The 57,671-nt window shown below is 54.6% G+C and carries 31 protein-coding genes; 17 read left to right on the top strand and 14 right to left on the bottom strand.

Going from position 1 to position 57,671, the window contains the following annotated elements; translation table 11 throughout:
• Positions 1-404 precede the first annotated feature (404 nt).
• The 8 genes from CFLAV_RS13625 to CFLAV_RS32290 all read left to right on the top strand — a co-directional run bounded on the left by CFLAV_RS13625 (position 405) and on the right by CFLAV_RS32290 (position 18,225).
• On the top strand, positions 405-1,202 hold the full coding sequence (locus CFLAV_RS13625) for an HAD family hydrolase (protein WP_007415324.1): 798 nt from the start codon (positions 405-407) through the stop codon (positions 1,200-1,202).
• Entirely contained in the window at positions 1,199-2,755 is a 1,557-nt protein-coding gene (locus CFLAV_RS13620; protein WP_007415323.1) for an MFS transporter, read from the top strand. Before CFLAV_RS13625 ends, CFLAV_RS13620 begins: the two co-directional genes overlap by 4 nt.
• On the top strand, positions 2,712-5,024 hold the full coding sequence (locus CFLAV_RS13615) for a glycosyl hydrolase family 65 domain-containing protein (protein ID WP_007415322.1): 2,313 nt from the start codon (positions 2,712-2,714) through the stop codon (positions 5,022-5,024). The genes CFLAV_RS13620 and CFLAV_RS13615 overlap by 44 nt, the downstream gene beginning before the upstream one ends.
• A gap of 179 nt (positions 5,025-5,203) precedes the next feature.
• The gene (locus CFLAV_RS13610; RefSeq protein WP_007415321.1) at positions 5,204-7,012 is read left to right on the top strand and encodes a beta strand repeat-containing protein; all 1,809 of its coding nucleotides are present in this window, start codon (positions 5,204-5,206) and stop codon (positions 7,010-7,012) included.
• A 158-nt stretch (positions 7,013-7,170) separates the two neighbouring features.
• Entirely contained in the window at positions 7,171-8,892 is a 1,722-nt protein-coding gene (locus CFLAV_RS13605) for a glycosyl hydrolase family 28-related protein (protein WP_007415320.1), read from the top strand.
• A gap of 124 nt (positions 8,893-9,016) precedes the next feature.
• Positions 9,017-10,801 carry a hypothetical protein gene (locus tag CFLAV_RS13600; protein ID WP_007415319.1) on the top strand — a complete coding sequence of 595 codons (1,785 nt, stop codon included), beginning with the start codon at positions 9,017-9,019 and terminating at the stop codon, positions 10,799-10,801.
• 118 nt (positions 10,802-10,919) lie between these two features.
• The gene (locus tag CFLAV_RS33690; protein WP_007415318.1) at positions 10,920-14,126 is read left to right on the top strand and encodes an InlB B-repeat-containing protein; all 3,207 of its coding nucleotides are present in this window, start codon (positions 10,920-10,922) and stop codon (positions 14,124-14,126) included.
• Between the two features lie 121 nt (positions 14,127-14,247).
• Positions 14,248-18,225 carry a glycosyl hydrolase family 28-related protein gene (locus tag CFLAV_RS32290; RefSeq protein WP_007415317.1) on the top strand — a complete coding sequence of 1,326 codons (3,978 nt, stop codon included), beginning with the start codon at positions 14,248-14,250 and terminating at the stop codon, positions 18,223-18,225.
• A 58-nt stretch (positions 18,226-18,283) separates the two neighbouring features.
• On the opposite strand, the gene CFLAV_RS13585 is transcribed toward CFLAV_RS32290, so the two are convergent.
• From CFLAV_RS13585 to CFLAV_RS13575, 3 genes are read right to left on the bottom strand one after another with little or no spacing between them, the layout of a single operon-like run.
• Entirely contained in the window at positions 18,284-20,824 is a 2,541-nt protein-coding gene (locus CFLAV_RS13585) for a glycoside hydrolase family 99 protein (protein ID WP_007415315.1), read from the bottom strand.
• Positions 20,825-20,867: 43 nt separating this feature from the next.
• On the bottom strand, positions 20,868-21,848 hold the full coding sequence (locus CFLAV_RS13580) for a hypothetical protein (protein ID WP_007415314.1): 981 nt from the start codon (positions 21,846-21,848) through the stop codon (positions 20,868-20,870).
• A 50-nt stretch (positions 21,849-21,898) separates the two neighbouring features.
• Complete coding sequence (locus CFLAV_RS13575) at positions 21,899-22,816, bottom strand: prepilin-type N-terminal cleavage/methylation domain-containing protein (RefSeq protein WP_007415313.1); 918 nt, start codon at positions 22,814-22,816, stop codon at positions 21,899-21,901.
• An 82-nt stretch (positions 22,817-22,898) separates the two neighbouring features.
• Between CFLAV_RS13575 and CFLAV_RS13570 the strand changes: the two genes are divergently transcribed.
• On the top strand, positions 22,899-23,111 hold the full coding sequence (locus CFLAV_RS13570) for a hypothetical protein (RefSeq protein WP_007415312.1): 213 nt from the start codon (positions 22,899-22,901) through the stop codon (positions 23,109-23,111).
• 81 nt (positions 23,112-23,192) lie between these two features.
• Positions 23,193-23,432 carry a hypothetical protein gene (locus CFLAV_RS13565; protein ID WP_007415311.1) on the top strand — a complete coding sequence of 80 codons (240 nt, stop codon included), beginning with the start codon at positions 23,193-23,195 and terminating at the stop codon, positions 23,430-23,432.
• 37 nt (positions 23,433-23,469) lie between these two features.
• Here CFLAV_RS13565 and CFLAV_RS34910 read toward each other — a convergent pair whose 3' ends face one another.
• On the bottom strand, positions 23,470-23,745 hold the full coding sequence (locus CFLAV_RS34910; RefSeq protein ID WP_007415310.1) for a hypothetical protein: 276 nt from the start codon (positions 23,743-23,745) through the stop codon (positions 23,470-23,472).
• 29 nt (positions 23,746-23,774) lie between these two features.
• Here CFLAV_RS34910 and CFLAV_RS34905 point away from each other — a divergent pair, with 29 nt between their 5' ends.
• The 7 genes from CFLAV_RS34905 (at position 23,775) to CFLAV_RS13530 (ending at position 33,983) form a co-directional block, all read left to right on the top strand.
• Complete coding sequence (locus CFLAV_RS34905) at positions 23,775-24,032, top strand: hypothetical protein (RefSeq protein WP_150107406.1); 258 nt, start codon at positions 23,775-23,777, stop codon at positions 24,030-24,032.
• Positions 24,033-24,479: 447 nt separating this feature from the next.
• Entirely contained in the window at positions 24,480-28,241 is a 3,762-nt protein-coding gene (locus CFLAV_RS13555) for a sensor histidine kinase (protein ID WP_007415308.1), read from the top strand.
• Entirely contained in the window at positions 28,238-28,861 is a 624-nt protein-coding gene (locus CFLAV_RS13550; RefSeq protein WP_007415307.1) for a response regulator, read from the top strand. Before CFLAV_RS13555 ends, CFLAV_RS13550 begins: the two co-directional genes overlap by 4 nt.
• Positions 28,862-28,924: 63 nt before the next feature.
• Positions 28,925-29,794, top strand: a complete 870-nt coding sequence (locus CFLAV_RS13545) for a prepilin-type N-terminal cleavage/methylation domain-containing protein (protein ID WP_007415306.1) — start codon at positions 28,925-28,927, stop codon at positions 29,792-29,794.
• Between the two features lie 78 nt (positions 29,795-29,872).
• Positions 29,873-31,144, top strand: coding sequence for a glycoside hydrolase family 99 protein (locus CFLAV_RS13540; protein WP_007415305.1), 1,272 nt, complete (start codon positions 29,873-29,875; stop codon positions 31,142-31,144).
• A gap of 484 nt (positions 31,145-31,628) precedes the next feature.
• A complete protein-coding gene (locus tag CFLAV_RS13535; RefSeq protein ID WP_007415304.1) occupies positions 31,629-33,326 on the top strand; it encodes a sensor histidine kinase in 1,698 nt (565 codons plus the stop codon).
• 27 nt (positions 33,327-33,353) lie between these two features.
• Positions 33,354-33,983 (top strand): response regulator transcription factor, encoded by a 630-nt coding sequence (locus tag CFLAV_RS13530; RefSeq protein ID WP_007415303.1) that lies wholly within the window; start codon positions 33,354-33,356, stop codon positions 33,981-33,983.
• Between the two features lie 53 nt (positions 33,984-34,036).
• Here the strand turns inward: CFLAV_RS13530 and CFLAV_RS13525 are convergent, their stop codons facing one another.
• The 10 genes from CFLAV_RS13525 to CFLAV_RS13480 all read right to left on the bottom strand — a co-directional run.
• Entirely contained in the window at positions 34,037-36,511 is a 2,475-nt protein-coding gene (locus CFLAV_RS13525; protein ID WP_007415302.1) for a discoidin domain-containing protein, read from the bottom strand.
• Complete coding sequence (locus tag CFLAV_RS13520; protein ID WP_160164577.1) at positions 36,508-40,329, bottom strand: DUF5010 domain-containing protein; 3,822 nt, start codon at positions 40,327-40,329, stop codon at positions 36,508-36,510. Before CFLAV_RS13520 ends, CFLAV_RS13525 begins: the two co-directional genes overlap by 4 nt.
• Before the next feature lie 61 nt (positions 40,330-40,390).
• Positions 40,391-41,143: a type II secretion system protein gene (locus CFLAV_RS34900; RefSeq protein ID WP_007415300.1), complete on the bottom strand. Its 753-nt coding sequence runs from the start codon at positions 41,141-41,143 to the stop codon at positions 40,391-40,393.
• A gap of 376 nt (positions 41,144-41,519) precedes the next feature.
• Positions 41,520-45,347 (bottom strand): sialate O-acetylesterase, encoded by a 3,828-nt coding sequence (locus tag CFLAV_RS32285; RefSeq protein ID WP_160164576.1) that lies wholly within the window; start codon positions 45,345-45,347, stop codon positions 41,520-41,522.
• Between the two features lie 138 nt (positions 45,348-45,485).
• Positions 45,486-46,370, bottom strand: coding sequence for a prepilin-type N-terminal cleavage/methylation domain-containing protein (locus CFLAV_RS36930; protein ID WP_083808935.1), 885 nt, complete (start codon positions 46,368-46,370; stop codon positions 45,486-45,488).
• A 92-nt stretch (positions 46,371-46,462) separates the two neighbouring features.
• Positions 46,463-50,314 carry a beta strand repeat-containing protein gene (locus CFLAV_RS13500; protein ID WP_007415297.1) on the bottom strand — a complete coding sequence of 1,284 codons (3,852 nt, stop codon included), beginning with the start codon at positions 50,312-50,314 and terminating at the stop codon, positions 46,463-46,465.
• 1,649 nt (positions 50,315-51,963) lie between these two features.
• Positions 51,964-55,083: a LamG-like jellyroll fold domain-containing protein gene (locus CFLAV_RS13495; RefSeq protein WP_007415294.1), complete on the bottom strand. Its 3,120-nt coding sequence runs from the start codon at positions 55,081-55,083 to the stop codon at positions 51,964-51,966.
• A 297-nt stretch (positions 55,084-55,380) separates the two neighbouring features.
• Entirely contained in the window at positions 55,381-56,394 is a 1,014-nt protein-coding gene (gene rfbB / locus CFLAV_RS13490; protein WP_007415293.1) for a dTDP-glucose 4,6-dehydratase, read from the bottom strand.
• 16 nt (positions 56,395-56,410) lie between these two features.
• Positions 56,411-57,358 carry an SDR family oxidoreductase gene (locus tag CFLAV_RS13485; protein ID WP_007415292.1) on the bottom strand — a complete coding sequence of 316 codons (948 nt, stop codon included), beginning with the start codon at positions 57,356-57,358 and terminating at the stop codon, positions 56,411-56,413.
• A 9-nt stretch (positions 57,359-57,367) separates the two neighbouring features.
• Positions 57,368-57,671 (bottom strand): sugar phosphate nucleotidyltransferase (locus tag CFLAV_RS13480; protein ID WP_040548653.1); only part of this gene is annotated, 304 nt, incomplete at its 5' end.

The following is a 57,671-nucleotide window of genomic DNA, read 5'->3' as shown; positions in this document are numbered from 1 at the left end:
GCGGACTTCTGGTACGACAAATTTTGGAAACCTCGAGTGCTTTCCGCTTGGGCTTATGAACTGGTTCGGCGACTAGAAGATTTCCCCAGGCTTGAAATCCCCGAGCTCTCGCCTGAGGACCGGGAGATGCTGCGTGGCATGCCACCTTATCCTAGGCTCTCGCATCAAACACAAATAGGAACCACGAAGTCCCACTCTTAATCAGCCTGATAAGCGTCTACGGGGGCAGCAGATAAGGCGCTGACTTAATCCATGCGATCGGCCAAAGCAGCAACGGGCAAGGAGTTTCGCAAGATGTGATGCATCTGCTTGTCCCCACTTCATGGGACTATGGTTTAGCCCTCACCTTTGCAAACTAGAGGGGTGACCAATCAACTCCCTTCCAGCTGATCCCGCCATGAATCATGAATTTTGATGCAGTTATTTTCGATATGGACGGCGTCATTACCAGAACGGCTGCCGTTCATTCACGAGCCTGGAAAGCCATGTTTGATGAATACCTTCGATTCAGGGAGAAGCAGTACGGCGAGCCGTTTCGGGCATTCACTCATTCGGGGGACTATTTATCCTTTGTTGACGGACGGCCTCGATACAAAGGCGTGGCTGCATTTTTGAACTCGAGGGGAATACAGGTTCCGTTCGGCAAGCCCGAAGATGAGCCTCAAAAAGCGACCGTGTGTGGCCTGGGAAATCGAAAGAATGAGTTTTTTAATCGAGTACTCGAAGAAGAGGGCGTCGGGCTTTACGAATCAACAATTGCGCTGATCAAAGATTTACTGGCGGGAGGAATCAAAGTCGGGCTTGCGACTTCCAGCAAAAACTGTTTGCAGATTCTGGAAAAGGCGCGCATCGCGCATTTGTTCGGGACACGAGTGGACGGTATGGTTTCGGCGGAGTTTGGATTAAACGGAAAACCGGAGCCTGATATCTTCACAACAGCGAGCAAAAATCTTGGCGTCAGTTATGCACGCGCGGTTGTTGTGGAGGACGCGGTGTCCGGTGTGCAGGCTGGAGCCAAAGGCGGATTTGGATTGGTCATTGGAGTCGCCCGGGAAGATAATGTCGACGAATTAAAGCATCACGGAGCGGACCTTGTGGTCCGCGATCTTTCAGAAATCAGCGTGGAAGGGATTGATCGGCTGGTTGCCGTGAAGCAGCTGCACGCTATGGTTAGGCAGCCAATTCATTCGACAAGCCTATGAGAAGCAAACCTCTTCTAAACTTCTGGCAGCTCTGGAACATGAGCTTCGGCTACATCGGCATCCAGTTCGGTTTCGCTCTCCAGAATAGCAACCTGAGTCGCATTTTCGAAACGCTTGGCGCCAGGCAGGATGACATTCCGGCTCTGTGGATTGCTGCACCATTGTCCGGGTTGATTGTGCAGCCAATTATCGGCTACATGAGTGATCGGACCTGGAACCGGCTGGGGCGGCGGAAACCTTACTTTCTCAGCGGCGCAATCCTGGCTTCGTTGGCGCTGTTGGTCATGCCCAATTCGCCCACATTATGGGTCGCAGCGGGAATGCTCTGGATGCTCGACGCCTCAATCAACGTCACCATGGAACCCATGCGGGCGTTTGTTGGCGACATGCTGTCGGACGAGCAGCGGACGCAAGGTTTTGCCGTACAGACTTTTTTCATTGGTGCTGCCTCCATCGTCGGTTCGTTGTTGCCCTACATCTTGACCAATTGGTTAAAAATTCCGAACACAGCAGAGGTCGGACTAATCCCGCCATCCGTAAGGTGGGCATTCTACGTAGGCGGCATCATCTACATCAGCGCCGTCCTGTGGACGATTTTTACCACCAAGGAATATTCACCTGCAGAAATGGAAGCGTTTAGTGCGCATGAGACGAATCCTGCCGCGAAGGAACAGAACGAACTCACGCTAAACACGGGGAAATATAACGCCTCCGGTTTCGTGTTGCTGAGTGCAGGTCTCATACTCACGTATTTGGTCAAACATTTCGCATGGGATCGCGCGCTTTACATTCTATCCTTTGGCATCGCCGTCTATGGAGCATTACAACTGACGGCAGCGCAGCTATTCAAATCCGGGATGAAACGCGGTCTGGTTGAAATCATATATGATTTGAACAACATGCCTGGGACCATGCGACAGCTCGCCGTGGTAACAATGTTCACCTGGTTCGCCATGTTCGCGTGGTTCATCTACTGCACGCCGGCGATCACCAGTTTTCACTACGGCACCAGCGATCCACTGACCAAACAATACAACGAAGGCGCTGATTGGGTGGGTGTGCTGAATTCCGTTTACAATGGCATGGCGGCGCTGGTGGCCTTCATTCTTCCGGTCATCGCAAAGAAGACCAGTCGCGTGACCACGCATGTGTTCTGCCTTTTCGTCGGAGGCCTTGGAATGATGTCCCTGCATCTTTTTAAGAACCCACACTTGTTGGTGATTTCCATGGCGGGCCTTGGCATTGCATGGGCGGGCTTGCTCACGATGCCCTACGCGATTTTAAGCAGCGTGGTGCCGCATCGGAAGATGGGAGTGTATATGGGGATGTTTAATTTCTTCATCGTCATCCCGCAAATCCTGGCAGCCGCAACGATGGGACTGATGCTTCGGCACTGGTTCGAAGGACACGCCATTAAGATGATGGTTTTGGGCGGCGTATCCATGATCGTCGCGGGTGTCCTGATGATGTTTGTGAAAGACAACGGCAGAGAAGGAAGCGTGATTCAACATGAGCAAACCTTGGTCGGTCAGCACCAATCAATTCATCAATGAACAGGAAAGCATCATGCGTACTGGTAATGTTTACCAGATTGCGAACGGCTACATGGGATACCGGGGAACGCTGGATGAATTTGGACCCGAACAATTGGTGGGCATCACGCTCGCCGGGATTTTCGATCGCGTCGGCGACGCCTGGCGCGAGCCAGTGAACGCTCCGAATGGCGCCTTTACGCAGGTGTCGCTCGATGGCGTGGACATTTCAGCGCTCTCCACCAGAATCAAGCACCATGAACAAAGGCTGAATCTTTCCAACGCCATCTTCGAACGGGAAACGACGTTTTCGTCGCGAGGAAAAACGCTCACGATCAAATCCTCGCGGTTCTTAAGCGCCAACACGCCGAACCTGGGCGTGATCAGGTTCAGCCTCACCTGCAATACTGCCGCCGCAATCACCATTCACACCGGCATTGATTCCAACATTTGGGACCTGAACGGGCCGCATCTGTTGAAACTGACTCCGGAAAAGCATGGCGGAGTTTTGCTCGTTCACGGCGTTACGAATGAAGCATCCAAACGAGTTGTCGTCGTCGAAGCGATTAAATGTGATTTTGGAAAAGAAGTGCACTCAGCGACCGGCAAAAAACATCTTCGCGTGATTGGCACGAATATTGAGGCCGGAAGAACGTACACGTTTTACAAATACTTTGCCGTGTTCACAGACCATGATCCCGTCAGGAAGTCTGCGAAGAAAGCCGCGATTGAAACGGTCGAACACGCGAAGGCGCACGGCTACGAGGCGTGTTTGAACATACACAACGCCGAATGGGAAAAGAAGTGGAAGCGTTGCGATGTGAAGATCGAAGGCGATGACAAAGCACAACACGCCTTGCGATATAGCATTTTCCAATTGCTGATGGTCGCGCCGGTGAATGGCAGCGCGAACTCGATTCCTGCGCGAGCGTTATCAGGTCAGGTTTACAAAGGCGCCATTTTCTGGGACACGGAAATGTTCATGTTCCCGTTCTTTCTCCATAGTTATCCTGAGAAAGCCGTCGAGTTGTTGCGCTATCGAATCAAAACGTTGGATGGCGCGCGGAGAAAGGCGCAGAGCGAAGGGGTCGGTTATCGCGGCGCGTTCTACGCCTGGGAGAGCCAGGAGACGGGTGATGATGCCTGCACATATTTCAACGTTGGCGATCCGTTCACCGGAAGAGAATTGCGCACGCACTTTCGGGATAAGCAGGTTCACATCAGCGGCGATGTCGCGATTGCCATGTGGGAATATTTCAGGGTAACGGGTGATGATTCGTTGCTGTTGGAAGGAGGCGCGGAGGTCATTTTGGAATGTGCGCGCTTCTACTATTCGTATGCGTATTTCAAAAAGGATAAAAACCGCTACGAGATTCTCGATGTGATCGGCCCGGATGAATATCACGAGCGGATTAACAACAACGCCTTCACCAATATGGTCGTGAAGGCGACGTTTGAAATCGCCATCGCGACGGTCAAGCATCTCAAGCAAAAACATCCTGCGGAGTTGCGTGCGCTCGTGAGGAAGATTGGGATTGAGAACGAACTGTCCTTCTTCGCTGAGGCGGTCAACCTGCTTTACATTCCGGAACCCGACCGGAAGACCGGAATTATCGAGCAGTTCGACGCTTACTTCAAATTGAAGGAGGCGAAGATTGAGGAATTAAAAGCCAGGAAGCTTCATCCCGATGAATATCTCGGCGCCGGTCAAGGCCTGGCTGTTCCGACCAAAGTCATCAAGCAGGCCGATGTGGTAATGATGTTGAACCTCTTCAAGGAGCGCTACCCGGCAAAAGTCAAAAGGGCCAATTGGGAATATTATGAGCCACGTAGCGAACACGGATCAAGCCTCAGTGCTTGCGCCTACGCTATGCTCGCTGCGGACATCGGCAAGCTCGACTGGGCGTATCGCTATTTTCTGCAGACCGCGAAGATCGATCTTGAGGCCAAGTACAAAGTTTTCGTGGGAACGATTTTCATGGGCGGGTCGCATCCGGCTGCCAACGGCGGAGCCTGGATGACAGCAGTGTTTGGCTTTGGCGGCCTCAAGGTGAATGTAGATCACGTTGCACTCAATCCTCGGCTCCCTAAAAGGTGGAAATGTTTGGAGTTTAGTATCGTTTACAAATGTGACCGATTCGATCTGAAAATCACCAACGCCGAGGTGACGATAATCGCTGCAGCTTCGAACAGAAGTGAGCGCAGGTTCATTGTGGCGGGCAAGGAGGCCTATTGCACGCCAGGAAACTCCAACCAACTGAAGCTCCACCGAGGCAAGCGAACAGGTTGAACCGCCGATTTGACCAAGCCTTGATCGGGGTGACATGGGCCTGTCACCATTTCATGTGACTGTCAGCCCGATGACCGGTTGCTCTACCTTCGCAGCCATCCATAAAAACACATGCAACATTTCGCGACCCGGCGTCACTCGCTCAGGTGCGATGCGTTGACTGCAAACAACAGAACCATATGAGACGAAAAGCCCACCAACTCGCCGGTGCGGTGCTCAGCACAGCCACATTGCTCAGCGCCCTCGCGGTTCAAGCGACAACATACACTGCCACCAACAATGCGGCGTGGAACACTGCCAGCACCTGGGATCCAAACGGAATTCCCGGCGCATCAGACGCAGCGATAATTCCAATCGGCAAAACCGTGACCTATGGAGGCTCGCCCGCCACAGTCGGCGCGATTCAAATTGCCGGAACGTTTTCCATCTCGGCTGCCGGCACGCTGGGCGACATATCGATTGAAAGCACAGGCACGTTCAATCCCACCGCGTCTGGTGCGGCTGTTATTTTTAGCGGCAACGTCACAAACCAGGGCAACATGTCCATCACCGCACTTGGTTCAGGAACGATTTATACCTACAACGGCACGGGCAAAATTTTGGCGGGCAACATCAGCAATGTCGTTGCAGTGATCAACGGGACATACCAGAACGTTGGAACATTTGTTACCGGACTTAAAGGAACGCAGGACGCGCTGAAGGGTTCAGGTGCATTGGCCAACCTCGCGACCCTCGTTCTGGCCAGTGGCCAGAATACAACCCCCTCGATTGCCACGCTGGATTGCAGCGCCGTTCCGAACCTTGTCACGTGGACCGGCTTCAATGGAACTGCGACGCCCAAGGCGACGGCTTACTACGACCTTGTGCTCGGGAGTACCGGGACTGCGGGGTGGAATCTGAACGGTGTCGGCCTGAGCATCGCCCATAACCTCACTATCTTGAATACTGCATCTGTCAATTCCTGGCCGTTGAATGGCACCATTCCCGGCACGTTCACTTATTCGGCCTCATCTTCAACGGCGAGCACATTTCCCGCGGCATTCACTGTGGGCGCGTTTAACATGAGCAATGGACGCATCACAATCCCCGCCGCAGCCACGCTCACCGTCACGAATACCGGCGCGGGCGTTTGGACGCGCTCGGGCGGCAGCTTTACCCCGAATGCGACTGGCACTGTTCGTTTCACCGGTGCGGCGCCTGATATCAACGGCGGCTTCACAAGTTTGCTCGTTGACAGCACCGCTACAGGTGCCATTTCCAGCACAAGTCTGTTCGTTACCAACTCGCTGACGATTGCTGCAGGCGCGTCATTGGATGTCACCGCATTGAGCGGAGGCGCTCACGCAATGCCCGGCACGGAATCGTACTTCGGCAGTGGCGTGCTTAAAGGCAACGCCACGACTGTTTCGGGTTCGAAGATTTATGCCGGCACGGATGGCGGTTTTGGCATCAACCACATCACTGGCGACCTGACGATGGCGGCCGGTAGCACGAACGCGATGGATATTGATACCGTTGCGGCGGCTCCTCACGACCTGTTGGTTGTTGATGGCGCATTGAATCTGAACAACACGCGGTTCCGCCTCAAAGCACCGAGCGCGGGCATTGGCATTGATACCGCAAACGATTATCTCCTCGCCACGGCTGCGAGTATTTCAGGCACCCCGGTTTTGCAATGGGTGACCGCGCCTGCAAGTTCGACCAACTACACGCTCATCACTGATGGCACCACCATCAAACTCCATTACACCGGCGGGTCTTCTTCCGGATCTCCGGCACTTTCCCACTCATTCAGCGGCGGCAATCTGACGTTGTCGTGGGACACGACTGCATTTCCTGGATATTATGTCGTGGGCCAGACAAACAGCACAGGTCTGGACACCAACAACGCAAACTGGACTGACTCGGGCAGCGGCGGCATTAGTCCGTTCGTGCTTCCGATTAACCCGGCGAATCCGGCTGTGTTCTTCCGTTTGCGAAAGCCGTGATTTTAGTGGGGCTAACCGTCAGTTGAATCAGGGCGAGCACTTGGTTCACGATAACCAGGTGCTTTTGCCTGTCACCGATTCATGGGACTGTCGCCTTCCCTCCCCTGTTCTAACATAGGTTAAACGATTCAAGTGATGAACTCATCCTGTAGACTACAATGAAAGCCCTTTTCCGATTCGCAGTTTTTCTTTTCGCGGCTATTTGTTCGATTTCAGTTCGCGCCGGTGTGGGCGCTGACACACCGTGGACGACTTATGAAGCCGAGGAAATGAAAACGACCGGCACCGTTCTGGGGCCCAAATACGCTCCCTTCCTGGTTGAAACCGAATCATCGCAGCAGAAGTGTGTGAAGCTCGCCGCTCCGGGAGAATACGTGGAGTTCACCGCACAATCGGCCGCAAATGCGATCGTGGTACGCTACAGCCTGCCGGACTCCGAAACCGGAGGCGGAATAAGTTCGAGTCTTGGCCTTTACAAAAATGGGAAACTCGTGAAGTTGATTCCTGTCACCTCGCGCTATTCATGGCTCTACGGGAATTACCCATTTTCAAACCAGCCCAAGGGGGGAAAGCCGAGAAATTTTTACAATGAACTTCGCTTGAAAGACCAATCCATCGTCAAGGGCGATGTCATCCGATTGCAAAAAACCGAGGACAATGCGGCATATTGCATTATTGATCTTGTTGACCTGGAGAAAATCGCGCCACCGCTCTCTGCACCCACGAAATCGCTTTCGATCATGGATTTTGGGGCCGCTGGCACGGGTGAAAGCGACGATACCGAAGCGTTGAGAAAGTGCATCGCAGCGGCGAAGAAGCAGGCTAAAACCGTTTGGGTGCCCGCCGGCGTTTACAAACTTACCGGCGATATCGTCCCCTCATCAGACATGACGATTCAAGGCGCAGGCATGTGGCATACAACCTTTGTCGGTGATGCCGAGCTTTACAGCCAGGCTGAAAAGCGAATCAGGTTCAAACTCACCGGCAGCAACATCCGTCTCGCGGATTTCGCAATTGAAGGAAAACTGAATTACCGCGACGACAATGAAGCGAACGATGGAATTGTCGGAGCTAACTGCGAGAAGGCCACCATTTCCCGTGTTTGGGTGGAACACACCAAGGTCGGCGCGTGGATCTATAACGGCGCCAAATTGACTATTGAAGAGTGTAGATTTCGAAACCTGCTTGCCGACGGGGTAAATTTCTGCGTCGGGACGCGTGAGTCGGTCGTTCAAAACTGCACGGCTCGCGGCACAGGCGACGACTGTTTTGCGATCTGGCCCGCGCCGTCCGATCAAGGTTTTGCTGAGAATAACGTGCCTGGACTAAACATCTTTCGCCGCTGCACTGGCCAATTGACTTTCCTTGCAAACGGCGCGGCGATTTACGGTGGCACTGACAATAAGGTCGAGGACTGTCTGTTCACCGACATTTCGAGCGGGTGCGGAATATTGATTAGCACAACATTTCCAACTTCGGATGAGGCCCGCAAGATTGATAACAACTTCAGCGGAACAACGGTTGTGAGGAACTGCGATCTGATTCGCTGCGGCGGTTACGATCACGGTTGGACTTGGCGCGGTTCATTCCAGCTTTGTATGGATCGCCGGAGCATTTCCGGCGTGCAAATCAACAACATAAACATTCGTGACAGCTTCTCTGACGGCCTGACGATCGTCGCACCTGGCGGCAAAAAGGGACAAGGCACGCTTTCCAACGTGCGCCTCGAAAACGTGAATATCCCCAACTGCGGAATCGGCTCGGACTCGCGACGCGGTTTGTGGATCCGCGAGGACGCCGCCGGAAGCCTGGTGCTCGTGAATTCCCAAATCGCAGACATTCAAAATAGTTCTTCCAAATTTGAGATTTTGAGGCAATAAAATGACTGAGCCCCATAACACGCCTTGCTTGGCACAATGTCCCCATTTCATGGGACTATGCTGGAAGCAAGGCTTTGAGTAAGAATTACCTCAATCACCCGAAAGACTCAGCGAAACCAACTCTATGAAATACATCAATAGGCCCATCACCCTCCTTGCATTGACTGCGTGCATGACAATGGCCCGTTCGACAAAAGCGGACACCACCATCAGCACGTTTGACACGCCCGGTTTTTCCCCACCGAACGCACTCTATGCTTCGTGGTCCTCGGCGACGGTTACCCCCACCCCAACCAATTACATCATCGGTTCCTCCGGTGGCTATGGCAGTCTTTGGAAGCAGGTCGGCCCCATCAATGCAGCGGGGAACTCGAATATTGTTTTTGATGTCACCCTTAGCTCAACCGATACGAATGCCAGTGGGAAAATCGGACCGATCATCACTCTGACAGACGGTGATGGCACGGTCGTCAGCTACCGCTGGTACGGACGGACCTTGGGGAATCATATTCTGACCGGCAGTTTGTCCAATGTCGCCCAAAGCAGCGATAATGGCGCCACAAACAACACAGGCTATCTGATTGTCGGTAACCCGGCCAATCTTGATCTCTCATCCATCTGGCATCTCAACGTGGAACTGGATCCGTCCACTTACGGCGGCGCTTACACCGTCGCGCTTAACGACGTCAAATTTACGAGTGGGAGCAGTGGCGTCAGCACGGGCGTTTGCGCGGTGGTGAGCTCATTTGACAACCTCAGTCTGAGTGGAACATATGGCAATTGGACCACTCAAACGCCAACGGCCAATAGTTTGCAGATTACCGCCAGCGGTTTTGGCGGTGGGTTCCGCGGCGTCACTCCAGCCATCAACACCACGTCGGACAAAACCCTTCAACTGAATGTTACGTTGACCGCTCCGAGCGGAGCGAACGGGACACTGGGTCCTATCGTCGTCCTTGAAGACGGGGACGGCACGCAACTGCGTTACACATGGTATGGCCAGAACCCCGGCACCAATCTGGTGTTGACCAGTGCACTGAACGCGGGCGTCGTTGCGCAGGCCGGGTCGGTCCCCGGTTTTGATTTTTCAACCATTTCGTTCTTTCACATCCAGCTCGATCCGAGCACGTATTCGGGCAGCTACACTGTCGCATGGAACGATCTCTCAATCATCGGTTGCGATGGCGGCGGCGATGGAGGTGGCGGCACCAACACGGGAGTTTGTGCAACCATCAGCACGTTCGACAATTTCTTCATGGGCGGAGATTACGTCGGCTGGCAAAGCGCGAATGAGGTTTCCACTGCCACAAGCTGGCAGATGACGGCCACAGGCTTTGGTGGGGGCTTCGCAGCCATCACTCCAAATATCACGACGACCCCGGATCGGACACTGCAATTCAATGTGACGCTGACAGCTCCCGCTGAGGCCAATGGTAAGCTGGGACCGCTTGTAATTCTCGAAGATGGCGATGGCACTCAGTTGCGCTACGCCTGGTATGGACAGAGTCCGGGCACAAACCTGGTATTGACCAGTGCGTTAAGCGCGGGAGTAAACGCACAAGCCGGAAGCACGCCAGGATTTGACTTCAATAGCATTGCATTCTTCCACCTGCAACTGGATCCGAGCTCTTATTCAGGAAGTTACACCATCGCCGCCAACGATCTTTCCATCATCGGTTGTCCGGCAGAGACGATTCAGATCACGTCATTCAGTTACAATTCGAGCAGTGGTCAATTCACTCTAATGTGGACCTCAGATAATGGAGCAACCTACGCGATTCAGGCAGGCTCAGATCTATCGAGCCTGACGGATTTGGTCACCGGAATTCCGTCCAGCGGCAGCACGACTACGGCGACCGTTACGCCCGGAAATGCGACCAAGAGCTTCCTTCGAGTCAGAAAGCAATAATTAGGTCCACCGCAGAATTGGTCGATTAGGAAAAGCCAGCGGAATCCCTCGCTGGCTTTTCGGTTAAAACTGGTGTTTAATGATGACATGCCCCCGTCGGTGAAAACCAAATAACTGAATGAATTACATGGTCTTTCCCGGCCGCTTTTGGCCGTCGTTCCGAGCGTGCATCTCTCAGTTCGCTTCAGTCCTGATTTTCATCTGTTTTTGCCAGCGCGCGTTTGGAATCAGTGGCGCCGTTGTTCCCTGGACCACCTACGAAGCGGAAAGCATGACGGTAAACGGGGCCATTTTAGGACCGGCCTACACCCCAAACGTTGTGACGTCGGAATCAACCGGCCGAAGATGCGCGCAGTTGAGTTCCACCGGTCATTACATTCAATTCACTGCCCAGGCCACGGCAAATTCCCTCGTGGTGCGATACAGCGTGCAGGACTCTGCCGACGGAGTCGGCACAGATTACACGATAAGTCTCTACAAAAATGGCACTTTCATCGGCAAACTTCCCGTCACATCGAGGTATTCCTGGCTTTATGGTTCATATCCCTTCGTCAACACGCCGGGCAGCTCGCCGCGCAATTTTTTCGATGAAGCACGCACGAACGGTGTGTCCATCAGCGCCGGTGATGTGATCAGATTGCAAAAGGATGCGACCGACACTGCCCCCTACTACATCATTGACCTTGTTGACCTGGAGGACGCAACCCCTGCTCTCAGCCAGCCGGGCGGGTCAGTTTCCATCAAGAGCGCGCCGTACAACGCCGTCGGGGATGGCGTGGCTGACGACACCGCCGCTTTGCAAAATTGTATCAACGGGAACAACAACGTGTGGATCCCTCCCAGCACCTACAAAATCACTGGCTCGATCAGCATCCCATCGAATCGTACAATTCGGGGCGCTGGCATGTGGTACACAACATTGGTGGGCGAACCATCTCTGTACGGTAGTTCAAATCGCCGCGTCACCTTGAACGGCAGTGGCAGCAATATTCAGCTTTCCGACTTCGCGATTATCGGGAAGTTGAATTATCGAAACGATAGCGAGCCGAACGATGGCCTGGGCGGTTCGTATGGCACCGGCTCAACCATCTCACGCCTTTGGGTGGAGCACACCAAGGTTGGCGGATGGATCATCAACTCGCTTGGCCTGGTCGTGGACAGTTGTCGCTTCCGCAACACCATCGCCGACGGAATCAACTTCAGTGTCGGAATGCGTAGTTGCACGGTCACGAATTGTGCGGCTCGCGGCACCGGCGATGATTGCTTTGCCATCTGGCCGGCGACGTACACTTCGCAGACATACACGCCCGGATTGAACGTCATTACGCACTGCACGGCGCAGACACCTTTTCTCGCCAACGGCGGCGCAATTTACGGTGGCGACAGCAACAGGATCGAGGATTGCCTTGTTCAAGACATGCCGTACGGCTCCGGAATCCTGTTCAGCACAACATTCGCGGTCGGCGCGAATAATTTCAGCGGTACCACCATCGCACAACGTTGCGACTTGAATCGCTGCGGCGGTTACGATCCCGGCTTCACCTGGCGCGGTGCGGTCCAGCTTTGCCTCGACCACAAAAGCATGTCCGGCGTGAACCTGAACAATTTGATGATTACCAACAGCATTTCCGATGGCGTGAGCATCATCGCGCCAGGCAGCAGCACCGGCACTGGCGTCGGCACGCTGGCAAATGCGATCATGTCGAACGTGGTGATTCCAAATTACGGTTTGGGCACGAGTGGTCGCCACGGTTTATGGGCGCGCAGCGACACAATCGGAAGCATGACAGTCAGCAACTCCTCCATTGTGGAATATCAGGAGGCGTCAGCCAATTTTTCCTTTAATTTTGCGACCTCGAATGTCCCGGTTGTCGTGCAAACCGCTCCGTCAGGACGCTCCTTCTCGGTGGACAGCACCAACTACAGTACCGCGCAGACGTTCAACTGGCTCTATGGTTCATCGCACACTATTTCCACCACTTCACCGCAGGCTGGCGGAACGGGAACACAATACGTCTGGAGCGACTGGAGCGATGGTGGAGCACTCTCACACTCGATCACAGCTACAAGTCCTGCCACGAACACAGCGAGTTTCAGGACACAGTATTTCTTGACGATGAACGTGGATGCCGGCGGCAGTGTGACTCCAGCCAACCGCTGGACGAACAGCGGCGCAATCCTGAGCATCAGTGCAAATGCATCAAACGGATACAGTTTTACCGGTTGGACTGGAAACGGGAACGGCTCGTATTCGGGAATGGACAATCCTGCGATCATCGCGATGAACGGCCCGATCACTCAGACCGCCCATTTCGCTCCCAACAACATTTCAGTCACTGTTCAACCCAATCCGTCGGGACGATCATTCACAGTGGACGGGACGGATTACACCAACGCGCAAGATTTCAGTTGGATGCCAGGTTCAGTTCACACCATCGCGACGAGCTCGCCTCAAAGCAGTGGCGCAGGCACTCGATTCGTCTGGAGCTCGTGGAGCAACGGTGGGGCAATTTCGAACATTGTTGCACCGGCAACAAACACGGTTTACACGGTGAACTTCTCGCCCGAATACTATCTGACAACGGTTGCAGGTTTCGGAGGAAGCGTCTCCCCCGCCAGCGGCTGGTACAGTAACAGTGCGGTGTTGAATGTGAGCGCCACCGCTTCAAATGGCTACGGCTTTGACAGCTGGAGCGGGAGTGGCGTGGGATCATATTCTGGCAACAACAATCCGGCGGTCGTCACACTCAACGGGCCAGCCACGCAAAGCGCCAATTTTATCGGGATGATGAAAACACTCAATTTGACCGCCGACCTCTCTTTTGGTCCTGTGCCAATCGGATCGTCAAGCAATCGAGTATTTACCATCAGCAATTCCGGGAATGCGGTCCTGACCGTGAGTTCGATTACGTGCCCAACGGTATTCAATGGAGACTGGGCTGGCTCGATTCCGCCCGCCAGTTCGACGAATGTCGTGCTAACATTTTCGCCGCTTGCGGCAACGAACTACTCTGGCTACGTAACTGTTATTTCAGATGCCACCAGCGGAAGCAATGCGTTGTTTGCGTCTGGCATCGGCTTCATCACCAATACCCCTCCGGCTCAATCCATTTTGGAAATCAGCCTGATCGGTGATCTGGTAAAGATCACGTACGCAGCCACCCCGGGCTTTTTGTACCATCTGGAAACAACGACGACTATTTCCGCGCCGGAGTGGTCGGCTGTTGCCGACAGTTGGACGAACGCGACTGCCAACATGGTGACTTTCACCGACACCAATTCGCCGACGCTGGCTCCTCGCTTTTATCGGATCATTTCGCCGTAAAGTTGTCCCCACTTCATGTGACGATGCGTGACCCCGGAACCTGAGCTATGGTTTCGGCCGGTAACAAACGAACCATCACCATCCCAGAAAGCGATTTGCTGCCGACAGGAATAAAATCTTCATGAAAAATCCTTCCCCCTTTTTTGCTTCGCAGTTCATCGTATTAACACTCACAATCGGCATGCTTTTGATTCCCGCTTTATCGGGCGTTGCAGCGCCAGGCGCAACCGTACCGTGGATGACTTACGAAGCTGAAAACATGACCATCAACGGCGGTGCGATTATCGGGCCACCTCCAAGGGCCGTGGACAAAAATGTGGAAATCACCAACACCGTCGCCGCGGAATCGTCGGGAAGATTGTGCGTCAAACTCGCCACTGCCGGACAATACGTGGAGCTGACTGCCCAGGCGGCGGCAAATGCGATGGTCGTGCGCTACAGCATCCCCGATTCATCGGACGGAGCCGGCATTGATTCGACGATAAGCCTCTATGTGAACGGCACGTTCATTCGGAAGGTTCCGGTCACGTCGAAATATTCGTGGCTCTATGGAGGATACACGTTTTCCAACAACCCTGGCGATGGCAATGCACGCGATTACTATGACGAAGCGCGGCTGTTGAATCTCTCCATTAATTCGAACGATCACGTCCGCCTGCAAGTGGATGCGGACGACACCGCCCCCTATTACATCATTGATCTGGTGGATTTGGAAAATGTCGCACCACCGCTCCCCGCGCCGCCCGATTCGCGTTCCGTTTTAAATTACGGAGCTGTTGGAAACGGCATCGCTGACGACACTGTGGCCATCAAGAACTGCGTTGCTGCCGGGCCAGGCATCGTGTGGGTGCCGTCAGGAAACTATCTCCTCACCAACGATGTCGATGTGCCTTCCGGCGTCACGATTCAAGGAGCCGGCATGTGGTACACGACGTTCGTGGGAAATCCGGCCACTTACCTCAACGAACGCGGTCGCGTCCGGTTCAATGGCGCAGGCAGCGACATTCATTTCGCCGACTTTGCGATCATCGGAAAACTCAACACGCGAAACGACTCCCATGCGAATGATGGTTTCAGCGAAGTGTTCGGGACAAACTCGAGCATTTCACGGGTTTGGGTCGAACACACTAAAACTGGCGCGTGGCTGGCGAATGCCAACGGCATGGTGATTCAGGACTGCCGCTTCAGAAACACGCTCGCCGACGGCATCAATTTATGCGTGGGCATGCACAATACCATTGTGACCAATTGCACCGCGAGAAATACGGGCGATGACAGCTTTGCCATCTGGCCCGCGACTTATCGTACGGCTGCCTACGAGGCGGGCAACAACGTGTTCTCACACTGCACCGCGCAGTCGCCGTTCTTCGCAAACTGTGTCGGCATTTATGGCGGTGTCAGCAATCGGGTTGAGGACTGCCTGCTTCAGGACACCCCGGATGGCTGCGGCATTTTGATTGCCGGCACATTTCCCATTGGCACAAATGTATTTCGCGGAATGACCGTGGCTCAGCGCTGCGATCTCATTCGTTGTGGCGGCAATGATCCCGGTTGGCGATGGCGTGGCGCGCTCACGCTCTGTCCAGACGGCGTCACCGTCAATGGGCTGAATATAAACAACATCAATATTTCGAACGCGCTGTCCTATGCGGTTCAGGTTGTTTCGCCGGGGAGTGGAACCTTGTCGAATGCAGGAATGAGCGACGTAAACGTTTTCGGTTATGCGGTGGGCGTTCCACCATATCATCCTGAAGACCCGTTCCCGTTTAACACCAATTATTGCGACGGCGTCTTTGGTGTGTTCGCCCGCAGCGATGCGAAGGGAATGCTCAACGTGAGCGGCCTGACTGTGAACGGCACCAACCTCGTCGCCGTGCAAACCAACAAGTATCTGACCGATTGCGTTGATCAGTCGAGCCAGTTTGCGTTCAACTTTTTGAGCCAGCCCATCACCGTGGCGGTGCAGGCCAATCCGCCGGGGCATTCCTTCTCCGTGGACGGGACGAATTACACGAGCTCGCAATCCTTCAACTGGATACAAGGCTCGACACACATTATTGGCACGACTTCGCCGCAGAACAGCGGCACTGGCGTGCAGGACGTGTGGACTTCCTGGAGCGATGGCGGCGCGATTTCGCACACGATCACGCCGATGGCGAGCACGGCTTACATTGCGAATTTCGCGACGCAGTTTTACCTCACGGTGAACTCCGGCGCCGGTGGCAGTGTGAATCCGGCCAGCGGTTGGCAGAACAGCGGAGCGACCGTGAACATTACCGCAACGCCTGCAACCGGATTCAGGTTCACGAACTGGACGGGAAGTGGAAGCGGTTCCTATTCGGGCCTCAATAATCCAGCTTCTGTCGCGATGAACGGCCCAATCACGGAGACAGCCAGCTTCTTCACCCCGCAAGTAGCGGCGATGGCCTTCGTGCAACAACCGGGCAGTGTGCTGCAGGGTGCGACGATCACACCGGAAGTTCAAGTGCAGGCGCTTGATGAGAATGGCCAACCGGTCATCGGTGCGGGCATCAATCTTTCTCTCGGCAACGGTGTGGGAACTCTCAGCGGAACGTTGACACGATTGACTGACAGCGGTGGCCTGGCTCATTTCAATGACCTCAGCATGAACCAGGCTGGTTCGAAAACGCTCATAGCCACTGCGCTGGCCGGCTCCGCACTATCGAAAAACAGCAGCGCATTCACAGTCATCGGGCCGGTTGCAATGCTCGCATTTACGACGCAGCCCGGTTCAGCGGTTGCGGGCGTTCAATTTGGACAGCAGCCGGTGCTCCGAACCGTGGATTCGGCGGGAAATCCGAGCATCACCGGGTTGCCGGCAAGCTTGCTGGTGGCCGTCACGTTAACCAATGGCAACGGCACACTGCTGGGAACCACTCATTACAACATCGGTGCTGCGGGCAGCAATGGAGTTGTCAGGTTCAGCAATCTCGCAATTGATGCGCCTGGGAGCAGCAATCAGCTTGTCGCATCATTGGCTTCTTCCGCATTCAGCAACTCCGTTTCCGGCGCGTTGCTCTGGCTGGATTCCAACGACGCGAGCACTCTCACCACCAACGGCAACAAAGTTCAGGCGTGGAAAAACAAGGGCATCGGCGGCGCAGGCGTGTCCGGTACGAACCTCTGGTTCACGCAAAACTCAACCGCACTTCAACCCGCGCTTGGCCAACTCAACGGCAAACCGGTCGTCAGCTTCAACAAAAACGGCAGCGGCTTCGGAACCGGCTGCACGTTCCTTGGCAACATCGGCAGGAACTCCTACACGAACAGCAGCAGCCAGATGACTTACTTCGTTGTGGCGCGCCAGTGGGAAAATTCAACCGCCTGGCAAGGACCGGTGAGCTTCAGCGGGAGTGGGCAAATTGACGGCAAGGGAACGGCGGGAGTTGTGGTCCTCACCGACGGCAGCCAGGGCGCGCCGTATCCGTTGGGAATTCAGCGAAATCACGCTACGACTCCGATGCAAGGGAATGTTGCCTCCGCTCCGGTGAACACGCCCTTCGTCCTGACATTCGCGGACAACGCGGGCGCGGCTAGTCTGTTCGTGTCCGAATCTACCGGGCTCTCACGCAGCAACGCCGCGAACATCATCAACGGAATCAGCCCTTACAAATACGCCATCACCGACGTGACGATCGGCGGGCGGCTCGAGCCATCGCCGGGCACAGTAGATAACGGGTGGGACGGCGACGTGGCGGAAGTGCTCGTTTACAACACCGCGCTCAATGCGGCGGATCTGGCAGCGGTGCAAAATTATCTCACGAACAAATGGTTCACCCCTGCCAATGGAATTACTTTGGGCAATGCCATCAGCGCGCCGTTCGCAGTCCTGTCACCCGGCAACCCGCCTCGACGTGCGATTCCTGGAATCGCGGTCAACAGTGATGCTTTCGTGACGATTACGTACTCCACCGACCCGGGATTCCCCTACCATCTCGAAGTAACAACCAACGTTTCGCCGGCGAGTTGGACGCCCTTGGATACAAGCCACACGAACCCATCAGGCAACACCGTCACGTTCACCGACCCGAATCCGCAGCACAGTGGTCAACGTTACTATCGCTCCGTGTCACCGTAAACCAGCAGGTTGTGACTCGCGAAGGCATTGATATCCGGGTTGTCACTGTGTTCGGTATTCAGGGTGCGCCGAGTTTGAACCATTGAGGCCCGATTGAGAGTGGAAGCGTCACCTGCCATTGACCGTTCGAAAGAACAACTATATTGGTCGTGCAAGTCCATGTCGCCGTGGACAAATTGCTCGCTGTGAAGGGCACGAAGAATCCCGTGGCTGCCGGCCAGCTCAGTTTAACGCCGCCCGAGTTGGAACTTATTTCAAGTCGCGGACGCACTTGTTCGGTCGTCAGTCCTGTGAGTGTGAAGTCAAAACTCAGATCGGGACTGGATGCACTAACTTGATGAACTTCTACTGCCAGCATGTTCGTTCCGGGAATGAGCAATGCAGAATCCACGTTACGCTCGAAGAAGGCACGTTCGTCGAAACCATTGACATCATTTATTGCCAATGTACTGGAAGAAATCGCGCCCTCCGGGAGATTCATGCGGTAAAGTTCCTGCCCGTTCAGATAAGCAACAGCACCGTCGTCACGCACGATGCCTAACACCAATGAAAAATAATCAGCCGGATTGGTCACGACGAACGAATTACGAAACCAGGTGGTGGTGTATTTATTGTTCGCATCGCCACCGAAGTTGATGGTTGTCTTTTCACTGCCGTCACCATAGCCCAACTCCGCCGCACCACTCTTCCAACCAGCCTCGTTGAAGCTGTTGCTTGTCCAATTCGCGGCGGGCGCAACGCCGGTATCAAGGTATTTCCAGATCGCGCCGGGCGGAATTAGCAGCGTGGCCCGGCGCGCGGGCGGAAGCCCGGTGACACCATTCGTAGCCATAAAATTCGCATACTCAGCTTCGGTGGGTACCGCGGGAACCAGCCCGCGAGTGCCTCGCAACACATCCCGAGCGACGCCAGTGAGCCACAGCCACCAGTCGGACGGCTTGCCGAGGTTCGTGAGAAACCTTCCAATGTTCGGTGCATGATCGGGCGGGTCATCCGTCATCGGCATGATGGCGGTGCTTTCATCGTATTCGTCGAACATGCCAACGAACAACCGCGTCGCGCCGCTGTTCAGTGCATCGTTAATCGCCTGCCAGTAAAGCGCGCCGCCAGTGCGCGGGCCATAATCGCGCTCACTCTCGCTGGAATATTTTTGGAGGTGCGACCACGATCCACCTGGCGCAACGTGCGGAAAATAGTGAATGTTCCACGCGTTCATCTGCTGGCGGTCGAGGAGGTGATTCTGCGACTGCCAGATCAATCCGCCATCATGAAGTTTAAAATGGTTGCTCCACGTGCTCATGCTGCGCCAAGTGTTGGGCCAGCCGCCGATGACATAGTTGCTGCCGTAAACAGGATCGTTCTTGAAAAAATTGATGATATCGTCGGCCGCGGCAGGCGTGAAATTGTTGTGGGTGAAAGGGAGTCCCCAGACGAACACCACCGCCTTTCCGTTTTCATGCGCGTAGCGTGAATCGTTGCGAACACCGACCACATCGCAGAGCCACCGCCAGTCGTTGCTGATGGTTGTTAGCGCGTTGTTTGTGCCAAGAGAGGAGACATCGTATTCGATCGCCCAGATGCGTCCCTCCTCGTGCGCACCGGCGCGGACATTGGCAAGCGCGAACTCATCGCCACCGAACGCGCCGCCGCTGTTGGCGGAGACGAAACGCTGGAGGAATGCGCCGTCAATATTGTATTTGCGCATCCATTGAAAGTGGCGGCTCACGGTCTTCGGTGTGGTGGAGGAAAATAGTTTTGCCGGCAAGCCGCTACGCGTCTTGATCGTGCCCGAAGGAAACAGTTCGTCCTCGTCGAAGCCGGAGATGTCCGGCCACATATCAGTGTTGTAGTTTGTTGGATTTGCTGAGCCGTTTTTGAACCAATGAAACCAGCCACTGTCGGCCAGATCGTTCGGTGCACGAAACCAGCCCTGGTAACCAACCATGACTTTCTGATTCAACGTGTTGTTATCCACATCAGTCCGCGTCGGACCGGAGTAAGGTTGCAACCATGGCGCAGCGAGAACGGCCTGGAATTGTTCGTTGGTGAACGGGAAATTCTGAATCGTGCATCGCTGCATGGACAATGGCGGCTGGCCTCCGAGACCCAGACGCAGATCCGCTCCGGTGCCTTGACGATGACGAAAATCCGGCGACTGCAAAACATAATAGGCATGCACGAACGACTTCGTGTCCACGCGCGAAGTCCGAACGTGCCGAAGCGAGCTCGCATACGCCCCGCCGGATATGGAATCGTATTGCAAACTGATCTGGCCGTCGCCTTCGTCGTAATAGACCGCTTCAAGATAAACAGGCATGCCCGGGGTGTAAGTGAAAGTATTGGTCGGCACCGCAAAACCGATGAAGGAACTGCCTGGAACGTTCCGCCACACTGTTTGGCCGCCGATGTTCGTGGTAATGATGGATTGGTCGCAGCAACTAATCGGTGTGAGATTCACCGTGTTCGCGGCTGGCGACGACAAAGCAAGGAGAAGGGCCAGGTGAATAACGAGGAAACAGCGCAACCCACCAGGCACGGCGAAACATGCCTGCCTCCCAACGACAAGGACAACACCAGTGGTAATGCACAGAAGCTTCATCGCAACCTTTTCCCGAGAAACCCGTTTCGCGGCAAGTCCCCGTTTACGGGGAGGCCACGCGGAAAAAAGTTGGTTCATTGCTTGGAATGGGAAACGAGAATATCTCTTCGGTTCCTGAAGCGGTGACCGTGCTTCCTGGCACTGTTGCCCATGATGCAGGGGATAGCGAGGCGCTGGACTCCAAATGATACATTCCTCCGGAAGTCGTCTCGTATTTGATCGTCACGTTGCCGCCATTGACTTCAATGCTCTTGATTTTCCTACCAGATACTCCAATGCCCTGCGCGGAAATCGTCGTCTTGCCAGGGTTGATATTGTTGTAGTCTATATTGAGTGTACCGCTACCGCCATAGGCTGTAATCTTGCCGGCGTCTTTAAGCGAATTGATGATTCCTGTCTTGTCTCCGTTCACAATTATTGTTCCCCCGGCGATGTCAATGTGAGAGGCGCCATTGACTTGATTGGTGCCGTCCCATTTCAACAAAAACAGCGTGCCACCATTCATGTAAATGTAACCTGTACCGCCTGAACCCAACTGCCAATTCCCGTCTGGATGGTTGGTAACCGAAGCTGTGCCACCATTCATGATGAGCGTGCCGACGCCGCCGGGATCCTGGCCGACCCAAAGGTGCAACATGAATTTCACGTTGCCGCCGTTTTCAATGATCATTGAGCCTGTGCCGCTGCCGCCGATTTGCGTCCAGCCGATGTTATGAATGTCGCCGTTCGTATCACCGGCTGTCAGGTCGCCGCCATTGGTGACAATAAGCGTTGATGGACCGCCGCCGTTGGCGATGGTGATTTGGCACCCGCCAGCCACGCCGTCCACGATGCACGGACCAACGGTGCTGTTGTTGATGAAAGCCTTGTAGCCGGACACCGGCACAGTGCCGCCCCAGTTTGCCGGATTGCTCCACAAACCCGGATCCGGCCCGCCCGGATTCCAGGTAACCCCGGTTTGCGCGTGGACGGTTGATGCGAGCATCGCGATTGCGACGACGCAGGCAGCGAATGCATTTCTCATTGGTGGTGGCCTTTCGTGTTATTTGGGTTCGAATCAAATTTGCGGGTCGATCATTCTTGCGCGCTCGACCATTCCTGGGCATCGTACGCTGGCTCGCTGATGGGATCGCTCGAAATCTTTCCACCGCCAAAATCCTGCAACGGAGTGTTCGGCGTCAGTACGCCCCAGAATTGTCCCCAGGTAATCCTGCTTGGCAAAGACGGTGCGGCGTGGCCGTCAACGTAAATGATGTTCACACGTTTATTATGTTTGGCATGGGCGGTTTGGAGCCGTCCGTTCATTCCCGAAACGCCCCGGCCCGGACCAGAGTAGCGCGCCCAAACAGTGTCAAGCCACGCAGCGTCAGCGCTACTGTCCCCGCTGCCGGCATTATTTGGATCGTTCGAACCACTGACGTCGGAAATGGCGACCACGTCGGACGGCCGACTGACACTGGAAGTTTTGAAATACTGCGTTTTCATATCGCCGGTCACAGGGTCCGCGCCGCCAAAAACTCCGATTTCGTTGAAGCCGTAGGAAAGGAATCCTGTAATGCTGGGATCGAACTCTCCCGGTTCGGTGGTATAGGTCAGGCCGCGTTTCCGCTTGGGGCACACCCAGACTTTGTTGTTCGGCATGTACAAAACCAGCATCGGCGCGATTGTGTTCGCCCCGCTGTTGACGCCCGAGCCCTTCCATTCGCCACCGCATTTCAAACCTTTGGAGTTCACATAAGGAGGCGGCGTCCACCATTGAACCGGCGTTGGGAAAATCTCGCTGCTGTCGGACGCATACATCAGAACTGCAAGCCCTATCTGTTTGGTGTTGCTCAAACAACCGGCAGCGAGGGCCTTATCTTTCGCCTTGCTCAGTGCGGGAAGCAGCATCGCAGCAAGAATGGCAATGATGGCGATTACGACGAGCAGTTCGATCAGGGTGAAAGCATGATGGAACTGATTAACGACAGGCTCTTTTTTTTGACTGGTCATGCAACAAAGCTGCTTTTGGGGTTTGCTTATGATTATCAGTTGGCAGCCTGCCGTTGCAGTCCCATGAAGTGGGGACGGCGTAATGGCGGAGCAGCGTGAACATACCGTCCCCATTTCATGGGACTACCAGACAATCTTCACGTCGTTAAGCTTCGATACGTTCCACGTTTATCTTTTCCAGGAAGAGCAACGCTCGTACGCGACGCGTCAGCACTATGGATTTGTGCTGCCGTCAGCCGCGCCGTTAATGACGGAATCAGATTTCAGTTCCATCGCGATGCAGATTACAAACTGAGCCCAGAAAGGAAAATCATGAAAACCAAAACCCTCTTCGCAGCAACGTGCCTTTTAGTCGCGCTTATCACGCGAGCAAGCCATGCGGCAACAATCTGGAGCACTGCCACTGCCAACAGGGACATTCATTGTGGATAACACGGGTGTCGCAGCAGCCCGCAATGAGAATATGTCGGCGTTGACTTTCAGTGCCGGTGATGGCGAAGTGCGACCCACTCGTACCACTGCTCAAAACGCATTCGTTACCTTTTCGTCCCTGGCTTCCCGGTCAACAGGCGCTGTGGGGATTTTTGACAATGTCGGTGGCACACTGGGCACGTAGAACAAAATCACATTGACCAGACAGACTGCTGGATTCCTCAATCAAAGAGCGCCTCGTTCCCGGATCTTAGTGCGACCACTGCTCCATTCACCGTAGACAAGGCCGTATCGTCCGCCGCCCTTGCCTCTTCACTCAATCCTTCAGGTTTCGGCGACACCGTGACGTTCACCAACACGGTTACAGGTGTCGCGACTCCGACGGGCGATGTGATTTTCCGCACCAATGACACGGCGTTGAGCGCCGTCGTTTTGAGCAGTGGCGTCGAAACGAGCGTGACTACAACGAATGGCACGCCGCTGTCGAACAACGGCACTTTTATTCTTGTGTCGGCAAACAATGTGGATGAGGCCTTTACTTACACGATCCACGATGGTCAGGGCGGTACGAACAGCGGCACCGTGCTCATTTCATTGCTACCTGCCGTTCTTTGGCGACGCCAGCGGAAGCGTGACAATCACAGCATCAAACATCACAGCTGTTCTGTCTGGCATCCACGATTACAGCTACAACGTCCAACGCGCCACCAATGTGAACTTCACATTGGGCGTTACCAACTCCCCCCCCGTCACGGCCTATTACCGCCTGAAGTGCATTCCCTGAACCAAAAACGATAGGTATCCGCCTTTGGAACAGCTAGATGTGAAAGAACCCGTTGTCGCCGTAGGCCTGATTATTCCCACCACGTCGGCACGAAGACCACGTTGCACAGCTATGATTTTACTCTCGACTTCTTGTGCTAATAATTTTGCTTGTATTACCAATACTTTGCGTTGGACGCGAGCAACGGAAGCCGAATCTGAGATCACGTCTGGACTTTGGAGGAAATTGTCGGTTTAATCAGCTAAACCACCGACGAAAGGAACTCGATGCGGCTACAACTGCCCAAAGTAATGTTTCAATACGCAGGAGCGCGATTTCGATGCATTGCAGCGCTTACCAAAATCATTGCCGCCTGTTTTTCCTAAACAGATAACCTGTTCAGTGAATAGGAAGGTTTAACCGAACATCACCGAATATCGAATTTTCAAGCCGACCGACCACCGAATTGTGAGAGCGATCTACAATGCTCTTCGACTTTTCAATCGGGAGCCAGAAAGGCCACTCGAGTTCGACTCAAGTTCGATTGCTGCCTTACGTTTCGGGCGTACTTGTGCATTCGGTTTCGGCCTGGTCTGGCTGCTGGCTACATCAGTGACGCAGGCCACCACACTCTGGAGTAATCCTGAAGCAACTCTCATTTATAATTCAGGGTCGGGCAGCGACATTCTCAAGGGGGCTTTGAAACGTGACGATACGGCGCGCGACACGCTCTATTTCAAATTCCATATTGCGCCTCTGTCCGATTCCAAGACTGAAGAGTACTTCGCTGCGTTTGAACTTTTTGAGACGGATACAGAACGACTCGCCGTGGGAAACGCACTGGCTGCATATGCGTATAGCGCGTTTTTCAAAACGGGCGATGCCGAAACGACCGCTCCAGCATCCAGCTATCTCGACCTGCACTCGTCAAGCCATGATGATGTGGTGACCGGACAATCACCGCATTACGAGTTTCCTCGCCGCGGCGTGGAACGAACCATCATTTTCAAGGTGCAGTATGTTGCCGGCGGGGACGATCTTGTTACTGTCTGGCTCAATCCGGATCTCAGCGTGGGAGCGACGGAAGTGCACCAACCCGAATCGCTGACCACGCGCTTCAATGCAAATGCATCCTTCGATGAAATCCGCCTGCGTCATGGCGGCGCGGGAGAAGGCTGGGTTTTCAGCGATCTTGCGATTGCAACCAGCTTCTCTGATTTCGTGGACCCAAGCAGTGCGATGCCCATTGAAGATGAATTGAACTTCTTCTTCAATTCGCAACGATTCGTTGTTGAAACCTGGTTGCGTGAGCCGGGGATGCCCCGCACAGATCTTCGCGCTCTCGCGCAAACTGCCGACGGCTATCTCTGGCTCGCCAGCGATGACCGCGTAGTCCGATTTGATGGCGTGCGATTTGTGCCGTTTGAGACACGAGCCGCAACCGGCGGCGGCATCGTTCAGACTCTCTTCGGCGACTCGCAAGGGGCTTTGTGGATCGGCACCACCGACAGAGGGCTGACGCGCTACGCGAACGGTGAATTTGAAACGTTTACTGTCCAACAAGGACTGCCATCAGCCAACGTCACTGCGATTGCAGAAGGTGACAATGGAGAAATTTTCGTTGGCACAAGCTCGGGTCTGGCCGTCTGGCGGAGCAGCCAGCCCCATTCCATTGCGGGCGCGGGAGACATGCAGGGCAAGGCTGTGAAATCGTTGTTTCGCGATCGCGAAGGCACGCTTTGGATTGCCGTGTGGAACGCTGGAATTTTTCGCTACCGGAACGGTGCGGTGTCACAATGGCCGGAAGGAACTTCCGACGAAACGTTGCAAAATCCGCAATCGGTGGTGACCGACGGTAAAGGTCGAGTCTGGATAGCCGCCAGTGGCGATGCCGTGCTTTGCCATGATAAAGGACACTGGCGTCGGTATCGGATTCCACGCAACAGCCAATCGCCGCATGTCAGAATTCTCACGTCCGATGCCGAGGGATCTGTTTGGGCCGGATCAACGAGCGAGGGGTTGTATCAATTCCGGGAGGACACCTTGACGCCGGTCAATGCCAGTGCTGGATTTCCAGTGAACGAAGTGAGCGCGATGCTCGTAGATCACAGCGGCAACCTTTGGATCGCCGGTGGCTCCGGACTTCATCTACTTAAACGAAAACAGACTTTTCAACTTGGACAGGCGGAAGGCTTGGGCAAAGGACCCGTGGCGAGCGTCGCTGAAGTAGCGCCGGGTTTGATTTGGGCCATCCAGCCGGAGCATGGGCTTCTTGGTTGGGAGGGAGGAAGCTTCCGCCGCCTTTCGGTTGCCGGGTTAGGCCCTGAGGATTCAAATTTTCGTGCCATGCTGGTGACGCGTGATAAAGCCTGCTGGTTGGCTTGCGGCAAAGGCTTGTTACTGATTCGCGATCCTCAAGCAGTCGCCGATGAGAGCCAACTGTTCCAGTTGCCAGGTGTTAACATTACGGCGCTCGCCGAAGGTAATGACGGAAGCATTTGGGCGGGCACGCGTGAAGGACAGATATTGCGACTCGATCAAGGCCGTTTGCGGATACACGCACAATCAGGATCGAAAAGTCCGGTGGTCGCAATGGCAGCGGAAGCGGACGGCCAAATTTGGGTAGGCACTGATGGCGGGGGACTTTATCTCGTTGGAGAAACTGGGTTGGTAAATTTCAGCGACAGACTCCTTAGGACTTCGATCCAGGCATTGCATCGGGACGCTAAGGGAACGCTTTGGGTCGCCATGGTCGAGGGAGGACTCGCGGCCGTGGCGAATAAGCAGGTCTCAGTCTACCCCCTGCCCTCCGGACTGTCCGATAACAAAATCTACGGCCTGTTGGAGGATCGCGCTGGGCGACTGTGGTTGAGTCACCGCGGCGGAGTTACCTGCGCGGAAAAGCCTTCAAGCCCTTCCGACGGTCTGGCTGTGCTTGGATCCTTTCCATTTGGCAATGGCTCGACCGAAAACCTCCTGCAAAGTCCTGGTTCAAACACAATCTACCCAAAGGGCTGCAGCAGCAGTTCAGGATGCCTTTGGTTCGGTAATTATAATGGGATTACGGTCGTCGATCCGCTCGAATGTGCCGTCGCGACGAACGGGCTTGTGCTGTTGCTCGAAGAAGTCATGGTTGACGGGCTTCCTGCAGCTGGATTTAAGCCGATAGCAGCCTCGTCACGATCAGCGAAAAGCCGAAAATCTCCAGCGTTTCATGTCGGGCCAGGACATCATCACCTCGAGTTACGCTATTCAAGTCCGCACTTCGAAAACCCGGAGCAATTGCGCTTCCGCTATCAAATGAAAGGTTTGGATCAGCAGTGGACCGAAGCAGGCAGCTCTCGCATAGCTCAATACAACTATGTGCCCGCCGGTGATTATCAATTCATCGTTTCGGTTGACGGAGCGAATGGGCGTCACGCCGAGACGGCAGTGGACTTCTCGGTCTCCCCTTATTTCTGGCAACACTGGTGGGTTCTCTCCCTGGCCAGCGTGGGCTTGCTTGCGAGCGTCATTGGCGGGGCTCGCTATCTGGAACACCAAAAAATGAAGCGTCACATGAAACTTCTGGAAGAAGAGAATGCACTGGAGCGGGAGCGCACACGCATTGCGCGGGATTTGCATGACGAAATAGGCGCCAAGCTATGCCGCATTTCATTTTTGAGCGCGCATGCGGCCCGACTCGACAATGACAACGACGAACTCAAGGAACAGATTTGGGCGATCGAACACGACTCCCGCGATTTGTTGCATTCGCTGGATGAAATTGTTTGGGTCGTGAATCCGCAGAATGACACGCTTGAGCATGTCGCTTCCTACATCGCGCAATACACGCAGAATTATTTCCAGGGCACCGGCTTGAACTGCGAACTGGAAATTCCGAAAGAACTGCCACATTTCCCGGTTTCGTCCCAGACGCGTCATCACCTTTTTCTCGCAGTGCATGAAGCATTAACGAATGTGTTGAAGCACTCCGGAGCAAACCGGGTAAAGGTAACTATCGCCTGCTCCGATGCCGTACTGCGAATCCAAGTGAGAGACGAAGGCAAGGGATTTGGAGAAACAACCCGGGCATCCCAAACACGCGAATCGGCGGATGGTTTGCAGAACATGCGCCAACGCCTGGAAGCCATTGGGGGACAATGCCGGATTCAATCCACGCCTGAACACGGAACGGCTGTGGAATTCAAATTGCCATTAAATCGAGAAGCCAAGGAAAAAGTAAAATGATCACTGTATCCATCGTTGACGATAATCAAAAGTTGCGCGAATCCATGATGACATTTCTAAAAGGCACCCCGGAGTTCCGCTGTATAAGTGCCTACGGAAGCGCGGCGGAGGCGCTGAAGCATCTGCCCATTGAAAAACCCGATGTGACATTAATGGATATCAACATGGAAGGCATGGACGGTATCGAGTGCGTCGTGCGGTTGAAGGTTGAACTGCCGGAAATGCAAATTGTCATGCTGACGGTGTACGAAGACACCGACAAAATCTTCCGTGCGCTTTCAGCTGGGGCAAACGGTTACATTCTCAAACGCGCCGCGCCGGCGAAATTGCTTGAGGCCATCCGCGACGTCAGTGCGGGTGGCTCTGCGATGTCGAGTTCCATCGCTAGAAAAGTTGTGGCATCATTTCAGAAGTCGGCACCTGTTTCACCCACCGAAGCCCACCTATCGCCGAGGGAGCAAAATGTCCTGGACTGTTTGGCAAAAGGGATGACCTACAAAGCCATTGCCTGCGATTTGGGCATTAGCATCGAAACCATCCGTACGCACCTGAAACGAGTCTATCAGAAATTACACGTCCAGTCCCGTACTGAAGCAGTGGCAAAATACATGCGGCGTTGAAAATCTCTTGCGTCCCCAGTTCATGGGACTATTGGGTCCCAAGCCATGGCCTAAAATGAAGATATGAACACACCCGATGGGCAGTCCAAGCCGAGTTTGGCTGTTATGCAACTTCAGCGCAAAGTGACTGCATTTACGCTTATTGAATTACTGGTCGTCATTGCAATCATTGCCATACTGGCTGGGCTGCTTCTTCCGGCACTGAGCAAGGCCAAAGAGCGCGCCCAGTCGATTGCGTGTATGAACAATAAGAAGCAACTCGGCCTGGCTTGGATGATGTATGCGGGAGATAACAACGAAAGACTGGTGCTCAATCAGGATTGGCCTCAACTTGGCAGCCCTTCAGTGCCTTCCTGGGCTTATGGAAATCTGACTTGGAACGCAAACCCACAAAACACCAATACTTTGAATTTGACAGACGAAGCCAATGCTCTGCTCGGCACTTATACCGCAAAAGCCGTCAAGATCTATCGGTGTCCGACGGATAATTACCTGAGCCCCCCTCAACGGTCGGCAGGTTTTGAGCAGCGCAGTCGCAGCGTGGCGATGAACGGCGCCGTCGGCGGGGGCTCCAAGTACACGGGATTTCCATTCAGTGCCTCCTATTGGTGGGCGACCAAAAGTTCGGATCTGGTCGTTCCAGGCCCATCGGAAAGTTGGGTATTCACTGATGAGCATCCTGATAGCATTGACGACCCAATTCTCTACACCGACGCTGGAGCGACCAATGGGACGGGTCAGTTCACGGAGCTTCCTTCAGGCAACCACAATAAGGCTTGCGGCATGGCTTTCGCAGATGGCCATGCTGAGATCCACAAATGGAAGACTTCAGAAACCTTGCGGCCAGTCACCTACACACTGGTGCAACAAGTCAACGTCACGGCGAATGCCGATTTGGCATGGCTCGCTGCGCATACCCCTAGTCAGAAATAGTGCGAACGACCCGGGTTGGATCGGACAAGGTTGGTTTCGGAATTGACTGATGAAACCTCTGGTTGCGAGACTTGGTGCATGAAACTTTCGCGACAACTGGCGGCGGCTTTCACCTTGCTCATCGCTCTGCACTCTGTCGTTGCTTACGCGGCCTCCAAGCCTTTGCTGGTGCATTATCGACCGTGGTTTGTCGCGAAGCCATTCACAGATCAATGGGGTTGGCATTGGACCATGGCGCATTTCGACCCCGATCATATTGACGCGACCGGGCAACGACAGATTGCCTCTTGGTATCACCCCCTCATAGGTCCGTATGATTCTGCGGATCCCAATGTGCTCGAATATCACTTACTCCTGATCAAGTTGGCCGGAATCGATGGCGTAATTGTGGATTGGCATGGTGCGGACGATTACCTTGATTATGGTGCGAACAACGAACGCACGAAGGCGTTATTCAAAGAGGTGCGCAGAGCGGGCCTGAAGTTCGCGCTTTGTTTCGAAGATCAAGTGATCCAAGGACAGGTTGCACAAGGTCGACTGACTACATCGAACGCAATCGCTCATGCGCAGCAAACGCTCCTTTACGCGGAAACAAACTTCTTTACGGACCCGTGTTACCTGCGACAGGCCGGTCGGCCAGTCCTGTTGAATTTCGGGCCGCAATACTTCAAAGGCACCGGACAGTGGGAACAAATATTCTCAGCGTTGAAGGCCACGAATCAGCCCGCATTCTTCACTGAAGACTATCGGGTTTCGGCAGGCGTCGGTGGCTTTAGTTGGCCGCCCATGTGGCTGAGTCTGTCACCAGGGTCTCGGGGAGTTTTGTCCGTGTCGGCGTTGCAGAATTATTTCGACCGTTTCGAGGAGCGTGCAGGCAGTTGGCCCGCCTCCATCAGCAGCGCTTTTCCCCGGTTTCATGATATTTATCAATCCGCCGGTGTGCGGAATTATATCGGGTACTTGGGCGATCGGAAGGGACGAACTTTTCGCGAGACCCTTTCACGCGCGCTGACAAACGCCTCAACCATGGTTCAGATCGTAACCTGGAATGATTTTGAAGAGGGCACAATGATTGAGCCAACAGTGGAATACGGATTCCGAGATCTTGGCATCGTTCAGGAACAGCGGAGGCAGTACCTCGACTCCAGTTTCTCATTTGGTACAAATGATCTCAGCATTCCTTTTCGCATTTACCAACTTCGCACTGCGCTGCCAACTGACATCAAGTTGAACGCTCAGTTAGATGCCATTATTGAGTCGGTATTTAAAGGAGAACTCGAGACGGCTCGAAGAAACATCGACGGATTGGAAGCGCACTATTCGAAGCGACGTATTGAACAGACGCGCTAACTGTTATCAGCAGCGTGATTCCGTGGCAGAGCGTCAGACTATTTGTAGGTGGCGCGAAGTCGCTGTGTTAAAATGACTGCCAAAGATCATTTCCAAAAAGAGTGGAGAGAAGCTTCTTGACGCGTACCGTTTCCGAGTAAAGACCGCAGGGTTGGTCAAGCTGGAGTCTCGCCGAAACCCGCTGCGACGCCCATAATCCATGGCAAACCTTTGGTCTATGCAACAATTTTACGCCCTGAGTTTGATCCCCCACTTTCGGGGATGTTGTTAGCGCCACTTGTGAAGTAGCATTCGAGTAATTTCAAGCGTAGAATGGCAATTCAGTCCTAGTGGCAGTGTTCCGAATCAGCTTCGGAACGCTTTCAATTGTTCTTTCTGTGCCTCATTCAGAAGACCACATCCTATTAAGAGTTTGCCTTCGAATCGCGGGTTGTTAAACTTCCAAAGATTGCCCCCTGATGAAGACCAATTTGCTTTTTTTTCGATGACCAGACCGACAGTAAAAAAGATTCTGATCCTGCTGGGAAGTTGGATTGGTTTTCTTGCGCTCGCTCATTCGGAGCTTGCCAGCAATACCGCTGATGGATTCGAAATCCGTTCTGCTTCCGCCGCCAATAAACAACTTTCGATACGGCAAAATGAAGTAAACCTGGGAGCACTTCCAACACAAATTACATTTCGTTTCTGGCCGCGCACCAATAACCCAAGCTCGACGATGCGCGTTCGCTATAAATTGGAAGGTTATGAAGATGTCTGGCACGACGGGACCAGCGAAATGTTCGTGGCAATCCGCTTTTATAATGAAGCCCAAGATCAGGTTGGTCAGAAGGTATTCACCGTAAGTGGTGAGAGTGTAGGATGGCGTGGCTCCCTGGCCACCTCCTCTCTGACGCATCGCCGTGAAATGTTCACTTGCCCGCCCGGCACGGCACAATTCTGGGTGGTGATCACCTCGGCGGGTCCTCCCGCCGCTGTGGGAGCGTACATCGTGGCGAACCTGAAAGTGTCAAAAATCACCACCAACGGACCACCAGTTGAGCTGATCACGTGGCCGTTGGATAGCGAACCCCGGACCGCTGCCGAACCTGCGGTAGTGAAGGGTTGGAGACCCGACGGCGGACGTCCCAGCATGGCCAGGATTGTCACCATTGGAGAGAATCCTTCTCAAAAAGCGTTCGGGATTTTTGATACAGACGGCACTACCCACGCTGAGTGGCATACCACAGTGGATGCTGCTCCACGGGCGCAACCAGGCGATCAGATGCTGATCGAATGGGACGAGATGTATAGCATTGGCGTGAATGACATGACCGCAGCCCACTTCAGTGCTCTGCCGGTTGGCCGGTACGTATTGCATGTCGAGAATTTCGATGTTCTGGGGCGCCCCACAGGGATCCAAGCTTCACTCAACGTAATCGTTCCCCCGCCCTTTTGGCTGAAACCAGCCTTTTGGGGATTTGTTATCACCTTGCTGGTGGTGCTTGTATTGGGCATTGGCCGGTATCTAACCGCCCGCCGGATGCAGCGCGAGGTAGTCCGACTCAGGTGGCGGGAGGATTTGGAAAAGGAGCGTCTCCGTATTGCTCGGGACATTCACGATGATCTGGGTGCAAGGCTGACGGAAATATCACTGGCGAGTGAGTTGGCGAAAGGCAAACAGAATTTGCCTAAGTTTGCTACAGAGGATTTTGACCAGATTTCCGGCATGTGCCGTGAGATGGTTACGGCACTGTATGAAACGGTCTGGGCGGTAAATCCAAAGAACGACAACCTGGATGCATTAGGTGAGTATCTTTGCCAGATCAGCATTCGTCTCTGTGAACAAGCTCATTTGTCCTGCCGCCTGCAAGTCGCAGAATTGCCCAAAAATGTAGAAATCTCCAGTCGCGACAGGCATAACATCGCCATGTCGGTGACGGAAGCCGTTCACAATGTCATTAAGCATGCGAAAGCATCGGAAGTGATCCTCAGCGTCGATTTTGAGTCGGAAGTTTTAAACATCTCTGTTCAGGATAATGGCTGCGGCTTTGTCGAGGCGAATGTTCCGGGGCGAAACGGCTTAAATAATATGAGGGAGCGCCAGGCGAGCATCGGGGGAACCTGCCGCGTCGAAAGCCGGGCGAGTGGTGGAACAACCGTTTATATACGGGTAACGATCGACTCCCGGCATCAGCACAGTTGAACAATCGTCACCAGACAAACTTAAATTATGAAAAGAAGAGTTGCAGTAGTGGAAGACAATCAGCGATTACGCCGACAACTGTTGCAAATTTTGAGCCAGTTTGAAGATATCGAATGTGTGGGCAACTACGGCTCCGGGGAGGAGGCGCTGGAACAGATTCCGCACAAGAATCCGGAAGTCGTGCTGATGGACATCAAGCTGCCGAAGATGTCGGGAATTGAATGCGTCCATGAGCTGAAGAAAATCATGCCGTTGGTTCAAATTATCATTGTGACTGTGTACGAGGACAGTGAATGCATTTTCGACGCCATAAAAGCCGGGGCCAATGGTTACCTGATCAAGTCGGGTCCGCCTGAACGCCTCATTGAGGGCATTCGCGATATCGCTTCCGGCGGCTCTCCTATGTCGGGTCATATCGCCAGAAAAGTGGTAGGTTATTTTCGCACGCTTGGACCCGCGACCGGAAAAGCCAAACCCCTTGCTCCTCGCGAAGAACAGGTTCTGACTCTATTGGCGTCAGGTTACCTCTACAAAGAGATTGGAGCTAAGCTGGGCCTGAGCGTGGAAACCGTCCGCACTTATGTCAAAAATGCATGCACAAAAATGCATGTGCGCAGCCGGATCGAAGCGGTTGCCAAATACTGTGGCAAGCACTGAAGCCAGCGGGTCCGGCCAATGAATTCCTAGCTGGACCGCCCTTCCCTGCCGGATCAGGGATAAGCGAGACGATAGAACGCCGCGCCATGGGCTGAATTGATCAGGATATTGGTACTCGTCACGAGCTCGGAACCCGGCACCGCCATCCAGTTTGTGGCCAATCCGCCTCCCGGCGCATTCGTCTGAATTTGCAAGCGCCAACCGAGATGGTCGTCCGGCCATGAAAGCGCTAGTGTATTGCCAGAAGCGGTCATTATGATATTTGCGGGAGTTTGAGACGCGGCTGAAATAACGTTGCCGTACACATAACATTCGTAAAAGGACGGGTAACCGCCCGCTTGACTGCAACCGGTTACTGTAATGCGGATGTAGCGGGCGATTGCGGTGAATGTATCGGTGGTGTTGGCTTTCAATGAATTGCCTGTTGCATCCACTACCATGACATAATTCACGTCATTGGTGCTCACTTCTATCTTATATTGGTAGCTGCGATTGGGAACACCATACCAATTGATTGTTACAGCTGTTAAGTTGCAGTTGTTTTCAAGATCTGCACGCCACCAGGAGGGATAGGCAGGACTATTTGCGGACCAGCGCGTGCCGGTATTCCCATCATTGCCTTTGAATGGTTCTCCCGGCAGACCGGAATCATAGCTACTCGCCGTCGCCGGTTTGCCTCGAGATAACAAACCGGTGAGAACCTGCCATGAATTGCTGACCAACGTGGCCGTAAATGTAGAGGTTGAATCATTTTGAAACGCCGCCTTGTTGGCATTCAGGTTGGTCACATTGTTGTATTCAAACAATCCAGTGCCGGTGACCCCGGACGGAATCCAAATACCCTGCTGTGCCGGGCGATCAATCACGTTGTGTGAAACAATTAAGGTCTCGAGTCTCGCGCCAATGTCGAGGCCTGCGCGCAGGGAAGCCCGAATGATGTTGTTCGTAATCGTCGCTCGCGTGTAAGCGTTGGAGAACGTGGCTGTGCTCGAAAGAGAGCCCACATGCATCCCGTGCCGGTCGGTGCTGTTCCAACCGCCGCCTCGTAAAATCACATTTCCGGAGATCAAGGCAGAATCCAAGGGATTTCCGGTATTGCCGAAAATACTCACTTCCATTCCATTATTTGCCGAGACACTGTCCACCAGATTGTTTTGCACAACCACGTTTGTGCCGCCGGCGACGCGGATGCCATTGGCCCAATAGGTGGCAATCGAGGTATTGTTAACAATTTTTGTGTTTTGCATTTGCGGATTGGTGCCGCTGGCACCTGCATCGGAATAAGTCGCGAAGCCGTCGTCGCCCGAGCCTCGCACGAAGTTATTCGAAGCGGTCAGGCTGATGCCCAATTTTGATAGGTCAGGAGTATTGCCGTTGTTAAGGTTAATACCGTCCCCCCAACTATCTGCCACTCGACTGTCCCGAATGATTCCGTTGCTGCCGCTCAACCAGTTGGCATCACAATGCTGCACCCAGACCCTCTCGATCAGCCAATTGTTGCCGACGGCAGTAAGTCCATAATCATCGCCGCTGATTCCGCCGATGTCGCGGTAAATGGCATTGGAATCAATCGAGATATCGCGCAGCACCGAGTTGGTATTTAACTGGATGTTCGATCGCCAGGGAGTTGTTTGGGGAGGGAGGGGAATATTCTTATAAACCATCGAATGCCACATTCCGGCTCCTTCGACTGTGACGCCGCGTAAATCCAATCCTCCTGAAGTGAGATTGTTTACCATGTATTTGCCCGGTGGGATCCAGACCGTTTTTCCCTGCGACCGTGCGGCATTGATGCAGTTTTGAATGGCTGTCTTCGAGTCGGTCGTAAAATTAGGGTCGGCTCCATAAGTCACAATCGACAGGGAATTGCCTGGCTGTGTTCGGGACGGAGGAGCATTTTCCAAATCAATGGAATCTATATCGTAGAACGCCGCCGTATTGGTGGCATCGTTTTGAAGCGTGATGACACTTCCTGCGGCAACGGGAGTTCCGGCAATTAAAGCCCGATCCTCATTGTAGAAATGCCAGGGTGTGCCGCCGCCGTTGGGATCATCGGGAGTTGTCGTCGAGTTGCGGTAATTCCAGGATTGTTTTGAGCTCAGAGTAATCGTCTGCCGAAAAATTCCATCCACGTACAAATTAATCGCGGCCGTAATGCCCCCGCCATTGGTGGCATCAGGAATGCAGTCGCGGATGACAATGGCGTTGGCATTGGCCACAGGGTTTGTCCAACTGATGGAATCATCGGCATTGGTTAGCAGGACGCAGGCAAGTCCCGATGCTTCGAGTTCCATTGTAGGGGCATTGGGCACGGTTGTTCCCGGTATAAAGGCACGCACGCTTGCGCCGCCACCTGGAGTGCCGGCCTCTGCTTCGAGCGTGGTAAAGGGAGTATTCGCGCCTGCAGCCCTCAGATGATTCGCGCTCGAGCTAAACAGCACCAACCCTATGACCAGGACCACCAACTGAAAGCTGCTGTTTCCAGTCCTGCATTCCCGAATTTTATTGCTGGTCTTATGGCACATCATGGATGGATGAGACGATAGAACGTCGCGACACGGGCTGGATTGATCGAGATATTGGTACTCGTCACAAGTTCGGAACCTGGCACCGCCACCCAGTTTGTGGTCAATCCGCCTCCCGGCGCATTCGTCTGTACTTGCAAGCGCCAACCGAGACAGTCGGCAGGCCACGAAAGCGTTAGTGTATCGTCGGAAATCAGAATAACGATGCTTGGTGGCGGCAGCGGCGCCTGCGTTGTGGCACTGGCTTGTGGAGAGTTGGCGCTTTCACCACCTGAGCCCATGGCTGAGACCACGTAATAGCAGGTCGTTGAAGCAGACAATCCCATGTCGCTGTAGTTAGTGTCGGTCAGGCCGGTCGCAATTGTGGAATAAGGCCCCCCGTTGGCTGTGGAACGCTTCACGTTATAACTGTTTGCACCGCTTGAAGCGTTCCAAGAAAGATTGATCTGGCCGGGGGAAGTAGCCGTGGCGATCAAACCTGTAGGAACAGGCGGAGGGGGTGGCATCGCATACACGTTGAACTCATGAATGCTCCAGTAGTTACCCACGCTTCCGGTCTGTGTGATTCGGATGTAACGGGCGGTTTGGGTCGCGAACTTAATCGTAGTCACTGCCGAAGAAGCAACTCCGGTGGCCACCGGATTCCCCCAGTTGACTCCATCATTAGAAACATTGACTTGATAACCGCGCGGATAATCATTCAGCGAAGGAGTGGCATCCAAAATGAGCTTGTAAAAGCTCTTCACCGATCCCATATCCACCTGAAACCATTGACCAGGGGTTTGGGCTCCGGAAGTGTCCCAACGCGTGCTGATATTTCCATCGATAGCCCTTCCCGCGTTGCCCGAATTCACCGAGGCGCTGGCCACCCATCCTGTCCGGCCTAAAAGGATGCCTGTTGGAGCAGCGCTTGCTGAAGCAGAATCGGTAAGACTTTCTCCCGCAGCATTCACCGCGGACACCACGTAGGTATAAGCATTATCCGGGGCAAGGCCAACGTCTGTATAATTGGTTGCAGTGACTCCTGTGGCGACGATTGTGAAAGGCCCGCCATAGGCTATAGCGCGCTTGACGTTGTAGCTGGTCGCCCCGAATGAGGCAATCCAGCTCAATGTAATCTGCGTGTTTCCCGCTATCGCGGTCAATCCTGTCGGTGCAACTGGTGGCGTGCCGGTTGCCGTCGGAGTAAGGCTGATTTCCGTCGAGCCAGGGCTTTCTCCAGTTCCGTTGAAGGCAGTTATAACATAGTAGTAAGTCGTGCCGTTTACGAGATCGGTGTCAACGGCATTGGTGGTGGCGGAAATGACAGCGTTCATGTATGGCCCGGCACTGGCAGTCGCGCGCTTCACGTTGTAGCCGGCCGCGCCCAACACTGGCGCCCAAGTTAATTTCGCCGATGAATTGCCCGCGGTCGTCGCCAGTCCAGTCGGAGTGGCTGGCACAGTCGCCACTGCCGCGCCCAAAAATCCGTCCAGTTTCCTGCTTGAAGGCGTTGAACCGGACAGCCCCCAGGCGTAATTTTCGCCCACGGCGATTTTGGCCAGATTTCCATCAATCGAATCCCATCCGCCGATTCCGGAGGCGCTCCTCCGAAAAACATTTCCGGCCGCATTGATACCCCAGACTTCCTCAGACCCGACGGAGATTTGGGTGATATTTTCAGAATTGGAAACCTGGGTCCAGGAAACGTTCGTGGTGAGACTGTGATAGATATTGGTGCCGCTGACTCCCCAGATAAAGTTTCCTCCCGTGGAAATCTTATCCATCGCAGGTCCTGGTACCCGGGTCCAGACGTCACCCGGGGCATCCAGTTCATTCACCCGCCTCCTATAGATTAGGCCTCCGGCATCCAGTGCCCAGACATCCGCCGCATTAACAGCTAGTTGAACCATGTTGCCGCTTTGCAACGTCCACGTTGTGTGATCCTGGGCAGCCCATCCATAAGGCAATTTACAAGTGTATACGGAAGTCCCATTGATGGCCCAGGCATGATGCTTGCCGACAGACAGGCAGGTGAACTTTGAAATGCCATTCATGGACACCGACGTCCAGGTGTCCGGCGCGCCATCACTGATAATGTGAGCCCAGACGTGGCCGACAGAATCCAATGCCCAAACGTCAAAGAATCCGGCTGACAGTTCAACCAGATTTCCGGGACCGATGCTCTTGTTCGTCCAGGCGCTTAAATTGTGGAGCGGCCGGTAAACGTCCAAACCGGTGGTTGAATACCATTGTCGTCGATACGATCCACCGAGGTTCTCGTGGAGGGTCGTTTTGTAATATGAATCACAGCTTTCAGCTTCGAACATGAGTGACTCGGTCGTGGGATCGGCGTACTGGCGCATGGCCGCGAGGTGCTGATTTGGAAAGTTCCATCCCGGAGCACAACTCGCAAAAATGGGGCTGCCTTCGGGAATGTTGAAGAATCCCTCCTGGTGTATCAGCCTGGTGTTGGCAGCACTGGCTTGAGCATAAAAGTTCAAGAGAGTGGAATTTCCGTTCGTGTCGAGCGGAGACTGATAATCCGGATCGCCAGCATCGGATCCCGCGGGCGTCCCGGTGTTGGTGACGGGGTCCCAATCGTTTGCCCAGACCGTGTCGATCCGCTTCCGGCTTCCACATGATGAGAATCCCCATCGCGTTCCATCCGTGAAGACGCGCGATGTATACAGCGCCCCGCCCCAGACATACCAGGGTGCCACACCCCACGCCTGGGCTTGCGCGTTCGTATCAGAGTCTGGAGAAATAATGAACAATGGATTCAAACCATATCTCGCAATCATCCGGTTACGAACATTCGTAAGAAACAATGCCATGTTACCATCCTGCACCATGTTTCCAGGATGAGCGGTCCAGATGTTGATAATGGGACGCAATGGGAATGGCTGGTAAAGCAGCGATGCCGGCACGTTGTCAAACCAGGGATTCAGCCAGTACTGCATTACATAGTCCGAAAAAGCGGACGAGCCCCATGAAGGATAGCTGCCGTAGGTTTTGAAATAGTCGTCAGCAACAGGTCCGTCTTCAAAAAACATTCCGATTTGGAGAGAACTGGCTGCTTGAGGATTGCGAGCGACGGCCTCGACAAATTTTTTAAGCCACCGTCCTTCGAATGCGCCATCACCACCAACGTAACCTCTGTCTTGCAGATCGTGAGTGAAATCAATGGTTCCCCGACAGTGGATCAATGGCACCTGCGCACGTGACGCCATGAGTTGATCCACCATGATGTCCCAATAGCGATCGGTTCTGCGGTCAAAGTCCTGGAACATGGGCGCCCGATACCAGTTCCGCAATTGATAGTCCGAATAGGGCTGGCCATTGGCATCCTTTTGAGGGTACGCACCGAAAATGGATGAGGCGTCATTGGCGTTAAACAAAGAATTGTGTTCGGATTGTTGGTTAAAAGACACGATTGGGGCGATCAACATGCCGCTGGTAGATGGCCGTACGAGGACTGTATCCGATGCTTTGAGGATGGAAGTCGTATCACCATCCTTCCGAAGAATCACCCAATCCAAAGAAATTCCTGATGTTTCAAACACGATTCGGAGAGTGTGGTAACCTTGAGATAAATTCGCAGTTCCCAGATGAACAAGGCCAAACGAATCCACTCGACCGGTATTTGGCACGCCCACGCCAGGGCGAATATTGACCCCGTCAACTTCCAAATGCATGGTCGCACCACCAAGGGGCGAACCTGCATTGGCGGTGAATCGGTAGCTTCCCGCCGACAGCCAAATATTTGTATATTGAATCCACTCTCCCGGGGCAGTGTTGCCGACGTACCAGCCACCTCCAAAACATCGCAGATCGGCCAAAAGCAAGCTTATTAGAAGAAATAAACAATGTCTGAGCAATGGCCACCTCATATGCAAGTCTTCACAAGCTCGCGTCGATATGATTGGTGTCGGCAGCAAACTTGTAGTCGATCGGTGCGGCATGGCCATCGACAAAATTAGCATTGCCCTTCCCACGGTGCCGGATAGTAATCGTGTTAGGAGGAACCCAGCGTCCGTCATCCAAAAAAACTGTCGAGCCTGGCGGGGCATCGCTCGCCGAGGCAGGTTCTTCCAAAAGCATCAGCTTGTTGGAAGGATTGCGAATACTTGAAAGTCTTTGCGGAATAAAACTGCCGGTCACGGCATACGATGAGGCTGCTCCCATGAGAACTGTACCAACAGAATAACCATTTATGGTATAACTGTAGCCATACCATTGTCCGCCAGCAGCCATCACGGCTTTTCTTCCGGTATCATCTTTATCCATAGGGCAACGCATGGAATTGGTGTTTCCTTTGATTGCAATCAATATGGGGCTTTGAGCGACGTTAAATCCACTTCCTATTTGCCACCAAATCCAATCTTCATTATTATGCCCAATCCTTGAAGCATCGGCAGGCATGGTATCACGGAAATCTTCGACGTACATCATGAAGCCGAGACCAAGCTGCTTTTGATTGTTAAGACAGGACACCTGAAGAGCCTTTTGTTTTGCTCTGCTCAAGGCGGGAAGCAACAACCCCGCAAGAATGGCTATGATGGCTATAACTACTAAAAGCTCAATAAGGGTGAAGCCTTTATCACGACGGAACAGGGTTGATGGCTGGCAACGGACAGCGGTTGGAGTGATCATTGTGAAATTTATCTTTGTTAGCTGCGCTTGAAAGGACGGCACGTCGCAGCCAAGCGCAGATGCGACGTGCCTGTTACAACATTAAGGTTTTGCCTTCATAGGGTCTTATTTATGACAGATCAGGTTTTATTGATTGCTGAATACTCTTGAGGAGAACCGACTGGCTATCTGCTTCACCAAAATCTTTCTGACGAGGGTCGACGATTCTGCTGATCCTGGCCGGAACAATTTTCGGTTCATGGGTATGGAAGATGTTACACGATGTCCACACGCTCTGCCATACCCCGAAACTGGGGGATGGAGGTTAAACGCGTTCACACGACAGCGTTGACCATCTTAATTAAACTGTTTCGGGGATGCTCCAACGGGCCGTCAGTCATGGCACTGTCACGCGAAAAAAAACGGCTGGGGCTTCTCGATTCACTGGAATAGTCGCATTGAAAGCACCGCCGGCATCAAATGCATTGGTCAGCAGGGAAATCCACAACGGATCAGCCAGGTTTGTCGAGCTCAAGATCCGATAGGAGCCGGATGTCGGGCCGTTGGTTCCAGATAAATTGAGGCGGGGTCCGTCATAACTAATCGTGAGAATCATCGGAACCGGCGGTGACGGATAAGCCAGGCTCACCTTCTTGCCCACGACATCGTCAATGATGACCGCACCTGACGGAACCGTGCCGGCCACAAAATTTCCCGCACCGCCGCGGGTGCCTGAGTAGGTCAACAACACACTGGTGCCACTGGATGGCGCGTTGAACACGTTGACGGTTGCATTGCCGTTCAGCGTCAGATTCTCACCACTGATCAGGGGTGCAATTGTGTTACCCAGGTTAGCCAAGTCAAAATTCAACTGCGGGCTGCCGCTGCCCAAGGTCAGTGTGCTGACTGCCAATGAACTTCCGACAGTCGCCTGGCGCACTTCGAGGATGCCGCCGTTGTTGATATAAGGCATCGAAACGTTATTGGTTGTCGTCAGACTCAACGTTCCGGCATTGATGATGTTACCGCCGGTGTAGGTATTGGCTCCGCTTAAGGTCAGTTTGCCACTGCCCGTCTTAATCAACCCGCCAGTGCCGGACACACCACCGGAGAGAGCAATGTCTTTAGCATTGTTGCCGGCATCCGCCGCTTGGAAGGTGATGTTCCCGTTCCCATTGGCCAGGCCCATCGGCTCGGACGAGGACCAGTTGCCCGCCGCTCCGATGACGCCCCCGGAAAGGGTGATCGAGCTCGCCAGGGTTCCCAGCGCATTCCTGGAGATCCCGCCCGGACCCACGTACAGCGTTCCGCCGGTTACATTCAACGCGGCGGACGCTCCCGGAATGAAGGTCCCACCGCCCCCGAACTGAACGGCGCCGGCCAGCAATGTTCCCCCCGAAAGATTGACCGTCCCTGCTCCGCCGGAACTCGTCGCGCCATGGTTGATGTAAAGGGTGTTCCCACCCAGATTAAAGACTCCACCCTCCACCGTGAGCGTGCCCTTGCTGCTCCCATCAAACCCGACCCGCAGGCTGTCACCGCTGGCCGCCGTCAAGGTGACCGTGCCCTGTTTCAACTCCCAGGTTCCGGCGCTGCCGGCCCGCCCGATGAAGGAGTCACCTCCGCCGCCACTCGAGGTGGCCTGCGCGCCCGCGCTGTTGAGGGTGTAGGTGGAATTCCCCCCGTAGCCAACCATGATGCGTGCGGTGTTGAGCGTCGCCGCCCCCTGGGTCACCGGGGTCTGTGTCCAGAGCACGAAGTTCGGCCCAGCAAACGTGCCGGCGTTCAAATCGACGGTGCCGCCACCTGTAAGGATGGTGTTGCCGGCGAGCGTTGCCCCGCCGGCGAGGCTCAGCGTCCCGGCACTGCTGACCTGGAAGGTGCTGGCAAGGCTGGTGGTCAGCGCGTTCTTGAGCGTGGCCGTCACGCCCGCATTTACCATGAGAGGAGTGCCGCTTCCCGAGAGGGTCAGCGTGCCGTTCGTCAGCGTGTAGCCAGAGGTGCTGAACACCACATTCGAGGCGAAGAGGCTGTTCCCACCCAGATTGATGGTGTAATTACCGGCGGTCCCCGTTCCGAATATGGCACTGTCGCTGGGACTGTTGGTCCAATGGCCGTTGACATTGGCACTGCCGTTCCACCAGTTGCTGGCGGTCAGCCAGCTTCCGCTCCCATCAACAGGATTGGGACCTGTCGTGCCGTTCGCATCCCAGGTATTTGTTGAAATGGGAACTCCGCCGGTCGGAATCGCGCTGACTTGAAATGAATTTGGCCCTTCTCCAAGGAGGTTGGCCGCTGACACAACATAGTAATAGGTGGTGCCAACAATCACATTCGCATCCACATAATTAGCTACACCGACGAGATTGGAGGCCACGGTTGTGTAAGGTCCACCGCTTATGCCGCTCCGTTTTACATTGTAATGAACTGCAACCATCGGGTTCCAAGTGAGAGCGATTTGGCTGGGCTGCGCCGTCGCCATCACCCCGGACGGCGCTCCCGTGATCTGGTAGTTGGCGAGCACGGACACATATTCCTGAGCTTGTGCCAAGGTCGCCGTCGAACCGTTGACGGTGGAGAAGAGGTTGGTATCGCCGCTCCAATGATGAAAAGCCAGTCCGGTGAGATTGCTGGCTGTGATCGCAACTTGGGATCCCAAGGAATAGTAACCCGTCCCCGTTCCTGAAATCACGACCAACCGATTGACGGGGTCGCTGCGGAAAGATCCCACCGGCACGCCGTTGGTGACAGCGCCAATCGCATCCGTGATTTTATTATAAAGGTTGCCGGGGGGATTGCTGCCCCACGCGTAACGCACCGCCACAGGCGTCGTCACACCCGCACTGGTAACGGTCACCTGATTGGTCGCGGTTATCACCGCGCTGGCGGCAAAAAAGACCTTGTTCGCACCGCAGATCGCAAAGCCGCCCAAGGCTCCGCCCACCGTTTGTTGAGCCGGACTCAGCGGCGACAGGGTTTTCGTTCCGGCCATCAACCCCGCACCGACATTCGTGAAAGTGCAGATGATGGTGTTCCCCGAGACCATGGTTCCGGCCAAGACGGGGGCTTGATCGACGATCTGCTGCCCATAGACCAGATTCGCCGCGGCCCACGCGGCGCGCTGTCCCACATCCTGCTTGTCAATGGGATGGAGATCCCCGTTGCCGATATCAATCGTGGTAACGAGACGGGCGCTGGCGTCATTCAGCACCGTCTTCAACTGCGCTTCGCGAAGCTCCGCCCAACTGCCTGTCTCCACCGCCTGGGATTGTGTGTTCCCAAAGTTCGGCAATTGAATGATGACGAAAGGCAGATTTGGCTGTCCGAAAAGCGAGCGCCAGTTGCTCATCAACCCCGGCAGCAGCCGGCTGTATTGTTCCGGCCAACCGACATTGTACTCCCCCTGATACCACTCGACAGCCTTTATTCTAAAAGGTGAAAGTGGCCGGATCATCGCATTATATGGCCCGGAAATCGTATCTCTTCCCGGCGTCTGCCCCGCCTGATCAAAAATGGGTTGTGTGAAATCGCATATTTCGGAAACAAACAGCGGGTCGAGCCAGCTTTTGATCTCCGACCCCGCCCACGCGGAACGAATGATCCCGATTGGAATATGTTGCTGCTTGTAGATCTCCCGGGCGGTGAAGTAACCCGCTGCCGTAAAACCTCCCGTAGTTGATGGACCGGCGCCCTGCCAGGAACCGCTCGGAAGATTGGTTTCGGCCGTGAGCGATGAGGTAAAGGGAACACTGAAATTTCGGATCGCCGGATAATTTGCCGAATCGGCAATCTCTGCCGCAAGGTTGGTCACACCGATTTCATTCAGCGAAAACTGCATGTTGGATTGACCGGCGCATAGCCAGACATCGCCGATGAGGACATCCGTGAGCGTCAGGGTGGTTGCCCCATCGGATATCGTGAGGCTGTAAGCGGCGTTGTTGGCCACCAATCCGAAAGGCCCTACGGTCACCTGCCAGCGACCATCCGAACCGGCAACCGCCGTCTTGGTCTGAACCAGTGCGGCATTTTGGTTGTAAACTTTCACTGTCACTGTGATGCCAGGTGTAGCCCAACCCCAGAGCGGGTCATCGGCATCACGCTGCAACACCATGTGGCTGGAAAACAACCGATGGGGACTCAAGGGTGCGGCATTCGCCTCGATGGTCAGACCGCATCCAACCAACAGCAATGCCAACCATCGTACGAACGCAAACGAGGGTTTCATGTTGCTATCTTCCATCCTCTCCCAAAACAAGCAACACTCTTGCTGGGAGGTATGTATGTCTCTGTTGTTCTCCGGCCAGATTTGCAACTTTTCCTGTCCATGCGCATATGATCCCCTTGTGCTGATCATCAGGTGGCATCATTCTGGCGTCTGACTCCATTCCTTGGCATCGAACGATGGGGCGCAGATGGCCGAGGTTGCCGAGGCGCCATTATCCATAGTGCCACTGAATTTTCCGTAGAACTGTCCCCAAGAAAGCTGGCTGGGTAGCGAAAAAGCGGAATGGCCATCCACATAAATGACATCCACACGTTTGTTATGCTTGGCATACGCGGTCTGAAGACGGGGATACTTATCGGAACCGCTGCCCGCCCAGACGATATCCAGCCATGCCGCATCGCCGCTGAGATCGCCTGCGGAGCAGTTGGCTGGGTCATTGGAGCCGCTCGAATCCGTGCTCATCACCATGTCCGACGGTTTGGCTGAGCTGGCAATTTTGAAGGGCTTGTTATTATAGGAGCCAGCAGTGACAGGAACGCCAAACACACCCACCAGGTTGAACCCGTAGGAAAGAAAACCCGTTATGCTTGGATCAAATTCCCCGGGTTCAGATTTATAGGTCAGGCCGCGCCTGCGTTTAGGGCATACCCATACTTTGTTGTTTGCCAACTGAGACACCAACAGCGGGGCCGGAGTGTTTGGAGTTTTTTTGTCAGCGCGAAACCACTCTCCTCCGCAGGCCAGTCCCTTCGCATTATTATAAGGACCTACCTCCCAACTGACGCCGGGCGGCATCGGAAAGCAATCACTGTTATCTCCCGCATATATGATCACGGCAAGGCCTATCTGCTTTGTATTGTTCAGGCAGGCAACGCCCAGTGCTTTATCTTTCGCTTTGCTCAACGCCGGAAGCAACATGGCTGCAAGAATGGCAATGATAGCGATGACAACGAGCAATTCAATCAGGGTGAACCCGCGATCAGGCTTTATTTTCCTGATCGTTTTTGTGTCTTTCGTCTTCATTGTTGCCTTTTGTTCCACCTGGATGAGGCGGGAGCGGCGTTTGCAGCCGTTCCCGCCCATCAAGCTTCGATAAGTCAGATCCATTGACCCGCTCAAGGAAGACGGAGCCGGAAGAACACCGTCGAATTGGTCGGATTAATTGTCAGATTAGTTGACGTGACGGCAGCGCTCCCTGGCATGTCAAACCAGGCATTGCTGTTGTTCACCAACCCGGTGCTCAAGGCATTGGTCTGGCTTTGCAGAATCCAGCCCAGGTTCGTTGGCCATGATAATGCCAGCGTGCTGCCTGAAACACTGGACTGAACATTGAACTGAATAGGGCCGGGCAGCGGGTTGATCGTCGACACAGGAATGACCTGCAGACTGCCCGAACCTGTGATATAGTGCGGATCCGTGATTGCGTTGTAGATGCCAGGGGCTTTGCTGACTCCACCCAAGACCAGCGTGCTCACCGTGTTCGTTTCTGAATTTGCGAAGTTCAAATTCAGAATAGCGTTGGTGCCAAGGGTGGCATTGGTGGCAACGTTCACTGCGGAGTTGGTTGAAAGGCTGGGAAAAGCGAGCACCAATGTGCCGCTGCTGACAGTTATATTGCCCGTATAATTATTACTGTTCAACAGGCTCAACGTGCCCAACCCGGTCTTCACCAATGATCCCGCGCCATCGATGGTGGCGGCGATGTCCAACTCCGCGTCCGCAGGCGGGACATCAAATTGGCAGTTTACGTCGTTGAGCGTCAGCGTGTTGGTAGGATGAACGCCAGTCGTTCCAACGATAGTCAAGGTTGAGAGGGTCCCGCTGGCACCATTGCGCAATATCCCATTGGTGATTGAGAGCATGTCGAGCGTTTCGCTCCGCCCATTCAAGTCCAACACACCACCGGAGCTTAGTCGTGTCTGGACATAAGTTGTGGGTGAGTTTGCAATCTGGTTGCCGGTGTCGCCGGTGATGCGAACCACTGAATTGGATTGGACCAGCAGGCCCTGACCGCCGGTCCCGACCGCCACACCAGCACCTTTGGCCAGGTCAACCTGGCCTTCATTGATAATTCCCGTGAATTGACTGCTCGCCCCGAAACCACCGATGACCAGGGTACCCTTGCCAATCTTGGTAATCGTGGTGTTGCCGGAGACAATGTCGCCTTCAGTGGTCAGGGTGTTGGTGACGATATTCCAGAACATAACCTGGCCATTGTTGGCATTGATCGTCGCCGGTCCAAGATCCAGACTGCTGGTGCCAAGGAAAGTAAAGGTCCCACCATTGGCAATTGGGATCGAAACAGAAAGAACCCCGCCCAACGTGAGATCCGAGCCGCTCACGTTATCGATCGCACCGCCGTCGATGGTCAGGATGCCGTTACCAGCGCAGTTGGCACTTCCAAGGTTCAATACCCCGGAGCCGAGCTCCAAGCCCCCGGCAAAACTGTTATCGGTCCTCAGGGTCAATGCGCCATTGCCGGCTTTGAACAGCTTGTAGCCGAGTCCGTTGTCGGAAATCGTTCCGCCGACTTCGAACGCATTGGAGACAACCGTCAATGTCACGACGCTGCTGCCCAAAGTAACCGCTCCCGGGCCGGTGTTGAAGTTGGCCGAACCCACGAAGGTCCAGTCGTCGAGCCAATATTGGGGGATGGGCGTCAGCAACGTAACCGCATGACCGCTGGTGTTGTCAATCTTTGCGCCCAGGACGTTGGTCAGCGGCCCCGTGCCGATGGCTGAATTCAGGCTGCCGTCGCCACCGTAGTTGATGTTCAACTGGCCGGCGTTGATGGTTGTGCCACCGGTGTAGGTATTGGTTGTCGCCATCGTGACCATGCCAGTGCCTGATTTTGTGAAGGTCGCGCTTCCATCGATGCTGCCATTGCCTGCGAAGATGTAGCTCTTGGTCGTGTTGTTTGCCGTAACGCCGGCAGGATGCACGATGCTGTTCAGCGTCACGGTGATCGGCGAGGTTCCGCTGGCCGTGTCGTCGAATAGCAGGCTCTTGGTTCCGTCATCTGGGTTGTAGGTGGCGGGACTGCCAAGTTGAGTCCAGTTCGGGGTACCATTGATGTCCCAAACGCCGTTGCCCACTCTCCATGAAAGGGCCGGATTCGCGCCACTGGTCACATGCAACACGATGCGCTTGCTGGCTGTGTTGTTCACAATCGTCGCGACTGTGCCGGGCGGCAGCGAGACAGGCGTGGTTGGTGGAGTGCCGGAGAGCGTGCCGGTGTATTGGATAAGCGGATAATCGCCGACGGGGATGCCGCTGCCTGCAATAGTAACCTGAGGTGTGACCGTGAAGGTAAGGTTTCCATTGACCTGGATCGGCGCAACGGTTGTACTGGGCACGAAAGTAAGGTAGTTAAAGTCAGCCGTGGGTGTGCCGGCGGCATAGGTCAGATTCCCGATCGACCAAAATTGCCCCACGTTGGCCACCTGCACCGTGTTTACCGGCGAACCTGCCGAGCCATCCAAAACAACGGGACCATTTGTCGGCGACAAGCTGGTGATGATCCTCAAAGTTCCGTCGCTGACCACGGTGCTCCCGGCATAGTTGTTGGCGCCACTCAATTGCAGCGTGCCGCCACCCGTTTTGTTCAACCCACCTGGGCCCGTAAGCGCACCGGAAAGTGAAATATTAAAGGGCGTGGTGTTGGCATCAGCACATTGGAAGGTGATGTTGCCGTTGAGCGTATCCAGCATCATCGGTACAGATGAAATCCAACTCGACAAGGCCCCCACGGTGCCGCCCGAGAGTACGAAGTAATTGGTCGGGGGGAAAACCGTGCCACGGCTGACGCCAATTGAACCACCTGAACCAATATAGAGAAATCCGCCGGAATTGGTGAAGGCAGCCGTGCCGCCGTTGAAGGTGCCGCTGGCGGCTCCGATAAAAATGCCGCCCCAGGCATTGACCACGCCGCCGGTCTGGGTGAACACCGCCGTCGCGCCCGCCGGAGAACCCTGCTGGGCCAATTTGATCTGGCCGATGGCGGTGCCGGAACCCACCGCGCCCACATTCAGGGTGCCGCCATACATTTTGAATGTGCCATGCGGGGTGCCGCCGGATTCACTCTCGATCTGGACGTTTTGCGCCGCAGAAACCGTCCCGACGTTCATCGTGGCGCCATTTTGCAGTATTACAGTCCCATTCCCACCCCCACGGGAAATCTGGAGCGAGGTATTGAAGTTCATGACCGTGTTGGGGCCGTCCAAAACGAAAACGCCGGTGTTGTTGTTCCCCGAACCCGGAACGGCACGGCCGACCTGCCAGGTGGCGACACCCGTGGATGTACCGTTGGTCTGCCATACATTGGCATCAATGGTTACCACCGAACCCGCAGTATTACCCCCCAACAAGAAGGTGCTGCCATTAGTGCTGTTGAAAACGATCTGGTCGCCGGCGATATTGCCATTAACCGTCATCGTGGCTGGAACGGGGCCGGTGCCCAGTTGCCAGAATTTGGCGCTGTTGTTCTGCGCAAAATTGTTGTTGAAGGTTACATTCTTGCCGTCGGCAACCAGCAAGGTTCCAGAAGTGTTCAGGAACATGGAGCCGGGGCCGTTGAAGGTGTATCCATTGGCGTTTATGGCCAGATTGGTGAAAGCGATTTGACCAAGATCAAGTGATATTTGATAGGTGCCAGCCGCGGCATCCGGGCCATTGAATATGGCACCGTTAAGCCCCGCGGTGGTGCTGGTCTGGGTCCAACTCACATTGCCGCTGCCGTTGTTCCAACCAAGGTTGGCGGTATCGGTATTCCAACTGCCACTCGCCGGATTAATGGTCGCACCGTTATTGGTATTGCCGGCGTCCCAAGTCAAATTCGCTGCCGAGACGCCGCCCATTGAGAGTAACATCAGGCTCAATGCGAGAATTGGCTGCCGAATTTGGACCAAATGATCACTCAGCTTCCTGGGCAATCCTGGATTCATGTTGGAAAGATGTGTTGTCTTCATGGGGTCTTATTTGTGACTGATCAGGTTTTTATTGATTGTTAAGATGGTCTTGAGGGAGAACGGACTGGTTATCTGCTTGACCAACATCTTTCTGACAAGGGGGCGACGATTTTGCATCCTCCGGAAAACGGTGACGGCTGAAAATCGGCGCAATCCGGGGTGATAAGGAAGCGGCTCTAATGGTCATAATATCCAGATGTTTGCTGGGGCTATTCGGTTCATGGGTGTGAAAGATGCTACTTGATGCCCACACGATCTGGCTATACCCCGAAACTGGGGGATGGTTTGCCACCGCGCCAACGAGTCTTAAGACAATCAAAGCTAATCACCCAATCTCTCCAATCCACATCCTCAGCTTTCAGCATCGCTCTGAGTCAGTTTGGAAGGCACTCAAATGCCAGAGCAAATTGTAGTACGCCCGGCGCTCAGGATTCCTTTCCGTTTGATGCTTCCTTGTTGCTTCTCGTCAGGGAAGCTAACCCATATCCAGGACAAATTATGTAGACGCCGTGAGCAGACGTTCGTCGGAACTCCATCCGAAGTGTTCAGCCTGGGTTTCAACCACCGCCAGCGGCATCAACGATTTAAAAGGGTGGTAATTGGTGGCATTTTTCCCATCAACGCCAGGTCGTCTCCCGCTTGTTGGTGGCGATTGCCTCCACCTAGACATTGACCAAAGTTCGTTTCTGGATGGTTGGATCAGCCGCCTAGAGATAAACCCGAGCCATCTGGCGGTTCATGATCGGTTGACGGGCTGCCTCGTTTTTGGTGTGGAGCAAGCTCCTGGCCTGCTCCTCATCGCGGGTGCGCAGGCTCTCCAGCGTGTTCGTCTCCGAGTCCTGAAGATAAAAAATCCCGTTGTCTCGCCGGTAAATCCAGAATCGCTACTTCATAGTTGATCCACTACGAGGCTAAAGCAATCAACTCCTGGCGCGTTAAAGGATAGTGGGCGAACTCGCGCCGCACTTGCACTGAACACGCACGAATCATCACCAGCCAGAGATTTTCTCTGGCAATGGAACCCGCGAACCCTCCAAAACTATTGAAGCCCAAGCATTCAAGACTTGGAGGCGAGGGTCGGAATCGGACTTACTTCCTTGCGAAATTGCTATGTTACGTGAACAGGTGAGCCATGTTAATCGGAGCACTGGAATATTAACATCTGATCTAAACAACCGATTTTAAGTTCTTATTGGACGCGCTAGTTTCTAGGCAAAATGAGTATGGCTCGAAGGAAATTTCCTAAGTTATTGCAAATCAACAAAAGATAATTTTCAAACGCTGTGCTAGTTCTGGTGCTAGAAAGGCTTCTGTTTCGAACGCCCAAGGCAGGCGCTGCTTTTTCGCAGGAACAGCCGTTTTGATCAATAGAATCAATGCTTTCGTTGCAATGGGATGAAACGGGAAGGAAGCGGGTGAAAACGATCAGAACAAAAACCTGAATCTAGCGCGTCTGCCAATTCCGCCACGTGGGCTATCTGATTACCAACAACTTGCGTCAAACAGAGCAATGTTGCTCTTAGCTAAAATAGACGCGATTGCCAGCATCGACAACATCAATACCATAAGGTCATCAACGAGTGCAAGCGCCCAATTCGCCGATCCCGCCGCCCCGTGATGGTCATCCGTGATGGTCATATTACACTCGTTCACTGTCGGACGCGGTAGAAGCTGGTAAAATTGGTCGCGTTGGCATCGGTGAAGAGGAACGAACCGCCGCTCTGCATGTTGGTGTAAACAGCGGTCCAGTTCACCAGGTTGGAGGAAGTCTCGACCACGTAATTCTGACCATCCGTTCCCGCAAATTGCAGGCTGAATTGTCCGTTCACAGTCGGTGACGCAGTCAGAACGATGGGTGGCCCAAAAGGCGTTGCGCTGGCTTCAACGGAGTTGGCGCCCTCACCGCTGGCATTGACCGCCGAAACCACATAGTAATATATCGTCGCGTTGGCCAGTCCCGTATCAAGGTAACTGGTCGCAGTTGGACTGGCCACGATGGTGTACGGCCCGCCGCTGGTTGTCGAACGCTTCACATGGTAACTGGTTGCCCCCGCACCGACTGCCCACGCCAGACTCACTTGCGCGTTGCCGGGCGTCGTCGTCAATCCCGTCGGCACTCCCAACGGCGGCGCCATGACCACGGCAATTTCGGAAGCGCTCAACCCGCGATTATAGACGCGCACATCGTCCAGTGTGCCCAGGAAATAGTCGCCAGTGGCGCTGCTGCCATTTTTTGCGCCAATCGCCAGCGCATCGGTTGTGATCCCATTGGTGCCACTGGCCGCCAGGCTGGCCTTGCTCACACCGTTGTAGTAAATCACCATGGTGGTGCCATTCCACGTCCCGGCGACGTGAACCCACGTGCTAACGGCCGGCAAGGTCGTGGTCAGTGTGCCGACCCCGCTCAGGTCAAACTTGAACACGCCTCCTTCGGCCAGCAATCGGTATTGATTGTCACCATCGCCCTTCTGCAGAACCCGCCGGTTCCCGCTCCAGTTGGCGGCATTAACCCAGGCGGTGATCGTAAGCCCGCTGGTCGGGTCGAGACTGGTCGCATCCGAAACGGAAACCATCTGCAAGTTTGCGGCATTGAGCTGAAGCGCTGCCGGGCCGACTTTGCCCGGAGCTACCCAGCTTGGACTGTTTGCCAATGTGCCCACATTGTTATTGCCGGAGGAATCAGCCGCGCTGATTCCCGAACCCTCGTCAAACTTCCAGTAACCGATCAATCCATTGGCGACGGTCGAAGGGGCCGCGCTCACCTGCCCGCTGTTCGCGCTCGGACCGTGCGAATTCACCGCGGAAAGCACGTAGTAATACGTCGTGCCGTTCACCAGTCCGGCGTTGATGTAAGTCGTACCAGTCGGATTGGCCACGGTCGTGTAGGGGCCGCCGCTGGTCGTGGACCGCTGCAAATTATAGCTCGTCGCCCCAAAACTGGCGGTCCACGTCAAGGTGAGCTGCCCGTTGCCCGGCATAGCGTTAAACCCGGCAGGAATCGGCGGTGGCCCCACTGGCGTGCCAATGACCTGGGGGGAGTTGGCACTCGGCCCGCCGCTGCCCACCGCCGACACCACATAAAAATACCCCGTCCCGTTCACCAATCCCGCATCCTGGTAATTCGTACCGGTCAGGTTGACCGCCAGCGAATAATACGGCCCGCCACTGGTCGTGTAACGCTTCAGGTTGTAGCTGGTCGCTCCTGAAACCGCGTTCCACGACAAACCAACCTGCGCATTCAAGCCGTTCGTCACGACCAGCCCGGTCGGCGCGCTGAGTGGCGCGTAGGTGAAATTCGTGGGTGCCGAACTGTTGCCGTTGGCCGTCACCACCAGCGAATACGTCCCAGACGTCAAATTAGCCGGCAGTGTAAATTCCGTCGTGACCACCCGATTGCCGGTGGCCACGCCGGTGCTGTTCCATCCGTAGGTTCGAGCATAATAAACATTGCCGGTAACGCTATTGGTCATTCGCACCACTGGATAGTTGCTGTCCATCTGCCAATCGTCCCCGTACGACGCACCGCCGGTGATGCCGTTGAGCCCCGTGCCGGTAAGATGATACGAGCCGTCCACATTTTCCGTGATATTGCTGATGACCGGCAATCCATTCGTCAACGGTGTGCCATCGGGCGCGTAAACGTAAACTTTGGTGCTCCCCTGCCCCCCGATGAACAGCACGTTTCCATCCGGCAGATCGAGCATGGCGCTCGCAAACGGAGCGTTGTTGTAGGTCGGCCCGGTCGGACCATCCACCTGCGTGAAACCGTTGGTCGTGTAGTCGTACTCATAGAAATAAGTTGGGGAATTAAAACCATTCGTGGGACCAAGCGCACAAAGCACCCTGCCGTTCACCATCAGGGCAGATGGCGCGTCAACCGCCCCCAGCGCATTCGTTCCGAACATCATCGTGGGACCAGCCGCCCAGGTACCGGCAGCAGTGCTGCCGCTCGGGGTGTAAATTGCCGTATTGACCGTGCCGCCGATGAAAAACACCTTGCCATTTGGCAGCAAATGCGTCGCCCCCTCCTCAAAACCATAGCCGTAAAGTGCCACCGGACAGGTTGTGTCTGAAATCCATTTGTTTTGCGCGGGAATGAAGCGTGATGCGGTGTTCGCCCCGCCATCCACTGTCAGGATGCTGTCGTCCGGGAGTTTGACCCAGCAGGCTTCCCCTTGGCCCCGCAGGGCGTTGACCGAAATCCAACTATTGCTGGCAACGCTATAAACGCTATGCTCCAGTACAACATTTCCGTTGGGCAGCATCTTCGATTCCGCATCCGAGTAACCAATCCCTGGAAGCGGGGTCGAGGTCCAGGAATTTGCCAACGGATTGTATACTTCCGCCCTTCCCCTGCCCGTGCCGTACTCGCCGCCGCAGACAAAAACATTGCCGTTGGTCAGGACTTGCGATGCATAGAACAGGCGGGTGTCGCGCATTGACGCCATGGTGGTCCACGTCCCGCTGATGTAGCTGCCATGAATATCCGGTGTCAGCCGATACCAATTCTTGCCGCCGTCTCCGCACATCACCGTCCCATCGCCCAACAGAAGGGCGTTGTTAAGACCGGCCGGTGGCGCATGCGTCAGCGCGGTCCACGTCCCCGCTTCCGCGACTGCCCCAAGGAACATGAGCATGCAAACCACGCCAAACGCCGTGGCAGTTCCTGAGGTTGTTTTTCGCGTTGCGCGAACATTGGTTTGGAATTTGCATGAACGTTTGTCTGATCCGGGCAGTACAAGCGATAGACTCATATAGATTAAGAGCATTACGTTTTCTGATTAATGACCTCAGCGTGCCGGTGGTTCTATTTGTAGCACACTGTATCTGAAAGGCGCATACTAAATCGCACGTGGAGAACAATTTTGCAATCCGTGGACTTTAATCTCGGCTACAATCTTGCGCAGTAGTCCTATGGAGATGAACCAGGGCTCTTTGCCAACCGCCTTTCTCGAACGCTGTAAAGTGCTGTAAAGAGAGTGCTCCCTCGCACACGATGCAGCGCAGAGGAAATCCGGTGAATTTACGAGTATTGCTACCCGTGCCTGGATATTACAAACCCTCTGCTATGCCTTTTTTTTCACCTCGGCAACCCAGGGTTGATTGTCGAGATACCACTGGACGGTTTCGCGAATGCCCTGTTCGAAGGTGTGGGCGGGGACCCAGCCGAGTTCGTTTTTGATCCGGGTGGCGTCAATGGCGTAGCGCCGGTCATGGCCGGGCCGGTCCTTGACGTAGGTAATCAACTGGCGGGAGTTGCCGCCCACCTGCGGGGCCAGTTCATCAATCAGGTCGCAGATGAGCTGGACGATGTGGATATTGGCCCACTCGTTGTGGCCGCCGACGTTGTAGGTCTCGCCCTCCTTTCCCCGGGTGAGTACCTGCCAGAGGGCCTGGGCGTGGTCGCGCACGTAAAGCCAGTCGCGCACATTCAGGCCATCACCATAGACGGGAATGGGTTGGCGGGCCAGGACGCTTTGAATGACCACGGGGATGAGCTTCTCCGGGAACTGGAAGGGGCCGTAGTTGTTGGAGCAATTGGTGATCACCGTGGGCAGGCCATAGGTGTGGTGGTAGGCGCGCACGAGCAGGTCACTGGAGGCCTTGCTGGCCGAGTAGGGGGAGTTGGGCGCGTAAGGAGTTGTCTCCAGGAAATAACCCGTGGCCCCCAGGCTGCCATAGACTTCATCGGTGGAAATGTGGTGAAAACGTTTATCCTTCAGATCAGTGCCCCAAAAACCGCGGCAGGCTTCCAGCAGGTTGAAGGTGCCAACGATGTTGGTCTGGATGAAATCGCCCGGCCCGGTGATGGAGCGGTCCACGTGGGATTCGGCCGCCAGGTGCATCACGTGGGTGATGGCATGTTTTTGCACCACCTCCAGGACGGCCGATTTGTCGCGGAGATCGGCTTTTTCAAAGACGTAATTGGGATGCCGGGAGACCTGCTCCAGGTTGGCCAGGTGCCCGGCATAGGTCAGGGCATCGAGATTGACGAGCCGCGTAATCCCGGGATTATCAATGATGAGCTGGATGAGGTTGGCGCCGATGAAGCCCGCGCCGCCGGTAATGAGTAAATTCATGAAAGAGAGCTAAAACTTATTCGGGTTTCCAATGGCGCAGGGAGTATTCGAGCGCCTCCTGGGCGCTGCGGATCTTGACGCCCGTGGCCAGCAACTTTGAGGTGTCCATGACGCAGTTGGAGCGGGGAGTCTTGGCTGCGACCTGGTAAAACTCCTCGTCGCTTTCCCAGAATTCAAAACGACGGCTGGGTTTGAGGATGCGCTCAATGGCGCTCACCACCTGGCGGGTGGTGAAAAAGCCCGGGTTGGTGACATTGTAAATGCCAAAGGGGGCCCGGAGCTGCCACAAGTCCAGGCAGGCGCTCACAAAATCGGCGCGCTGGGAAATGGAGTTGACGTTGTCATAAACCTTGGGATAGCGCTGGACCTTGGTCAGGTAGTTGCGGGCGTTGTCGCATTCATCAAAGGGAATGCGCAGGCGCCAGATATAGCTCTGGCCCAGGTCCTGGATGGCCTCCTCCGCCAGCGCCTTGGTGCCGCTGTAGAAGCTGCAGGGCGGCTGGCGGAAGGAGAAATTGGGCTCGTCATTTTCCGTGAAGCCCAGGATGGCCTGGGGATTGGAGGCCACCAGAGTTTTCAAATCCGGACGGGTAAGGTCCCTTTCCACGCGCAGTTCAGTGCCCACCCTGATCTTGGCCCCGGAGTAGATGCAACCCGAGGAGACGTGGCCCCAGGGGACCTGGGCCGCGGCACAGGCCTGGGCAATGGTTTGGGGCAGGAGGGTATTGCCCTGGAGGGTGTCGGCTTTGGCATTCTCGCAGGCATCCACATTGGGTTTGCCGGTATAACCCGCCGCATTGACGACAAACTCCGGTTTGGTGCGCTGGAGGTGCTTGAGGAAGAGCTCGAATTTGGTGTAATCCAGTTCCTTGCGTGAGAGCGCGGTGAAAGGCTGGTGGCGCCTTTGGAGTTCCGTGGCAAAGGCCTGGCCGATGTAGCCGGTGGCGCCGAGTAAAAGAATCATGGGAGGCAACTAGGGTTTCAAGCGTTTGGTTTCCGCCACCAGGGCGCCGAGGTAATCGCGGTATTCGCACTTGGGGATCTTGGCCGTGAGGGATTCGAGCTCATGGAGGGAAAGAAAGCCGCTGTGGAAGGCGGCCTCCTCCGGGCAGCCGATCTTGATGCCCTGGCGCTTCTCAATGGTCTGGACGTAGGCCGAGGCTTCATGGAGGCTGCTGCTGGTGCCGGCATCCAGCCAGGCAAAGCCCCGGTTGAGCCGGTGCACCCGCAACTGGCCGCGGTTTAAATACTCCACGTTCACGGCGGTGATTTCCAGT

It is taken from the genome of Pedosphaera parvula Ellin514 (assembly GCF_000172555.1).
Taxonomy (GTDB): domain Bacteria; phylum Verrucomicrobiota; class Verrucomicrobiia; order Limisphaerales; family Pedosphaeraceae; genus Pedosphaera.
This window is presented reverse-complemented; position numbering and strand designations above follow the sequence as displayed.

Excerpts from the sequence above, each read along its gene's own strand:
- CFLAV_RS13620 (WP_007415323.1), top strand. The coding sequence starts at position 1,199 with ATGAGAAGCAAACCTCTTCTAAACTTCTGGCAGCTCTGGAACATGAGC.
- CFLAV_RS13615 (WP_007415322.1), top strand. The coding sequence starts at position 2,712 with ATGAGCAAACCTTGGTCGGTCAGCACCAATCAATTCATCAATGAACAG.
- CFLAV_RS32290 (WP_007415317.1), top strand. The coding sequence starts at position 14,248 with ATGAAAAATCCTTCCCCCTTTTTTGCTTCGCAGTTCATCGTATTAACA.
- CFLAV_RS13530 (WP_007415303.1), top strand. The coding sequence starts at position 33,354 with ATGAAAAGAAGAGTTGCAGTAGTGGAAGACAATCAGCGATTACGCCGA.
- CFLAV_RS13625 (WP_007415324.1), top strand. The coding sequence starts at position 405 with ATGAATTTTGATGCAGTTATTTTCGATATGGACGGCGTCATTACCAGA.
- CFLAV_RS13540 (WP_007415305.1), top strand. The coding sequence starts at position 29,873 with ATGAAACTTTCGCGACAACTGGCGGCGGCTTTCACCTTGCTCATCGCT.
- rfbB (WP_007415293.1), bottom strand. The coding sequence starts at position 56,394 with ATGAATTTACTCATTACCGGCGGCGCGGGCTTCATCGGCGCCAACCTC.
- CFLAV_RS13580 (WP_007415314.1), bottom strand. The coding sequence starts at position 21,848 with ATGAGAAATGCATTCGCTGCCTGCGTCGTCGCAATCGCGATGCTCGCA.
- CFLAV_RS13575 (WP_007415313.1), bottom strand. The coding sequence starts at position 22,816 with ATGACCAGTCAAAAAAAAGAGCCTGTCGTTAATCAGTTCCATCATGCT.
- CFLAV_RS13570 (WP_007415312.1), top strand. The coding sequence starts at position 22,899 with ATGGCGGAGCAGCGTGAACATACCGTCCCCATTTCATGGGACTACCAG.
- CFLAV_RS36930 (WP_083808935.1), bottom strand. The coding sequence starts at position 46,370 with ATGAAGACGAAAGACACAAAAACGATCAGGAAAATAAAGCCTGATCGC.
- CFLAV_RS13500 (WP_007415297.1), bottom strand. The coding sequence starts at position 50,314 with ATGAAGACAACACATCTTTCCAACATGAATCCAGGATTGCCCAGGAAG.
- CFLAV_RS13545 (WP_007415306.1), top strand. The coding sequence starts at position 28,925 with ATGAACACACCCGATGGGCAGTCCAAGCCGAGTTTGGCTGTTATGCAA.
- CFLAV_RS13525 (WP_007415302.1), bottom strand. The coding sequence starts at position 36,511 with ATGATGTGCCATAAGACCAGCAATAAAATTCGGGAATGCAGGACTGGA.
- CFLAV_RS13495 (WP_007415294.1), bottom strand. The coding sequence starts at position 55,083 with ATGCTCTTAATCTATATGAGTCTATCGCTTGTACTGCCCGGATCAGAC.
- CFLAV_RS13565 (WP_007415311.1), top strand. The coding sequence starts at position 23,193 with ATGCGGCAACAATCTGGAGCACTGCCACTGCCAACAGGGACATTCATT.
- CFLAV_RS13605 (WP_007415320.1), top strand. The coding sequence starts at position 7,171 with ATGAAAGCCCTTTTCCGATTCGCAGTTTTTCTTTTCGCGGCTATTTGT.
- CFLAV_RS13535 (WP_007415304.1), top strand. The coding sequence starts at position 31,629 with ATGACCAGACCGACAGTAAAAAAGATTCTGATCCTGCTGGGAAGTTGG.
- CFLAV_RS33690 (WP_007415318.1), top strand. The coding sequence starts at position 10,920 with ATGAATTACATGGTCTTTCCCGGCCGCTTTTGGCCGTCGTTCCGAGCG.
- CFLAV_RS13585 (WP_007415315.1), bottom strand. The coding sequence starts at position 20,824 with ATGAAGCTTCTGTGCATTACCACTGGTGTTGTCCTTGTCGTTGGGAGG.
- CFLAV_RS13600 (WP_007415319.1), top strand. The coding sequence starts at position 9,017 with ATGAAATACATCAATAGGCCCATCACCCTCCTTGCATTGACTGCGTGC.
- CFLAV_RS34905 (WP_150107406.1), top strand. The coding sequence starts at position 23,775 with ATGAGGCCTTTACTTACACGATCCACGATGGTCAGGGCGGTACGAACA.
- CFLAV_RS34900 (WP_007415300.1), bottom strand. The coding sequence starts at position 41,143 with ATGATCACTCCAACCGCTGTCCGTTGCCAGCCATCAACCCTGTTCCGT.
- CFLAV_RS13610 (WP_007415321.1), top strand. The coding sequence starts at position 5,204 with ATGAGACGAAAAGCCCACCAACTCGCCGGTGCGGTGCTCAGCACAGCC.
- CFLAV_RS13550 (WP_007415307.1), top strand. The coding sequence starts at position 28,238 with ATGATCACTGTATCCATCGTTGACGATAATCAAAAGTTGCGCGAATCC.
- CFLAV_RS13485 (WP_007415292.1), bottom strand. The coding sequence starts at position 57,358 with ATGATTCTTTTACTCGGCGCCACCGGCTACATCGGCCAGGCCTTTGCC.
- CFLAV_RS32285 (WP_160164576.1), bottom strand. The coding sequence starts at position 45,347 with ATGAAACCCTCGTTTGCGTTCGTACGATGGTTGGCATTGCTGTTGGTT.